Annotated in this window: 38 protein-coding genes, 2 tRNA genes and 1 pseudogene (1 of these 41 running past the window's edge); 34 read left to right on the forward strand and 7 right to left on the reverse strand. The window is 62.5% G+C overall.

The annotated features are described in order from the left end of the window. The 8 genes and pseudogenes from BA190_RS13315 to BA190_RS13350 form a co-directional block, all read left to right on the forward strand. Positions 1-2,858, forward strand: partial view of an alpha-2-macroglobulin gene (locus tag BA190_RS13315; RefSeq protein ID WP_068287563.1) — the 3' portion only. The gene continues 2,368 nt to the left of window position 1, outside the view; the window shows 2,858 of its 5,226 coding nt (coding positions 2,369-5,226); its start codon lies beyond the left edge, outside the window; it ends in the stop codon at positions 2,856-2,858. 11 nt (positions 2,859-2,869) lie between these two features. Then, complete coding sequence (gene pbpC / locus BA190_RS13320; protein WP_068287565.1) at positions 2,870-4,990, forward strand: penicillin-binding protein 1C; 2,121 nt, start codon at positions 2,870-2,872, stop codon at positions 4,988-4,990. Positions 4,991-5,133: 143 nt separating this feature from the next. Then, the gene (locus BA190_RS13325; RefSeq protein ID WP_162275104.1) at positions 5,134-6,291 is read left to right on the forward strand and encodes a LysM peptidoglycan-binding domain-containing protein; all 1,158 of its coding nucleotides are present in this window, start codon (positions 5,134-5,136) and stop codon (positions 6,289-6,291) included. Positions 6,292-6,647: 356 nt separating this feature from the next. After that, positions 6,648-7,463 (forward strand): GntR family transcriptional regulator, encoded by an 816-nt coding sequence (locus BA190_RS13330; RefSeq protein WP_082979705.1) that lies wholly within the window; start codon positions 6,648-6,650, stop codon positions 7,461-7,463. A 90-nt stretch (positions 7,464-7,553) separates the two neighbouring features. Continuing rightward, positions 7,554-9,100 (forward strand): annotated as a pseudogene (locus tag BA190_RS37210) (putative N-acetylmannosamine-6-phosphate 2-epimerase). A gap of 25 nt (positions 9,101-9,125) precedes the next feature. Continuing rightward, entirely contained in the window at positions 9,126-10,469 is a 1,344-nt protein-coding gene (locus BA190_RS13340; protein ID WP_371260318.1) for an extracellular solute-binding protein, read from the forward strand. 155 nt (positions 10,470-10,624) lie between these two features. After that, the gene (locus BA190_RS13345) at positions 10,625-11,488 is read left to right on the forward strand and encodes a carbohydrate ABC transporter permease (RefSeq protein WP_068287570.1); all 864 of its coding nucleotides are present in this window, start codon (positions 10,625-10,627) and stop codon (positions 11,486-11,488) included. After that, positions 11,485-12,315 (forward strand): carbohydrate ABC transporter permease, encoded by an 831-nt coding sequence (locus tag BA190_RS13350; RefSeq protein WP_068287573.1) that lies wholly within the window; start codon positions 11,485-11,487, stop codon positions 12,313-12,315. The genes BA190_RS13345 and BA190_RS13350 overlap by 4 nt, the downstream gene beginning before the upstream one ends. A 97-nt stretch (positions 12,316-12,412) precedes the next feature. On the opposite strand, the gene BA190_RS13355 is transcribed toward BA190_RS13350, so the two are convergent. Further along, positions 12,413-13,291 carry a MurR/RpiR family transcriptional regulator gene (locus tag BA190_RS13355; RefSeq protein ID WP_068287580.1) on the reverse strand — a complete coding sequence of 293 codons (879 nt, stop codon included), beginning with the start codon at positions 13,289-13,291 and terminating at the stop codon, positions 12,413-12,415. A gap of 119 nt (positions 13,292-13,410) precedes the next feature. Between BA190_RS13355 and BA190_RS13360 the strand changes: the two genes are divergently transcribed. From BA190_RS13360 to BA190_RS13400, 9 genes are all read left to right on the forward strand, one after another. Then, on the forward strand, positions 13,411-14,214 hold the full coding sequence (locus BA190_RS13360) for an N-formylglutamate amidohydrolase (RefSeq protein WP_068287583.1): 804 nt from the start codon (positions 13,411-13,413) through the stop codon (positions 14,212-14,214). A 113-nt stretch (positions 14,215-14,327) separates the two neighbouring features. Beyond that, entirely contained in the window at positions 14,328-15,920 is a 1,593-nt protein-coding gene (locus tag BA190_RS13365; protein ID WP_068287585.1) for an amino acid permease, read from the forward strand. A 99-nt stretch (positions 15,921-16,019) separates the two neighbouring features. Beyond that, positions 16,020-17,393: a glutamine synthetase family protein gene (locus tag BA190_RS13370; RefSeq protein ID WP_068287591.1), complete on the forward strand. Its 1,374-nt coding sequence runs from the start codon at positions 16,020-16,022 to the stop codon at positions 17,391-17,393. Positions 17,394-17,582: 189 nt separating this feature from the next. After that, positions 17,583-18,968, forward strand: coding sequence for an aldehyde dehydrogenase family protein (locus tag BA190_RS13375; protein ID WP_068287594.1), 1,386 nt, complete (start codon positions 17,583-17,585; stop codon positions 18,966-18,968). 95 nt (positions 18,969-19,063) lie between these two features. After that, positions 19,064-20,230: an iron-containing alcohol dehydrogenase gene (locus BA190_RS13380; RefSeq protein WP_068287596.1), complete on the forward strand. Its 1,167-nt coding sequence runs from the start codon at positions 19,064-19,066 to the stop codon at positions 20,228-20,230. Between the two features lie 136 nt (positions 20,231-20,366). Continuing rightward, entirely contained in the window at positions 20,367-21,260 is an 894-nt protein-coding gene (locus BA190_RS13385; RefSeq protein WP_082979706.1) for a phosphotransferase, read from the forward strand. 388 nt (positions 21,261-21,648) lie between these two features. After that, positions 21,649-22,356: a hypothetical protein gene (locus tag BA190_RS13390; protein ID WP_068287603.1), complete on the forward strand. Its 708-nt coding sequence runs from the start codon at positions 21,649-21,651 to the stop codon at positions 22,354-22,356. 723 nt (positions 22,357-23,079) lie between these two features. Then, positions 23,080-24,339 carry a porin gene (locus BA190_RS13395; RefSeq protein ID WP_068287606.1) on the forward strand — a complete coding sequence of 420 codons (1,260 nt, stop codon included), beginning with the start codon at positions 23,080-23,082 and terminating at the stop codon, positions 24,337-24,339. 949 nt (positions 24,340-25,288) lie between these two features. After that, positions 25,289-26,644 carry a porin gene (locus BA190_RS13400; RefSeq protein ID WP_068287609.1) on the forward strand — a complete coding sequence of 452 codons (1,356 nt, stop codon included), beginning with the start codon at positions 25,289-25,291 and terminating at the stop codon, positions 26,642-26,644. A gap of 264 nt (positions 26,645-26,908) precedes the next feature. Here the strand turns inward: BA190_RS13400 and BA190_RS13405 are convergent, their stop codons facing one another. Continuing rightward, positions 26,909-28,579 carry a tetratricopeptide repeat protein gene (locus tag BA190_RS13405; RefSeq protein WP_068287612.1) on the reverse strand — a complete coding sequence of 557 codons (1,671 nt, stop codon included), beginning with the start codon at positions 28,577-28,579 and terminating at the stop codon, positions 26,909-26,911. A gap of 298 nt (positions 28,580-28,877) precedes the next feature. Here BA190_RS13405 and BA190_RS13410 point away from each other — a divergent pair, with 298 nt between their 5' ends. Next, positions 28,878-30,071 (forward strand): porin, encoded by a 1,194-nt coding sequence (locus BA190_RS13410; protein WP_068287615.1) that lies wholly within the window; start codon positions 28,878-28,880, stop codon positions 30,069-30,071. 135 nt (positions 30,072-30,206) lie between these two features. On the opposite strand, the gene BA190_RS13415 is transcribed toward BA190_RS13410, so the two are convergent. Beyond that, entirely contained in the window at positions 30,207-32,285 is a 2,079-nt protein-coding gene (locus BA190_RS13415) for a lytic transglycosylase domain-containing protein (protein ID WP_156771501.1), read from the reverse strand. 364 nt (positions 32,286-32,649) lie between these two features. Between BA190_RS13415 and dapA the strand changes: the two genes are divergently transcribed. Both dapA and smpB read left to right on the forward strand, forming a co-directional pair. Further along, positions 32,650-33,540: a 4-hydroxy-tetrahydrodipicolinate synthase gene (gene dapA / locus BA190_RS13420; RefSeq protein ID WP_068287622.1), complete on the forward strand. Its 891-nt coding sequence runs from the start codon at positions 32,650-32,652 to the stop codon at positions 33,538-33,540. A gap of 137 nt (positions 33,541-33,677) precedes the next feature. After that, entirely contained in the window at positions 33,678-34,151 is a 474-nt protein-coding gene (gene smpB, locus BA190_RS13425; protein WP_068287624.1) for an SsrA-binding protein SmpB, read from the forward strand. Between the two features lie 32 nt (positions 34,152-34,183). Here the strand turns inward: smpB and BA190_RS13430 are convergent, their stop codons facing one another. Together BA190_RS13430 and BA190_RS13435 are read right to left on the reverse strand one after the other, a co-directional pair. Continuing rightward, positions 34,184-34,828 carry a uracil-DNA glycosylase gene (locus BA190_RS13430; protein ID WP_068287626.1) on the reverse strand — a complete coding sequence of 215 codons (645 nt, stop codon included), beginning with the start codon at positions 34,826-34,828 and terminating at the stop codon, positions 34,184-34,186. A 219-nt stretch (positions 34,829-35,047) separates the two neighbouring features. Beyond that, on the reverse strand, positions 35,048-35,716 hold the full coding sequence (locus tag BA190_RS13435) for an NYN domain-containing protein (RefSeq protein WP_082979707.1): 669 nt from the start codon (positions 35,714-35,716) through the stop codon (positions 35,048-35,050). Positions 35,717-36,149: 433 nt separating this feature from the next. On the opposite strand from BA190_RS13435, the gene rpoZ reads away from it, so the two are divergent. Together rpoZ and BA190_RS13445 are read left to right on the forward strand one after the other, a co-directional pair. Further along, a complete protein-coding gene (gene rpoZ, locus BA190_RS13440; RefSeq protein WP_068287631.1) occupies positions 36,150-36,527 on the forward strand; it encodes a DNA-directed RNA polymerase subunit omega in 378 nt (125 codons plus the stop codon). Between the two features lie 179 nt (positions 36,528-36,706). Beyond that, the gene (locus tag BA190_RS13445; RefSeq protein ID WP_156771507.1) at positions 36,707-38,899 is read left to right on the forward strand and encodes a bifunctional (p)ppGpp synthetase/guanosine-3',5'-bis(diphosphate) 3'-pyrophosphohydrolase; all 2,193 of its coding nucleotides are present in this window, start codon (positions 36,707-36,709) and stop codon (positions 38,897-38,899) included. Positions 38,900-38,941: 42 nt separating this feature from the next. On the opposite strand, the gene BA190_RS13450 is transcribed toward BA190_RS13445, so the two are convergent. After that, positions 38,942-39,286, reverse strand: coding sequence for a hypothetical protein (locus BA190_RS13450; RefSeq protein ID WP_068287634.1), 345 nt, complete (start codon positions 39,284-39,286; stop codon positions 38,942-38,944). A 234-nt stretch (positions 39,287-39,520) separates the two neighbouring features. Here BA190_RS13450 and pyrE point away from each other — a divergent pair, with 234 nt between their 5' ends. The 9 genes from pyrE (at position 39,521) to BA190_RS13495 (ending at position 46,443) form a co-directional block, all read left to right on the forward strand. Next, positions 39,521-40,111, forward strand: a complete 591-nt coding sequence (gene pyrE, locus BA190_RS13455; RefSeq protein ID WP_068287637.1) for an orotate phosphoribosyltransferase — start codon at positions 39,521-39,523, stop codon at positions 40,109-40,111. Between the two features lie 3 nt (positions 40,112-40,114). After that, a complete protein-coding gene (locus BA190_RS13460) occupies positions 40,115-40,882 on the forward strand; it encodes a pyridoxine 5'-phosphate synthase (protein WP_068287640.1) in 768 nt (255 codons plus the stop codon). After that, entirely contained in the window at positions 40,879-41,286 is a 408-nt protein-coding gene (gene acpS / locus BA190_RS13465; protein WP_068287643.1) for a holo-ACP synthase, read from the forward strand. Before BA190_RS13460 ends, acpS begins: the two co-directional genes overlap by 4 nt. A gap of 377 nt (positions 41,287-41,663) precedes the next feature. Further along, positions 41,664-42,464, forward strand: coding sequence for a signal peptidase I (gene lepB / locus BA190_RS13470; protein ID WP_068287645.1), 801 nt, complete (start codon positions 41,664-41,666; stop codon positions 42,462-42,464). Continuing rightward, positions 42,422-43,135 carry a signal peptidase I gene (lepB, locus tag BA190_RS13475; RefSeq protein ID WP_156771502.1) on the forward strand — a complete coding sequence of 238 codons (714 nt, stop codon included), beginning with the start codon at positions 42,422-42,424 and terminating at the stop codon, positions 43,133-43,135. Before lepB (BA190_RS13470) ends, lepB (BA190_RS13475) begins: the two co-directional genes overlap by 43 nt. Then, on the forward strand, positions 43,132-43,845 hold the full coding sequence (gene rnc / locus BA190_RS13480; RefSeq protein WP_068287655.1) for a ribonuclease III: 714 nt from the start codon (positions 43,132-43,134) through the stop codon (positions 43,843-43,845). Before lepB (BA190_RS13475) ends, rnc begins: the two co-directional genes overlap by 4 nt. Before the next feature lie 237 nt (positions 43,846-44,082). Continuing rightward, a complete protein-coding gene (gene era, locus BA190_RS13485; RefSeq protein WP_068287659.1) occupies positions 44,083-44,997 on the forward strand; it encodes a GTPase Era in 915 nt (304 codons plus the stop codon). A 110-nt stretch (positions 44,998-45,107) separates the two neighbouring features. Further along, positions 45,108-45,839, forward strand: coding sequence for a DNA repair protein RecO (recO, locus tag BA190_RS13490; protein WP_068287661.1), 732 nt, complete (start codon positions 45,108-45,110; stop codon positions 45,837-45,839). 64 nt (positions 45,840-45,903) lie between these two features. Continuing rightward, positions 45,904-46,443 carry a hypothetical protein gene (locus tag BA190_RS13495; protein WP_068287664.1) on the forward strand — a complete coding sequence of 180 codons (540 nt, stop codon included), beginning with the start codon at positions 45,904-45,906 and terminating at the stop codon, positions 46,441-46,443. A 154-nt stretch (positions 46,444-46,597) separates the two neighbouring features. On the opposite strand, the gene BA190_RS13500 is transcribed toward BA190_RS13495, so the two are convergent. After that, positions 46,598-47,371: an RNA methyltransferase gene (locus BA190_RS13500; protein WP_068287666.1), complete on the reverse strand. Its 774-nt coding sequence runs from the start codon at positions 47,369-47,371 to the stop codon at positions 46,598-46,600. 214 nt (positions 47,372-47,585) lie between these two features. On the opposite strand from BA190_RS13500, the gene BA190_RS13505 reads away from it, so the two are divergent. From BA190_RS13505 to BA190_RS35910, 3 genes are all read left to right on the forward strand, one after another. Then, positions 47,586-47,670 (forward strand) — tRNA-Tyr (locus BA190_RS13505). A gap of 28 nt (positions 47,671-47,698) precedes the next feature. Next, a tRNA-Gly gene (locus BA190_RS13510) sits at positions 47,699-47,772 on the forward strand. Between the two features lie 139 nt (positions 47,773-47,911). Continuing rightward, a partial coding sequence (locus BA190_RS35910) for a GTP-binding protein (protein WP_245314711.1) occupies positions 47,912-48,009 on the forward strand: 98 nt, incomplete at its 3' end.

Here is a 48,009-nt window from a genome sequence, read left to right on the forward strand (position 1 = left end):
GCGCGACCTGGACGCTCAAGCGCCTGACCACGACCTATCAGTGGTACAAGAGCAACAATCGCTGGAACTATGAGGCTGTCACCACCGCCCGCAAGGTCGGCGGTGGCACGGTCGATCTCTTGGCCGACAAGCCCGCTCAGATCTTCGCGCAGGTGCAATGGGGTCAATACCGCCTCGAAATCTCGGCGGATGGGCTGGCTTCCTCCTCCAGCTCCTTCTATGCGGGCTATTACACCAGCGAGAAGGCCGATACGCCCGACATGCTGCCGGTCGCCCTCGACCAGACCAGCGTCAAGACCGGCGATACGCTGCAGGTGAAGATCGATGCCCGTTTCGCCGGCAAGGCCTCGGTGCAGGTGGTCGGCGAGAAGCTGCTCTCCTCCACCCTGGTCGACGTGCCGGAGAAGGGGACGACCGTTCCCGTCACCGTCGGTAAGGATTGGGGCACAGGCGCTTATGTCGTGGTCACCCATTTCCGGCCGATGGACGTTGCTGCCAAGCGCATGCCGACGCGCGCGATCGGCCTCGCCTGGTTTGGCATCGACCGCAATGAACGCACGCTCAAGGTCACGCTCACGCCGACCGAGTTGATGAAGCCGCGCCAGCCTCTCAAGGTGCCGGTGAAGGTCGAGGGCCTTGCCGGCGAGAAAGCCTATGTCACCCTGGCGGCCGTCGATGTCGGCATTCTCAACCTGACGGGCTACAAGCCGCCGGAGCCGGAGACTTTCTATTACAGCCAGAAGCGCCTTTCGGCCGAACTGCACGATCTTTACGGCCAGTTGATCGACGGCATGGAAGGAGTGAAGGGGCGGATCCGCACCGGTGGTGACGGCGGGGCCAATTTCAACAGCCCGCCGCCGACGCAGGCGCCCCTGGCCCTGTTCTCCGGCATGGTCGAGGTCGGTGCCGACGGCACGGCCGAGATCAGCTTCGACATTCCCGCCTTCAACGGTCTGGTGCGGGTGATGGCGGTGGCCTGGACGCCGACCAAGGTCGGCCATGCCTCGGCGGACGTCAAAGTGCGCGATCCGGTGGTGATCGCCGGCACTTTGCCGCGCTTCCTTGCCGTGGGTGATCAGTCGCGCTTCCGCCTCGATCTCGTCAACGCCGAGGCCGCACCGGGCGACTATACGCTCGCCGTCACTATGGAAGGGCCGATCGGCGCTCAGCCGTCAGCGCTCTACCAGACCGTGAAGATCGGGGCGGCGGGCTCGCGCACGCCGGTGAACATTCCCATCACCGCCAACGGCATCGGCACCGGCAAGCTGGTTGCCACTTTGGCGGGTCCCGGCAATGTCGCCATCGACCAGAGCTTCACGCTCGGCGTCTTGCCGGCCAATCCGCTGGTGACGCGCCGCACGATCCAGACCATCGCCGCCAATGGCGGCGGCATCACCGTCAATGCCGACCTCGTCGCTGAAATGGTGCCCGGCACTGGCGCGGTCTCGCTTTCGGTGGGGCCGTTCAGCGCCCTCGACGTGCCCGGCCTGCTGCGCGATCTCGATCGCTATCCCTATGGCTGTTCGGAACAGCTTGTCAGCCGGGCGCTGCCGCTGCTCTATCTCAGTGAGCTCGGCGGCAACGCCATCGATCTCGACGGCACGGTGAAGGAGCGCCTGGGCGATACGGTACAGCGCCTGCTCGCACGCCAGGATTCCAATGGTGCCTTCGGCCTGTGGAACGCCGACAGCGGTGAATTGTGGCTGTCGGCCTATGTCACCGACTTCCTGCTGCGGGCTCGCGAGAAGGGCTTCGCCGTGCCGGAACTGGCGCTCAACCAGGCCGTCGACTATCTGCGCAACCGCGTCGGCAATGCGCCTGACGTGGAAGAGGGCAAGGGCGAGGACATCGCCTATGCCCTCTACACGCTGGCCCGGGCCGGCAGGGCGCCGGCGGGTGATCTGAAATATCTCGCCGATACCAAGATCGGCCAGTTCGGCAGTGCCATGGCGCGGGCCCAGATCGCCGCCGCCCTCGGCATGCTCGGCGACAAGCCGCGGGCCGGCGAGGCGTTCGGCTCGGCCGCCGAGGCGCTCCAGAAGGAGACCAGCGATACCAGCCTGGCCTATCGCAATTACGGTTCTCCGCTCCGCGACGCCGCGGCGGTGGTGGCGCTTGCAGGGGACAACAATGCCAGCCTGCCGGTGATCAAGACGGCGCTCAAGGTCATTACCGATGCGCGCTCCAAATCCCGCTATGCCTCGACCCAGGAGATGACCTGGATGGTACTCGCGGCCCGCAGCGTCGCGGACCAGGCCCGTTCCCTCAAGCTGATCGCCGATGGCTCGGAGCAGCAGGGCGCCTTCTACAAGGTCTATCGCGGCGAGGCGCTCAAGGCCCCGCATTCGGTCTCGAACCCCGGTGCTTCGGCCCTGCAGGCCGTGGTTGCGGTTTCCGGCTCGCCCGTCGTGCCCGAGCCCGCTGCCAATAACGGCATGAACCTGACGCGCAGCTACTTCTCGCTCGACGGCAAGGCCGTGGATCCCGCCGAGGTGAAGCAGAACACCAGGCTGGTGGTGGTGTTGAGTGCCAGCCGCAGCGGCGACAACCAGACCGGCAACTTCCTGCTCGTCGATCGCCTGCCGGCCGGCTTCGAGATCGAGAATCCGAACCTGGTCGTCACTGGCGAGACCGGCAGCATGTCCTGGCTCAAGGATCTCACCGAGGTCACTCATTCGGAGTTCCGCGACGACCGCTTCGTCGCCGCGTTCACCGATCAGGCCGCCAAGGTAGCGTATGTCGTCCGTGCGGTGGCACCGGGCCGCTACATCCTGCCCGGTACCACGGTGGAGGACATGTATCAGCCCGAGCGTAACGCCACGCTTGCCACCGGCACGCTCAGCGTCACCGAGAAGTAGAGCGGACCGAGATGACCGCCCGGCGCGTCCATATCCTCTGCGCGCTTCTGTTCACGGCCATTGTAGCCGTGAACGCCGGTGGCTTTGCGCTGTCGGAGGTGCTCCGGCGCCTCGGCCCGGTGCCGCTGGGCGAGAGCGTGACCTATTCCCCGCTGGTGGTGGATCGCGACGGCCGGCTGCTGCGCCCCTTCACCACGGCGGACGGCTATTGGCGCCTGCCGGCCAAGCCGGAGGAGGTCGACCGGCGCTTCCTGTCGATGCTGGTCGCTTATGAAGACAAGCGCTTCTATTCCCATCACGGCATCGATCCGGTGGCCATGGCCCGCGCCGCCTGGCAGATGGTGAGCCGGGGGCGCATCGTCTCCGGTGGCTCGACCTTGACCATGCAGGTCGCCCGCCTGCTCGAGCCGCGTCCCGATCGCACTTTTGCCGACAAGGCGGCGGAGATGATCCGGGCCGTCCAGATCGAGAACCGGCTGAGTAAGGAGCAGATCCTCGGCCTCTATCTGGCTTTGGCGCCCTATGGCGGCAATCTGGAAGGAACACGGGCGGCCTCGCTCGCCTATTTCGGCAAGGAGCCCAAGCGCCTTTCGACAGCGGAGGCGGCCATGCTGGTGGCCTTGCCGCAGGCCCCTGAATCGCGCCGCCCGGACCGGGCTCCGGCCGCGGCCAAGGCAGCCCGCAACCGGGTCTTGCGGCTTCTCGCCGGCAAGGGCGCGCTCCATCCCGACCAGGCAGAGGCCGCCACGCTGGAAGCGGCACCGCAGGGGCGCAAGCCCTTTCCGATTCTGGCGGCCCATGTCGCCGAACGGCTGGTGCGCCAGGACCTGCTGCTTCAGGCCCAGGCCGGCAAAAGCGAGCCCAATCCGGTGGTGATCACCACGATTGCACGCTTCCTGCAGGAGCAGCTCGAGAACCTGGCGCGCGAGCGGGCGACCGCCTTGGGCGGCGGCGTCTCGGTTGCCATCGTTGCCGTCGACAATGCCAGCGGCGAGGTGAGGGCGCATGTCGGCGGCGTCGGCTATTTCGACAAGGCGAGGGCAGGCCAGATGGATCTTGCCGAATCCTTGCGTTCGCCCGGGTCCACCCTGAAGCCGTTCATCTATGGTCTTGCCTTCGAGGATGGCCTCGCCCATCCCGAGACGCTGGTGGATGATCGTCCCGCGCGCTTCGGCGTATACAAGCCCGAGAATTTCGACGATGCCTTCCAGGGCACCGTCACCATGCGCCGTGCCTTGCAGCAGTCGCTCAACGTGCCGGCGGTGATGCTGCTCAATTCCATCGGTCCGAACCGGCTGATCGCCCGCATGAAGAACGCCGGTGCCGAGCCATCTCTTCCGCCCGATGCGGTGCCGGGACTTGCCGTCGGCCTCGGCGGAGCTGGCGTCAAGCTCACCGACCTCGCCACGCTCTATTTGGCGCTGGCTCGGGACGGGGAGGCACTGCCACTGATCTGGCGGCCGCAGGACCGCGCGCTCGGCGCGCAGCCCCATCGCCTGTTCGAGAAGGCCGCGGCCTGGCAGGTCGGCAATGTCCTGATCGGCGCGCCGCCGCCGGAGAACGCAGTTGGCGGCAAGATCGCCTACAAGACCGGTACGTCCTATGGCTATCGCGATGCCTGGGCGGTCGGGTTCGATGGTGCCAACACGGTCGCCGTCTGGGTCGGGCGGCCCGATGGCGCCCCCGTCTCGGATCTGGTCGGGCGCAAGGCCGCCGCTCCCATCCTGTTCGATGCCTTCCAGCGCATTGGTGAGAAGCGGGTGCCGCTCAAGCCCCCGCCGTCGGGCGTGGTGTTTGCCAAGACCTCGGAATTGCCGCCGGCCTTGCAGCGCTTCCGTCCCGGCGCCTTGCCCGAAATCGCCGCCGCCGGTTCGGGCGATGCCCCGCTGGTGATTTCCTTCCCGCCTGATGGCGCCCGGGTCGAGGTTGCCGGGGGAGAGCCGGATGCCGCCTTGGCTCTCAAGGCGATGGGGGGCGCACCGCCCTTCACCTGGCTTGCCGATGGCCTGCCGATCGTGATTGGCGAAGAACGCCGGGAGGCCGTTTGGGACAAGCCGGGCAAAGGCTTCGCCCGCCTTTCGGTGATCGATGCCAGGGGACATACCGCGAGCGTCCAGATCAGGCTGGATTGACGGTAGGTTCGTTCGGCGTCTCGATGACCCAGTACGAGTTTTTCCGGCCGAAACCATAATATTCCTGTCAAGAAGTGGGCCTAGCCTCAGATGCCGGGCATTCCTTTCATTGGCTGAAATCCATTTTTCCGGGAGAACGCATCGTGCAGGCAGGGCGTTACGTGATCAAGCAAGGCGATACCTTGTGGGGAATCGCCGGCCGCTACTACGGCAATCCGGTGCGCTGGCCGGAAATCTATGCCTACAACAATGAGCCGGCGATCGTGGCCAAGACCGGACACGGCATCGTCAATCCCGACCTCATCAAAGCCGGAGCGGTGATCTACCTGCCGAAGCAGCATCGTCGCGTGGTTCTGCGCGGTACGTCGACAGGCCCGGCTCCGACGGCGAAGCCACAACCCGCCAATCCGCCCGCCCCCAGCTCACCCACGCCCGCCCCTATCCCGACAAGGGGCGGCACGACCCCGTCCCATTCCCATACGCGCACTCAGCCCGATGCTGGCAGCAACCCGGCGGCCAGGACGCTCGCGAACAATTTCGGTTTCGGCTATCAGCTCGACGACCTGCCGATCATCGAGATCAAGGGCAATGGCTTCTCGGCCAAGGTCAAGCTGAAGGGGGCGATCTTCCTGCAGCCGACCGACAAGGTGCCGCTTCTCGTCTACAGCAATAAGGGGCTCGAGTCGCAGGCACGCCAGCAGACCTCGACCGTGCTCGGCGAGCTGGTATCCGGCGGCAAGTTGAGTTGGGACCGCAAGTCCAACAGCGTCACCTATGAATGCCAGCTCACCTTGCGCGCGAATGCGCATTCGCCGGGTGCCCAGTTCTCTGCCGGCATATCGAGCGCAGGCGAGCCGGTGCTCAAGGCCACCTTGACCTACCCGCGCATGACCGGGCGAATCCGCGACTATGTCTATGTCGCCAGCGAGTTCAAGGTCGAGATCGAACTGAAGCCGGACCAGCATTTGCGTCCACCGCTGCCCGAGCCGGTCCTGGTACCGAGCTATCGTCCCGTTCCCGATGCAACGCGGGTGTGGCGTCCCCAGCCTGTGCATACCGATCGCAAGCCCCCGGCATCCCCGGAACCCTCGTCGGGTATTCATTGGGGTAAGGCGACGGTGGCCATCGTCGGGGCCGTGGTCATCGTCGGGCTGACCCTGCTCGAGGACGCGGCCACCGCTGGCGGCGGTGTGGCCGATGACCCGGCGAGCTTCGCCGCCGCGGGCGCCTTGCTGCGCTGGGGCTTGCGCCGGGCGGCCGTACAGGCGGCGCCGAGGCTTGCGCCGGCGCTGGCCTATTAAAGCAAAGCACGTTCACGGCTGGGCATCCCCTTATCGAGATTCCCGCTTTTTGAGCACGAAATCTGTTCTTCGATGCGGTTTCAGAGTTTTGCAGGCGGGTCAGCAGTGCTGACCGGCCTTTTCTTGTCGCCGATGCGTCAATCGAGATTGCGTGTTAGACAGGTCCAACGGGGCAAGAGCGACGCTGCGCACCGGTTTGCGGAAGTGCAGTCGCGCCCTTGCGATCGCGTTCATGCGAGCGCGGCGGGCTTGAGCGAGGATGCCTTGCCCGTTCTTTTCGCCGTGGCGCGCCTTTGCAATCGACGGCCGCTCCGCGATATCGCGCTGTGTCCTGGCCTGAAAATACCGGTGTATGCATGCCTTCATCTTTCTCGTCCGACCAGACCGCCGATCTTGCCGAACCGACGGAGAGCCCGGAAGTGGTGCGCCTGATCGAATATCTGCAGCGCAAGGGACGCTTGGAAGACGAAAGCCCTACGGCCCTGTATCGGCGTCTCCAGGAAGCTCTGCGCAGTGCCATTTCGGAAGGCATCGTTCCGGCGGGCGCCATGATCCCGGGTGAACGTGAGCTGGCCCTCCGCCTTGATCTGTCGCGCGTGACCGTGCGCAATGCCATCAAGGGACTGGTCGAGGAACGGCTGCTGGTGCAGCGCCACGGGGCGCGAACCAGTGTGGCGCTGCGCCTGGAAAAGCCGATGACGGTGTTCACCAGCTTCTCCGAGGACATGGAGGCGCGCGGCCGCGTGCCCGGCACGACCTGGCTGCGTCGCGAGGTCGGCGTGGCCGACACGGCCGAAGCCATGGCCCTGGGGCTCTCGCCGGGGGCACGGGTGTGCCGCCTGCACCGGCTCCGGCTGGCGGATCGCGTCCCGATAGCGATCGAATATTCGGTCCTGCCGGCAGAGTTCCTGCCGAATCCGGACCTGATCGAAGGTTCGCTCTATGTGACGCTCGAGCGGCGCGGCTGCCAGCCGGTGCGCGCGCTCCAGCGGGTCAGGGCCGATGTGGCGACCGCCCATGAGGGGCGCCTGCTCGAGATCGAGACGGGAGCGCCCATTCTCGAAATGGAGCGCCGCTGCTCGCTTGAAAACGGGCGGGTGGTCGAACTGACCCGCAGCCGCTATCGCGGCGATGCCTATGATTTCATGGTTGAACTGGCCCGTCGTGGCTGAAGCATGAATGATTTCGCAACTGGTATTAAACAGGTTGCATTCTGGTTCTATTGATGTCAGGCTTCCTCATCAGCAAGCGAGGAGCATTGGGTGGTATCCGCAGTTGAACGAGCGCTCGGTGGATTGATCGTGTCCTGCCAGCCGGTGATCGGCGGCGCCATGGACCGGACCGAGATCGTCGTCGGCTTCGCCCTGGCTGCCGTGGCGGGCGGCGCCGCGGCCTTGCGCATCGAGGGCCTGGCCAATGTCCGGGCCGTGCGGGCGGCAACCTCGCTGCCGGTCATCGGCCTGGTCAAGCGGGCCGAGGCAGACACGCCGGTGTTCATCACGCCTCTGCTGAAGGACGTCACGGACCTGGCGGAAGCCGGTGCCGACATCATCGCATTCGATGCCACGCAGCGCTCGCGCCCCGTCCCCGTGCCGGCGATGATCGCCGCCATCCATGCCGCCGGACGCCAATCCATGGCCGATTGCGCCGGCTTGGCGGATGCCGCCGCGGCCGTGGAGGCAGGGGCATCCGTGATCGGCACCACCCTGTCCGGCTATGTCGGCGGGCCGGTGCCGGAGGAGCCGGATATCGATCTCGTGCGGCAGGTCGTGGCTCTCGGCAGGCCGGTTTTCGCCGAGGGGCGCTATCGCACGCTGGCACAGGTGCAGGCTGCACGTCAGGCTGGTGCCGATGCCGTCGTGGTCGGTTCCGCGATCACCCGCCCCGAGCACATCACCAGTTGGTTCGTCGAGGCGGTAAAGTCGCCGTCCGCCCCATCCCCCTAGGAACGCCCATGCAGCGACGGCCCGTCCTTGCGATCGATATCGGGGGTACCAAGACCCTCTCGGCCCTGGTCGACGGCGATAGCGTGCTGGCGCAGTGCCGTGTCGAAACCGCGCGCGAACATGGCCCGCAGGCCTGGCTCGATGCCGTCGTCGCAAGCACAACCGAGTGGCGCGGGCGCTTTGCCGCGGCCGGTATCGCTGTCACCGGCCGGATTGCAGGTGGTTGCTGGTCGGCGCTGAACCCGGCCATCCTGCCGGTGCCGGATGGCTATCCTCTCGTGGCGGCTCTTACGGAGCGCCTCGGTGTGCCCGTCACAGCGGTCAACGATGCCCAGGCCGCCGCCTGGGGCGAATATCGCTTCGGTGCCGGACAGGGCGCCGACATGGTGTTCATGACGGTATCGACCGGCGTCGGCGGCGGCCTGGTCCTGGGCGGGCGCCTGCTGACCGGCCGCAACGGCTTGGCCGGGCATGTCGGCCAGATCCTGACCGATCTCATGGCAGGCGAGCAGCGGTTGGAGGATGTCGCGGCCGGTTCCGCCCTGGCGCGATTGGCGGCTGGCAGTGGGCAATGGCCCGACCCGCCGGCTCTGCTGGCAGCGGCCCGGGTTGGCAATGCGGCGGCAGAAGCCCTCGTTGACGGGGCAGCGCTCCCGCTGGTCCGCGCCGCCCGCTCCTTGCAGATGCTGGTCGATCCGGATTGCTTCGTCATCGGTGGCGGCCTCGGCCTGGCCGAAGGCTTCCTCGAGCGGCTGCGCAGTCACGCAGCGGCGCTTCCTACCCCATACCGTCCCGAATTCCGTGCTGCCGCGCTCGGCGCAGAAGCGGGACTGATCGGCGTGGCCGATCTCGTCGACCCATAATCAGAAAGCGCATCGGAGGTGGATCATGTTTGAGATGAAGCGAGGCCGAAGGAACAGATACAGAGCGCTGCTGGCCGGTCTGGCGCTGGCGCTGGCGGGCAGCACCAGTGCGCTGGCGGAGGTCACGGTCCTCGGCTGGCCGGGTGGGCCGGAGGAGACCGCCCTGCGTGCAACCGCCAAGGCCTATAACGAGCGCTCCGGCCTTGCCGAGGCCGACAAGGTCAAGCTGATCTTCTTCAACCGCGAGGGTTTCTGGGACAAATTGCAGGCCGATCTGGCGGCGGGGTCGACCGAATTCGATCTCAACCTGGTCGCCACCTATTCGCTCGGCAAATATGCGCCCTTCATGCAGCCGGTGGATCTGCCCGCCGATAGCGCCAAGGTCTTCGGCGAGAAGGTGCTGAAGACCATGCAGTTCGACGGCAAGCAATATGGCGTGCCGACCGACCTGTCCTTGCATTTCATGTATGTGCGCAAGGACTTGATGGAAAAGCTCCTGGCCGATGACGGCTGGAAGAAGACCTATGGCGAGATCGCCCAGAAATATCTCGGCAAGCCGCTGCAGCCGGTGAAGCCGGACGAATGGACCTGGGACGACTATGCGGCGACGGCCCTGTTCTTCACCAAGAGCATCAATCGCGCCAGCCCGACGCGCTACGGCACCGTGCTGCAGATGAAGAACCTGCTGTTCAACATGATGGTGTTCCAGACCATGGCGCGCTCCTATGGCGCCGATTGGCAGGACGCCACCGGCAAGATCACGGTGGATTCGCCCGCCTACCGCACCAGCCTGGAGCTCTACAAGAAGCTCTATGATGCCGGCGCCAGTCCGAAGGATTCGCTCTCCTACGAATATGCCGAGGCCAATGCCGCCTTCGGTGCCGGGCAGGTCGCCACCATGCTGCAATGGAACGCTGCGGCGGCCGATCTCGACAATCCGGCCAAGAACGCCGTGGTGGCAGGGAAGATCGATGCGCTGGCTCCGCCGAAGGGGCCCGAGGGGCGCACAACCCATATCCACGGGCTCGGCTTCGGCCTCAACAAGGCCTCGACCCACAAGGATGGGGCGGTCAAGTTCCTGACCTGGCTCGCGGGGGCGGAGGCGATGAAGATCTATGCCGAGGCGGGCGGTTCGCCGGCGCTCGATGCCAGCCTGACATCCTCCCTGCCGAAACGGCCCGATCTTGCCAAGATCGGCGACTTCGCCGGCCAATACGGTTTCGTGATGACGGGCGGCACCTCGGCCGGTGCCCTGCAGGTCTATGAGGCCCAGGCCAAGAATTTCACCGGCTACTGGGCGGGGCAGGCCAATCTTGATGCGGCGCTGAAGGAAACAGCTGCCAAGATGCAGGAATTGTTGAAGAAATAACCGTTCTTCTTGCGCGGGGCGATAGCTCTGACCATCGCCCCGCATAAGGGACTCGTTCAGGGGGAGCAAGGCGGCTGCAACAGGCGGAGCAGCATTTGCATGCTGCCTGCCGTTATGGCCGCCCTGTCGAGCGGCCTCTGTCCGGAGACAGCCTGATGGCGCTCGCCAAGAGCAAGACACCCTATCTGCTCATCGCCCCGATGACCGGATTCCTGATCTTTCTGGTGGCGCTGCCGCTTTGCATCGACATCGTCTATGCGCTCTCGAACGTGACCTTCGAGACCCTGCGCAGCCCGAGCCTGCAAGGCTTCGGTAATTTCCTCATCGTGCTCCAGGATGGCGCCTTCTGGAAGGCCATGGGCTTTTCCCTGAAATTCGCCATTGGCGCGTCGATCGCTCAGATCCTGCTTGGCCTGTTTCTCGCCATCTTTCTCAGCCCGTTATTGGCCAAGCGTCCCTGGCTGATGGCTGTCCTGATGCTGCCGATGATGCTGGCCCCAGCTCTGGTCGGCCTGATGTATCGCCTGGTGCTGCAGGAATTCGTCGGCGTGATCCCCTATTATTTCCTGCTCTTCACCGGCGACAGCCCGGCCTTCCTCAGTCCGGACAACGCCTTCACCACGCTGGTGACCATCGAGGTGTTGCAGTGGACGCCCTTTGCCCTGCTGATCCTCTATTCGGCCTATCAGGCGATTCCTATCGAGATCCGGGAGGCGGCCGCCATCGATGGCGCAGGCTATTTCCGCAGGCTGCGCTGGATCGACCTGCCCTATATGGCGCCGGCCATCGCCATCACCTTTTTCTTCCGTTTCATCGACAGCTTCCGGGTGTTCGACAATGTCTACGTCCTGACCGGCAGCGGTTCCGGCGGCAGCACGACCACCATCAGCATCTACATCTACGAAGCCTTCTTCCGCGGCAGCAATATCGGGGTGGCCGTCGCGGCATCCCTCATCCTGCTGGTGATGTCCTATGCCGTGGTGGCGGGGTTGATGAAGCTGGCGGAGCGCCGCGCATGACACGGCTTCTCACCCTGCTGCGCTGGATCGTCTTTGTCCTCGCAGCCTTCGCGCTGAATTTTCCGCTGATCGCCACCCTGATCGCGGCCTTCAAGGGCGAAGCGGAAATCGCCGAGAACCCATCCCTGCTGATCGAGGCACCGACGCTGGAGAACTTCGCCAAGGTGCTGGAAATCTCCGACCGTTTCGACATTGCGCACTATTTCGTCAACAGCCTGATTGCCGCCTCACTGGGCTCGCTTTTTGCGATTCTGCTCAGTTTTCCGGCAGCCTATGCCATCGTACGTCATGGCATCGGCCAGCGCTGGCTGCTGCCCGGCGTGACCAATCTGCGCGCCATCCCGCTGATCATCTTCTCCATTCCGATCTATTTGATCTATCAGCGCCTGGCCCTGCTCGACACCCGGTTCGGGCTCGCCCTGATCCTGTGCCTCGTCAACCTGCCCCTGGTGCTGGTGCTGATTGCCAACGCGATCAGGGACCTGCCGATCGAGATCGAGGAGGCAGCGTTGGTCGATGGTGCGAGCACCTTCTACGTGTTGTGGCGGGTGGTGCTCCCCTTGACCGCGCCGGCCATCGCCTCCTCGCTGATCCTGGCCTTCATCTATGCCTGGAACGAATTCCTGTTCGGCCTGATGCTGACCACGCAGAGTGCCGTGCCGATCACCGTCGGCGCCTCGTTCTTCTTCGCGGCCAGCGGTGGCGGGGTGCAATGGGGCACGGCGGCGGCGGTGATGATCCTCTCCGTGCTGCCGCCTCTGCTGCTCAGCCTGCTGGCCTATCGCTATATCGGGCGCTCGCTGACCGCCGGTGCCGTGAAGGGCTAGAGTGTTTTCCAGAGAATTTGATAGGCATTTCGATTAAGAAAGCATTTCAAAACAAAAGGTTAGAGCAAAGTGCAATTCGGAGAAATCGCACTTTGCTCTAACCCGGGCGCTGGCTGTTCTTGCGCAGGATCTCCAGGGCTTCCATGCGGGCCTTGGAGAGATCCCACAGCGTCTTGGTGGCCGCGGACATCAAGGCCTCGATGATCGCCAGGATCGCCGCGTTGGAATCCCAGTTCGACGGCACCCCCGTGCGTGCCGAAATGACATGGCGGGCAAAGCGGGCGATCGGCGACAGCCATTGGTCGGTGAACAGCACAATGGTTGCGCCGCGCTCGGTTGCCTCCTGCGCGAGGAGCACGACGTCGTCCTGGTAACGCCGGATGTCGAAGACGATCAGGACGTCACGCTTGCCGAAATCGATGACCTGGTCGCGCCAGGTTGCCGCCTGTCCCTCCACCAGCGTGACATCGGGGCGGATGACCCTGAGATGGCGCACAGTATAGAGCGCCACAGCTTCGGTGAGGCGGCCGCCAACGACATGCAGCCGGCGTTTGGTGTCGGTGATGATCGCGAGAATCGCATCGAACTCGGTTGGCGCCATCGCTTCGAAGCTGTGGGTGATGTTGGCGACCACCGCGGCGGCGAAGGCGGAGAGCGGAGATGCATTGGCCTGCTCCGGGGCCTGCTTCATCAGCGGCGACTGCAACTGCGCTTCAAGCTCGTCCTTGAGATGACGCTGGAAATCGGCATAGGCGCCGAAGCCGAGCCGGGCGATGAATCGCAGGATCGAGGGCGCGGAAATGCCGGCGCGCGAGGCAAATTGCGCAACGGTTTCAAGGCCTGCGAACGGATAGTTCGACAAGAGGACATGGGCGGCGCGGCGCTCCGTGGGGGTCAGCGAACCGAGCTTGCCGCGGATGGTCGTCGCCAAGGTCTCATCGCTTGCCGTGGCCGCCGCGTCTGGGCTTTTGGTCATCAGGCGACTCCCTCTGGAAAAGCGAGAGTGGAAGGTGGACACAATTTTCACAATTGACAAGTCGGCTACGGCTGTACTCAAAATAACACTCAATACAAAAACAAGCTCGGACGTAATGAATGTTAGAATCGCTCGCCGAGAGAGCCGCCGGAGGGACATCGGACGGGGAAACCCAGCCCGAAACCGCTATCCTGGACAATGGTCGGGGTAGGGGAGCCTATGTCCTCGTCTGCGAGCACGCCTCCAACTTCGTTCCTGCGCGTTATGGCAAGCTCGGCCTGTCCGACGCCGACCTGCAACGCCATATCGCCTGGGATCCCGGCGCCCTCGGCGTTGCCCGTGCGATGGCTCGCGAACTCGATGCGCCGCTGGTGTCCTGTGCCGTCAGCCGCCTCGTGATCGACTGCAACCGCGATCCTTCGGTCTTCGATGCCATTGCCCTGAAGAGCGAGGACACGATCATTCCCGGCAATGTCGATCTCAGCGAGGCCGAGCGCGCGCGGCGGGTGCATGAGGTCTATGAACCCTTCCATGCCGGGGTTGCCGCCGCGGTGGTGGCCAAGCGGCTGGACGGGCCTGCGGCCGTCATCGGCATTCACAGCTTCACGCCGGTCTACAACGGCACCCAGCGCCCCTGGCACGTCGGTATTCTCTTCGATCGCGACGAGAGTTTGTCGGGACCAATGATTACAGCTCTGCGCGAGGACGCAGACCTGGTGGTCGGGGTCAACGAGCCCTACAGCCCGGGGGATCGCGTCTATCACACGCTCGATCGCCATGGCCAAAGCCAGGGCCTTCCCAGCGTGATGATCGAAATCCGCAACGATCTTCTGGCAACGCCGAATCAGCAGGAAGAATGGGGCATGAAACTTGCTACCATCCTCAAGCGGATCGGGCTGCCTGGGGACGATTCGCCAAAATGAGAGAGCCGGAACGCCGGCCGGAAACGACAGCAGTGTGAAAGGCAATATCCATCGGTCCAATGTCTATCGGTCCAATGTCGACCGATCCTGGACCATAAGTCGGGGGACTTTCTATGAGTGGATCGACTGACGAGGACGTCAAAGTCCTCCATTCCATGGGGTACGCGCAGGAATTGGCGCGCCGCATGGGCGGCTTTTCGAATTTTGCGATTTCCTTTTCCATCATCTGCATCCTGGCGGGCGGCATCACTTCGTTTCCGCTGGCGATGGGCACCGGCTCCGGCTTCGAGGCGACGATCGGCTGGGTCATTGGCGGCGTGTTTGCCTTGGTGGTCGCCGCTTGTCTCGGGCAGATCGGCTCGGCCTATCCCACGGCGGGTGGCCTCTATCACTGGTCCTCGATTCTCGGCGGTCGCGGCTGGGGCTGGGCAACGGCCTGGATCAACCTTCTCGGCCTGATCTTCGTGGTCGCTTCCGTCAATGTCGGCGTCTGGCTGCTGTTCAGGGATCTGGTGCTCTCGGGCGTCTTCCATGTCGACGTCACGGCGTGGACTTCCGTGACCACCGATCCCTTGCCGTCGGGTATGACGGCCGAACAGGCAGCGGCAATCAATAATTCCGCCTATACCGCGCAGGTCGTTGCGGTTTGCCTGATCACGCTGGTCCAGGCTCTGATCAACCATTTCGGCATCAAGCTCACCACGCTGCTGACCGATTTCTCGGGCTATCTCATCCTGGTGATTGCCGTGGTGCTGACCTTGACATTCCTGGGCTGGGGCGCTGGCTGGGACTTCTCGCGTCTCACCACCTTCGTGAACAACACGGGTGATCCGGGCGGCAATTACGTGCCCGAGGCACGGCCTGCCTTCATCGCCTTCCTGGTCGGTCTTCTCTATCCGCTCTACACCATCACCGGGTTCGACGCTTCGGCGCACACTTCGGAGGAAACCCAGAATGCCCGCGTGGCCGTACCCAGGGGCATGATCCATTCGGTGTTCTGGTCGCTGGTGTTCGGCTTTGCGATGGCCGTGTCCTTCGTGCTGGCCAGCCCGGATCTGGCCCAGACCGCCAAGGACGGCGGCGCCGGCTGGTTCAACCTGTTCAACAACCTGCCCGCGCCGGGCTTGCTCAAGGATGTCCTGGCCATTGGCATCGTGCTGGCCAATTTCATCTGCGCCCTGGCTGGCCTGACTTCGACCTCGCGCATGATCTATGCCTTTGCCCGTGACGGCGGCCTGCCAGCTTCCGGCATCTGGAAGGGCGTGAGTCCGACCTGGCGCACCCCGGTGGCGGCGATCTGGCTTGGAGCGGTGCTCTCGGTCGCCGCGACGCTCTATTCGCCGGCCTTCGCGGCGCTGGCGGCGGGCTGCGCGCTGTTCCTCTATGTCTCCTATGCCATGCCGATCGCTGCAGGCCTGCTGGCGGAGGGCAAGACCTGGACCGAGTTCGGACCCTTCCGCCTCGGCATCTGGTCCAAGCCTCTCGGCGCGATCGCCGTGCTCGGCGTGCTCGTCCTGATGTATGCCGGCATCCAGCCGCCCTTCGATATCCTGATCAACTACGCCATCGGCCTGCTGGTGCTGCTGCTGGTGTTGTGGTTCGGCATCGAGGCTCGCCGGTTCAAGGGCCCGCCGATCGGCGGCGACATCGCCAGGCGCGCCAGCGAGATCGCCGAGGCCGAGAAGGCGGTCGGCCAGAGCACCTGATCGCAACGACGGCCGGTCCTGGTCGCTGCCGGGGCTGGCCGATCGAATGCACTGAACCATCCATCAAGAATAAATTTAGAGAGACGGAACCAGCGGATCATGGCGAACCCAGCGAGACCAACCAATGCGGCCGAGGCGATCGCCTATGTGCGCGAGCACGGATTTTCCGATGTGAAAGTCGGTGTCTTCGACATAGACGGCGTCTTCCGCGGCAAATACATGGCTCGCGAGAAGTTCGAGAGTGCGCTCGAAAAGGGTTTCGGCTTCTGCAACGTGGTGCTGGGCTGGGACTCGAACGACCAGCTCTACGACAACACCTCATTCGCCGGATGGCACAATGGCTATCGCGATGCCGAGGCCCGTTTCCTGCCTGAGACCATGCGTGTCATCCCGCTCGAAGACGGCATGCCACTGTTCATCGGCGAGTTCGCCGGCGAGGCCGAGGCCTATTGTCCGCGCGGCACGCTGCGCCGGGTGCTCAAGCGAGCCGCCGACATGGGCTACAAGGTCTCGGCTGCGGCCGAGTTCGAGTTCTTCGTCTTCGACGAGACCCCGCACAGCGTGCGCGAGAAGCGCTTCCGCAATCTGAACAACATCACGCCCGGCTTCTTCGGCTATTCCATGCTGCGCGCCGGCGTGCATGCCGATTTCTACCAGGATCTCCTGCAGATGTGCCGGGAGATGGACATGGAGATCGAGGGGCTGCACACGGAGACCGGCCCCGGCGTGCTCGAGGCCGCGCTCAAGGTCGACGAGGCCCTGGCCATGGCCGACAAGGCCGCTCTGTTCAAGACCTACACCAAGATCCTGGCGCAGAAGCGCGGCTGGATGGCCACCTTCATGGCCAAGTGGTCGCATGACTGGCCGGGGCAGTCGGGGCATCTGCACGCCTCGCTGTCGAGCCTGAAGACGGGCAAGGGGCTCTTCCATGATCCCTCCAAGCCGCATGCGATGTCGGACGAGATGCGCTGGTTCGTCGGTGGCCAGCAGGCATTGATGCCCGAATTGCTGGCAATGATCGCCTGCACGGTGAATTCCTACACCCGCCTCATCCCGGGCTTCTGGGCTCCGACGGATGCGAGCTGGGGTGTGGAGAACCGCACCTGCGCGCTGCGCGTCATTCCCGGTTCCGAAAAGTCCCAGCGCGTCGAGTATCGCGTCGCTGCCGCCGACATCAATCCCTATATCGCGCTCGCGGCGGCAATCGGCTCGGGCCTGTGGGGTATCGAGAACCGCATCGAGCCCGACGCGCCGGTGCAGGGCTCGGCCTATGACAAGAAATTTCCCAAGGCACGCCAATTGCCGCGATCGCTCTGGGATGCGGCCCAGCGTCTCAAGGCTTCCAAGGCAGCCCGTTCGCTGTTTGGCGATGCCTTCGTCGAGCATTATGCCGCTACCCGCGAATGGGAGGAGCGTGAATTCCGGCGGACGATTTCGGATTGGCAGCTGGAACGCTACTTCGAAATCATCTAGATGTGATCACAAAAGCAACCAACGCCTGATCGTCGGCTGCTTTGAGCGGGAGGATTGTACGGAGTGCTCGCGGATGGTTGGCGCCATTGCGATCACGATGAGGCAATTCCCATCTAATTCGCGTGGCGAGCTCGAACTGCCTCGCTACGCTTGCAGGAACGGCATACGAGCTGCCGGAGGTTCTCAATCATGTCCGATATCGTCTGTATCTCTCCCATCGATGGCAAGGAGCTGGTGCGTCGCCCGGCGGCCAGTGCCGCCGAGATCGACGCGGCGCTGGCCGCGGCCCGCAAGGCCCAGAAGGAGTGGCGCCGGCTCTCCATCGAGGAACGCAGCGCCTATGTCCTGAAGTTCCTCGACGCCATGCTGGCGATGAACCAGGAAGTCGTGCCGGAGCTCGCCCAGCAGATGGGTCGGCCGGTGCGCTATGGCGGCGAATTCCGCGGCTTCGAGGAGCGCGTGCGCTATATGGTGCGTATCGCCAAGGACAGTCTGGCGCCGGCCATTCCCGATGACGACCGCCCCGGCTTCAAGCGCATGATCAAGCGTGAGCCGCTCGGCCTGGTCTTCGTGGTGGCACCCTGGAACTATCCGTTCATGACGGCGGTCAACACCGTCGCTCCGGCCCTGATCGCCGGCAATGCCGTGATTCTCAAGCATGCGGCGCAGACCATCCTGGTCGGCGAACGCTTCCAGAAGGCGATGGATGCGGCCGGCCTGCCCAAGGGCGTGTTCCAGAACCTGGTGCTGACGCATGAGCAGACCAGCGATATCCTGGCCAAGGGGCTGGTCGACCATACCAATTTCACCGGTTCCGTCGCGGGCGGCCGTGCCATCGAGAAGGCGGCTGCCGGCACCTTCATGACCCTGGCGCTCGAACTCGGCGGCAAGGACCCGGCCTATGTGCGGGCCGACGCCAATGTCGAGCACGCGATCGAAAACCTGGTGGACGGTGCCTTCTTCAATTCGGGCCAGTGCTGCTGCGGCATCGAGCGCATCTATGTGCATGAGAGCCATTACGACCGCTTCGTCGACGGCTTTACCAATCTCACCAGCCAATATGTGCTCGGCAACCCGCTCGAGGAAGCAACGACGCTCGGCCCGATGGCGAATGTCCGCTTCGCAGACTGGGTGCGCAAGCAGACGGCCGAGGCCCTGGCCAAGGGCGCCAAGGCCCATATCGATACGTCGAAGTTTGCGGCCAACGCCGCCGGCACGGCCTATCTCGCCCCGCAGGTCCTCACCAATGTCGATCATTCCATGTCGGTGATGATGGAAGAGAGCTTCGGTCCCGTCGTCGGCATCATGAAGGTGAAGTCCGACGAAGAGGCCGTCGCCCTGATGAACGACTCGCCCTATGGCCTGACGGCGGCGATCTGGACCCAGGACCTCGACGCGGCCGAGCGTATCGGTGGCGAGATCGAGACGGGCACCATCTTCATGAATCGCTGCGACTACCTCGATCCCGGCCTGACCTGGACCGGCGTGAAGGATACCGGCCGCGGCACCGGCCTCTCGCGGCTGGGCTACGACTCGCTGACCCAGCCCAAGAGCTATCACCTCAGGACGATCTGACCTGGTGTGCCGGTCTTCAGACCGGCATTGTTCTCGACCCGTGCCGGTCTGAAGATCGGCACACCGAATCCCGCCCCACTTCCCGGACCCCGCCCATGACCACGACGTCCCCCCGCGCCAATTGGAGCTACCCCACCGCCATTCGCTTCGGCGCCGGCCGCATCTCCGAGCTGGCGGAAGCCTGCAAGAGCGCCGGTATCACCGCGCCGCTGCTGGTGACCGACCCGTTCCTCGCGACCCAGAAGATGACCAAGGACGCGCTGGAGAGCCTCAGGGCGGCCGGCCTGCATGCTGCCATCTTTTCGGACGTGAAGCCGAACCCGATCGAATCGAACGTCTATGCAGGCCTGGAAGTGCTGCGCAAGGGCGGGCATGACGGCGTCGTCGCCTTCGGTGGCGGCTCCGGCCTCGATGCCGGCAAGGTCATTGCCTTCATGGCCGGCCAGAAGCGGCCGATGTGGGACTTCGAGGACATCGGCGATTGGTGGACCCGGGCCGATCCCAACGGCATCGTGCCGATCGTGGCGGTGCCGACCACGGCGGGCACGGGTTCTGAAGTCGGCCGGGCAGGGGTGATCACGCAGGAGAAGACCCACACCAAGAAGGTGATCTTCCATCCCTTGATGATGCCCAAGGTGGTGATCTGCGATCCCGAACTCACTGTCGGCATGCCCAAGCATATCACCGCAGGCACCGGGCTCGATGCGCTGGCCCATTGCCTGGAAGCCTATTGCTCGCCCTTCTACCATCCCATGGCCGAGGGCATGGCGGTGGAGGGCGTGCGCCTGGTCAAGGAATTCCTGCCGCGTGCTTATAAGGACGGCACGGATCTGGAAGCCCGCGCCCATATGATGTCGGCGGCGGCGATCGGCGCCACCGCCTTCCAGAAGGGACTGGGCGCCATCCACGCGCTCTCCCATCCGGTCGGCGCGCTCTACGACACCCATCACGGCCTCACCAATGCGGTGTTCATGCCCTATGTTATCGCCTTCAACAAAAAGGCGGTGAAGGAGAAGATCGAGCGGCTGGCCGCTTATATCGGATTGAAGCCGCGCTATTCGGCGTTCCTCGACTGGACATTGGCGTTGCGCGAGGAACTCGGCGTGCCCCACACGCTGGCGGGCCTCAAGGTCGACGACCAGAAATTCGACCTGATGTCCAAGATGGCGCCGAAGGATCCGACCGCTGGCGGCAATCCCGTCACGCTCACCAAGGCTGGCGCCCTCAAGCTCTATCGCAAGACGCTGGAAGGGGCTATCTAGCCTGATCTGGCGGTGCTCGGCGGGGTGGCGGTGACTTTCCGCCTCCCGCGACGGGGCGCTGACAACGGTACAGCAAGGCGCGTCACTCGCATGCGCTTTGCCTTCGGCGTGAAGGGATGGCCGATCCCGAGGCGCTATGTCTGAAACTGTCATGCCGAGCAAGCTCGATCACCACGAACGCCTCGCAGCCTTGCCCTTGTGGGACGGTACCATCGCCGTCGAGCCAATTGCGGGCGGGCTGACCAATCGAAATCTTTTGGTTACTGCGCGGCACGGTCGCTTCGTGGCTCGTATTGCCGGCGACAATGCGGCGCACGACATCGACCGAGCGGCCGAGCAGGCAGCCACGCGTGCCGCGGCTGCAAGCGGGCTCGGGCCCGATGTGGTCTGGGCCGAGCCCGGATTGATGATCCTGCGTCATATCGAGGGGCGCACCCTCGGCGGTGCCGATTTGCGCGATCGGACCCGACTTCGACAAGTGCTGGCGTTGCTGGACAGGATCCGGCGGGCGTTGCCGGAACACTATCGGGGACCCACGCGCGACAGAAGCCCGCTCGCCATCCTCGAGGGCTACCTCCAGAGGCTGTCTGCGGAACCCAATCGTTGGCAGCAAGCCGCCGGTCGCTACCGTCCGTTGCTCGACAGTCTAGCTGCACGACTTGCCGACGTGCCTGCCGGCTTTGCCCATAACGATGTCCATGGCGATAACATCATCGACGATGGCCAACGCCTTTGGCTGGTCGATTGGGAATATGCCGGACGTGGCCAGCCCCTGGTCGATCTCGCCAGCCTCTTCAACAATGCCGGCTTGGACGGCGGGATGCCCCATGACTGCCTTACCGATTGGCTGGGGCGTCCGCCGACGGGCGAAGAGACACAAGGTTTCATGGCCATGCGTCTGGCGGCCGCCATGCGCGATCTGTTCTGGGGCTATGCCCAGGACGGCCTGGTGGCAGGCCAGCCGGGCAAACTCGACGGCTATATCGCCATCAACGAAAACCGAGTGCGCGCCGCTGCCGCGGGCCTTTGATCATCCGACCTTCTGCCCCAGGCGAGATGGCGTTCGGCGTCTTACATGCAAGCCGATAGTTCTGTTTTTGCCATTTGTTTCATTTGTAAGAAGGTCGCGAAGAAGGTGCCTATTTACCGCTTCACTATTAAGTGATGTCCGCGTGAGTTCGATGATTTAACGTTGTATGGCGAGGTTGTTTTCGCTATCTGTCAAATAAATATATTTGATTCTGTGTGTGCAATTATTAGAAATGAGAAAATTTGTAAATTCAACTTTTGGTTGAGTTGTCGAATTGTAAAAAATTGTAAAGTTATTCTAGGATTATATTGCGGGTGATGTCGCGATGAAAAGGACCAGTATTCTTATCGCTTGTGTCTGTGGAAATCGTTTTGTCGATATCGATGCCGTGCGCTCTTTTCTCAGCATTGCCTTGGACCTGAAGGAGCGGAAGGTCGAGGTCGACTTCCTCGGGCAGTCTGGCATCCCGCATCTGGAGCATGCGCGGAACGCGGTCGTCAGCTATTTTCTCGAAGGTCGCAGCGACTATCTCCTTTGCCTGGATTCGGACATGGAGATATTGCCCAAGACGATCGGACGATTGCTCCAGTTCAGCCAGCTTCACGACAAGCCGTTCACGGCCGCGCCCTATGTGTCGAAGGGCTACGACAATGAGAAGACCAGCAGGGTTTTCGCCCGTGATCTCGACGATTTTCACGCCGCCGCGTCACGCTGGAACGTCGTGTTCGAGGATCCGCAGGCGCTGACGGGGCAGGGGCGGCTGGAGGTGCGCAACGGCTTCGCGCGTGCCATACGTGTCGGGGCCGGCGCCATGTTGTGCCGTCGCGACATGCTGGAGACAATGGTCGCCCATTGTCGCGACCAGGGCTATTCCTATCACAATGTGCCGTTCCGCCTGTTTCCGCTGTTCAACATCCCGGTGGTGAACGGCGAGGCGGTCGGCGAGGACTATGCTTTTTGCGATCGTTGGCGCGCTTGCGGCGGTGAGCTTTGGGTCGATACCACGGCAACCATCCGGCATAATGGCCATCATTCCTATCGGGGCAATCTCGCAGAGACGCTCGACCTGCGCAGGCGTGCTCTGCCTCAGGTTTAGTTGTTCACCTCGGGGTTCGACTGAAGGCTGACGCAGCCTTCTCAATCAATCGCTCTGACGTTCGGGTTTGAACGCGTCGTTCTCGAAGCATCGGGTAAGAGCCCGTCGAATTTTTCTGGAGCTTCTCTTCCGCCTATAGGACAGGGCGGCAAGGGGCCCGGGCCTTGTCCTCCATGAAGCACGTTGTGGCGAGATAAATGCTCACGCGAAACTTCAGTGCGGTGACTGTCGTTCAGTGCTGGTCGCAATCGGCCGGGATCGCGACGTAACGCGTCCGCTTGGCCATTCCTTCAGCGTGCACTCGCTAAAGATGTATCGCTTATTTTATGTAACTTTCAGTATATATCCTATTTATTATAGCAACCAAACTTATGCGTGCAATAATTTTGGCATTAATTCGGCATATTTGTGAGAGTTTATGCCACTTCTTAAAGTTGATATGGTTGAACTAATGCAACTTAAGATTGATTTTTTGACGATATGACTCTGGTTTGTAGAAAAAGTTGTGTCTTTTGGGTGACATGTATTGGGCAAAACAGTGTGTGTGCCTTGGATTTGGTCGTTTTCGCGTTGTGGATCGACGGCGACTGCCGCACTGTCACTTTCAACGATTCACGCAATGGGTCGTCTCCGGGCCGCCGCCAGAGGTTGGGGCCGGGGTCTCGCGAGCCGGTCGGAGAGGTCAAGTTTCCGACCGAGTAAAAATGTCTTGGAGGTCATCTCATGACGATGAAGTCAGTTCTTCTCGGCGCCGCCGCCGGTATCGCCGCCATCGGCGCTGCCCAGGCCGCCGATCTGCCCATGACCAAGGGCGAAGCCGTTGAATATGTGAAGGTCTGCTCGGCCTTCGGTGAAGGCTTTTTCTACATTCCCGGCACCGACACCTGCCTGAAGATCGGCGGTGAAATCCGCGCCAAGTATTATGCTTTCGGTGGCACAGGCTTCAGCCGCAACGACAACCGTTCGGCTTTCGATACCCAGGCCCGCGTCTGGTTCGATGCCCGCACCGAGACCGAATGGGGCCTGCTGCGTTCCTACTTCCAGATCAACGCTGACTCCAACCGGCTCGTGGGCCGCGGCGGTGGTAACGGCACGCGGAATGACTTCACCATCGACAAGGCCTTCATCCAGTTCGGTGGCCTGACAGCTGGTTACGCCCATTCGTTCTTCGGCTTCTACGACAACGAATATGGCGATACCCTCGAGGGCAATTACTACGCCGAAGTCAGCACGGTTAACCTGCTCGCCTACACTGCCCAGTTCGGCGGCGGTTTCAGCGCCACGCTGTCGATCGAAGACGGCCGCGATCACCGCGTAGTCAATAATACTTTCGACAACTTCGTGGATCAGGGCGGCCAGCAGGTGCCTGACGTCGTTGCTCAACTCCGCTGGGATCAGAGCTGGGGTTCTCTCGCTGTTCAGGCGGCGGGCCATCAGTTCCGGTCGGCGCAGCTCTTTGACGATGCTGGCAATCCCGTTGCCAGCCCGCGCAAGAACAAGTTCGGCTACGCAGTCGGCGCCACTGGCTTGATCAAGATCCCTGCGATCGATGGCTGGTTTGTGGTTGAAGGCCAGTACGCCGACAGCGCTCTTGAATATCTTGGCGCCAACAACACCTTCATCGCACAGTCCGACTACTTCACGAATGCGGCGGGACGGATTGATGGTGGCAAGGGGTGGTCGATCACCGGTGAATTGGGCGGGCATATCACGCCGCAATTGCAAGCCGTTCTGGTCGGCAGCTATATCGACACTTCCTATGACCGTCTTAACACGACTGGTGACGGCGGGATCAAGGAGTTCACCATCAGCGGCAACCTGACCTACACGATCGTCAAGGGTCTGAAGGTCGCCGGTGAGCTTGGTTACACCCACGGCAAGATCGACCATGGTACGATTGACAGCCCTACCAATCCGAAGCTGGATGGGCGTGACAGCTATAACAATTGGCTGGCAGGCATGCGCATCACGCGCCAGTTCTGATCATTCAGTTCGAATATTCGAGGAAGGGCCCGGCAAAAGCTGGGCCTTTCTTTTTTGAGCGAGATATCTAGGTCGCCTTGTGGATGTGCGGCACGGTCAATCCTCTCTTGCGATGATCGACATATGTTAGTCGCACCTGTCATAGGCATGATCCCGTTGCGGGCGCTTCAGGCACCCCTACAGATACAGATGATCGTCAAGGGCGCTGGGGCGATACCGCGATTGTCTATTAGGGATGATGGTGTCGTGGGTCCCGTCGCTGGTGCTGCAATGCAAGCCGAACGGGCTTTCCGGTCACGCCAGCCACTATACCTATACCCATTCCAATCTTCTCCGCCGAGACCAATGGCCGTAGGTCATAACGAGCATCAGGGCAGAACAGCGAACCCCAAGCCTGCGCCATTCAGCGGATGGCGGATTCAGTGTGGCCGATTCTTCCATGTGAGATTCGCCTGCATCTCGCCTCGGCCGGGCGCGAGAAGATAGGTAATTCGGCGGTTGGGATTGCACCAGGTGATGCTTTCGCGGGAGAGTATCGATTGGAATGGTTGGTCTACCAAGGTGCGAAGCGATCTTGTTTCCCCTGAACCTCCCGGAACTCTACCCGCGAACAGCCAGGTGCCGACCCTAGCCTCATACAGCGAAATTAAGTCATTGGGTGCGAAAGTGGCCGGAAAAGGCCGAATTTTCGCTGAAATTGCCCCCAATTGTGGCGAGAATGCTGCGTGTGTCCTTTTTGCTACACAGCTTTGCCAAAATGTTACGACCCCAGGTTGCTAGGTGTAATCGCTATTGTACAACCAGAGGCAGTGAAGCAATGTCATGACAACGATTCACTCGATGGGTCGTGTCCGGATTGCAAGTTTAACGTGTGATCGGGGTCTCGCGAGTCGATCGGAGCACCAAGCGGCGCTTTCGATCAAATAATAACTGTCTTGGAGGTCATCTAATGACGATGAAGTCCCTTCTCCTCGGCGCCGCTGCTGGTATTGCCGCCATCGGCACTGCCCAGGCTGCCGATCTGCCCATGACCAAGGGTGAAGCTGTTGAATATGTGAAGGTCTGCTCGGCTTTCGGTCCCGGCTTCTTCTACATCCCCGGCAGCGACACCTGCCTCAAGATCGGCGGCGAAATCCGCGCCGACTACCGCGCCTTCGGCGGTGATCGTCCGGTCGCTTTCGGCGCAAGCCGCAGCTTCGATCGCAACGACAACCGTTCGGCCTTCAACACCCAGGCCCGCATCTGGTTCGATGCCCGCACCGAGACCGAATGGGGCCTGCTGCGCTCCTACTTCCAGATCAACGCTGACTCGCATCCGATCAGCTCTGGTGGCCGCAACAGCACCTATAACGGCAACACCTTCTCGATCGACAAGGCGTTCATCCAGTTCGGTGGCCTGACGGCTGGTTATGCCCATTCGTTCTTCGGCTTCTACGACAACGACTACGGCGACACTATCTGGGCGCCCTATTACGCCGAGAGCAACACCGTTAACCTGCTCGCCTACACCGCCCAGTTCGGCGGCGGCTTCCAGGCCACGCTGTCGATCGAAGATGGCCGCGATCATCGCGCCGACTCGGTCAACTTCCGCGGGACCGCTCCCAATCTCGTTGGCTATGCCCCTGGTGGTCAGCAGTATCCCGACGTCGTCGCTCAGCTGCGCTGGGATCAGTCCTGGGGCTCGATTGCCGTGCAGGGTGCTCTGCATCAGGCGCGTTCGGGTGAAAACTTCTTCGTCGACTCCGACAATGACCCGACGACTGCTCCCGATGAGGTTACTGTCCGTCACACCAACAAGCTCGGTTACGCTGTCGGCGCCACTGGCTTGATCAAGCTGCCCTTCATCGACGGTGGTCACTTCGTCGTGGAAGGTCAGTATGCCAACGGCGCTACCGATTATCTCGGCGCCGGCAACAGTGTCCTGGGTTCGTTCGATCGCTTCCTCAACACCTCCGGCCGGTTCTCCAGCGGCAAGGGCTGGTCGATCGTGGCGGAACTCGGCGGCAACATCACGCCCGTCCTGAATGCCAACCTCGTCGGCAGCTACATCGATACCAAGTATGACCGCTTCCTGGCCACGGACGCCGGCGCTGTGTCCGACTACGGTATCAAGGAATTCACGATTGCAGGTAACCTGACCTACACGATCGTGAAGGGCCTGACGATTGCGGGCGAAGTCTCCTACACCCGTGTCGAGCAGCAGAACGGCGCTGCGATCACGGATGGTGAAGGCGCTATCACCGGCTTCCGCGACGACAAGGCCAATGTCTGGCAGGCGGGTGTCCGCTTGAAGCGCGTGTTCTGATCGTTATTCGATCATTCACAAAAAAGACCCAGCTGCGCAAGCAGCTGGGTTTTTTGTTGATTACTGCCGCACCTTATGCGGGGGGAACTGAGGCAGCCAGTGTTACGCGATGCCGCCTACTCAATTTAAGATTTTTTGAATTTAACCCAGAGAATAGAGTGCGTTTATTCTGAAATACGCGCTGATATTAAGTGTTCGTGGGTATTGTAGGCAGCATGCCCTCGCGCCACGCCCGCTCCTGCAAAGAAGACGATTCATTGTCTTCTACCGCAGGAAAAACCGTTCCATGTAATGCAAGAGTTTTTGTTCGCTCTCTGGTGGGTATTCAAGTCCGGCGGGTGAAGTCGAGAGCAGGTTCATCGTCGCGTTGATCTCGAATATCAGCAGATTTCCGTCTTCTGTGAGATCGAAATCCATGCCGAAAATCTCGAGCGGCATTATTTCTGCGATCGTTTGAAGCTTGCTATGGATACTCTCGCCCAGTTCTCGTTCCGGATCGAGGACGATACGATTGGCAACATCCAGGAGATGCGGGTTTTCACGATAGAAAGCCTGCCGATCGGGTGCGCGACGGGCTCGTACGTTCCAGTGGCTGCTGTAATCGGCGCGGACGATGATGGGGCGCTTGTTGACGAAAGCCGCGCGCAATGAGCGGAAACCGCCGTCGGTATGGCCAGTCTGAATATAGGTGATTGCGTAAAATTGCAGGCCGTCAAGCTTCTCCAAGGTTTCGCGAAGGGCTTGTCGATCATCGATGCGCCACGTCCCCGCGCCCATCTGCTGGAAGACCGTGCGAATGATGACCGGATAACCGCAGCGGTTCTCGATATCCTCGATCAGAGCGGGCCTCTGCTCCTTGTCGCTTTGATAGCGATGGACTTTCGGAAAGATGATGCCGGGGATATTGGCGAAGCGCTCCGAATTCTTCTGGCGGGTGGCTTGCACGGCAAGCCTGGGGTGATTGATCACCTTGATATCGAGGCTATCCTCCAGCGCGCTGACACGCCGCAGCGTGTCCTCAACCATTAATTGTTCGGCATTGACGACATTGTTCAGGGCCAGAGCCGGACGTGGCATGCCGCGCAACGCCTCTCCAGCCGTGGGAGAATCCACCAGAATTGACATGAAGCGAAAACGTTCGGCAAAAGCCCGTGCCAATTGCGAGGGGAAGTTGCTGCTGTAATGGTGGTCATGAGGCTGCCGGAAGTCTGTGATGAGGCCAGGCGAGCGGTTGAATACGGCAAGCACGAATTGCTGGGAGGGGGAGGCTTCGGCGAGCAGGATGGGTATGCTGGCAACGAAGCGCTGACTGCTTTGGCCGCAGGCGGCACGATCATTACGCTCATACGCAAGTGCGGCGCGAACCGCATGCAGGTTGGGTAGCTCTTCTCCTGGACCGAAATTCCGGTCCAGCGCGACGAAGGCTTCGTCATTCCGGCCGGCATCGTGCAGCATTTCGGCGATCAGCAGTGCAAATTCGACGTCCTCTCCCATCGTGGACAGGTGGGGGAAACCGGTCGCGAGCGCCCGGTCGGCAAGGCCGATATCTTTGAGGGCGCTGACAAGACTGGCGATGGTACCCTGCTCGACGGCGTCCGGGACGCGCCCCGGGGGCCAGGCACCTGGCAAATGGGTCTCGGCGGCCGCCTTTGCTTCTTCCTGTCGGCCAGATTCAATCAGGAGACCAAGCAGATTGTTGAGATTTCGATAGGCGAGAGGAACCGTTGTGCGGTCCTGCAGACTCAAGCGCAGCAGGCGTTCGGCTTCTTCGGGGGCTCCGCCCTGTTCCCTGGCTACGCCGAGAAGGCCGAGAAGATCGGCGCTGTCGGGCTGCTGCTTCAGAAGTTCCAGATAGGCCGAAATCGCCTGGTCGATATGGCCACTGCGATGCAGCGCGACGGCATGGTCACGGCTGACTTGAAAAGGCGTCGACATTCGGGGACCTCTAGTGGGGCACTACTTCTCTCCTAGCGTAGCCAGGGTTCCAGCCAAACGGAACTACTTCCGCCTGCAGGGCGAAGAATTGATCATACTGCGTCACGACCTTCTAACGCGACTTCAGGCAGAATCGCCTTGACGTTGCGGCGTGCTCTTTTTGCAACGCGTCGTGTCAATAGTCGGTTTGCGGAGGTTCGGTCTGCTGCATTTCATTGAGTTGCCTTGGCTTTTGCCGCACTCTGCAGCCAAAGGTTGTGCGGCTGGAGTTGGGAGTCGTCACCTTCGGGGGAGAGCGATGAAGGCAGTGGCGATCGGCCTTGCCGGTGCAATCTTGGGGGCTGGTGCTGCCCATGCGCAGGATTTGCCGGTCGGCAAGGGGGCGCCGGACAGCTATCTTCAGGCCTGCGTCGACATGGGAGTGGGGTTCTGGCGGTTGCCGGGCAGCGATACCTGCGTGAAGATCAGCGGTGAAGTGCGGGCCGACTATGTCGTGAGCCGCCAGCGAACGCGCGAGGATGACTTCAGCGGGTTTTTCACGCGCGGCCAGATCGGTTTCGACGCCCGCACCGATACCGACTACGGCCTGCTTCGTTCCTTCTTCCTGATCGATGCCTATGTCGGCCCGAGGACGACCACCGAATTCGTGATCGACAAGGCCTTCCTCCAATTTGGCGGGCTGACGGCCGGCTATGCCCATAGTTTCTTCGGCATCTACGACCTCGACTATGGCAATGATCTCCTGCAGCCCTATTTCGGCTATGCTGCCACCACCAACCTCATCGCCTATACGCAGGAATTCGGCGGCGGCCTTTCGGCGACATTGTCGCTCGAGGATGCGCGCGGCACGCGCAGCGATGTGCTGAATTTCTTCGGTTTTCCCGAGCCGCGACGCCCTGCCGGCGGAACCGCGATGCCCGACATCGTGGGCAATATCCGCCTCGATCGCGATTGGGGCACGCTGGCCGTATTCGGCGCCGGCCACCAGATCCGCTATCCTAGGCCGCCGCAGATCGGCGGTTCCGACTATGGCTATGCCGTCGGTGGAGCCTTCGGTCTTAACTTGCCGATACGTTCCGGCGCCCATATCGTCGTGGAGGGGACCTACGCCAACGGGGCCTCTGCCTATCTCGGTTGGCAGCAGATCGATGCCGCCTATGAGAATTTCAGCGGGCGCAAGGATATTGGCCGCGGCTGGACCATTACCGGCGAGGCAGGCATCAATATCACACCGGCGCTGACCCTGAACCTGCTCGGTTCCTACCTCGACTACAGCGCGGCGACCACGCGGGACTATGCCAATCCGGCGGCACCGGATGTGCGGGGATGGGTGGCGGGCGGCAACGCTGTCTATACCGTAACCCGTGGTCTCTCCTTCGGCATCGAGGGCTTCTATTCATCCTATCGGGCCAAGGGCGGGCGGGACTTCTTTCCCTACGAGGAGGACATCCGGGGCTGGACCGGCGTGCTGCGCGTTCGCCGGACATTCTGAGCCCGAAATCTATTCGAAGCCTCGAAGATCCCAGCACGCTCGAGGCTCGAATAGTTCGAAATTTTCGATATCCAATCAAGCGTCTGGCGAAAATCTCGCGGCGGTACGGAGAGTCGTTTTCAAAGCCTCCCGGTATCACCGGCTCTTGCCGCGAAGATCGGCCTCGATCAGCAAAGTGCTCTTGGTATCGAGGCGCGAGCGGTAGACCTGCACGTTCTCCAGCACGCGCTGCACATAATTGCGCGTTTCCGTGTACGGAATACGCTCGACCCAGTCGATCGGGTCGACCTTCGGATCGCGCGGGTCGCCATAGGCCTTCACCCATTCGGCAACTTTGCCGGGGCCGGCATTGTAGGCGGCGAAGGTCATGATGTAGGAGCCGCGGAAGCGGCCGATCAGATCGCCCAGATGAGCCTCGCCCAGGCGCGCATTGTAGACCGGATCGCTGGTCAGCTTCTTGGCATCGAAGGCGATACCGGCGAGGCGCGCAGTTGCCTTGGCGGTCGAGGGCATCACCTGCATCAGGCCGCGAGCGCCGGCGCTGCTGACGACCTCGTGCCCGAACTCGCTCTCCTGCCGGGCTATGCCGTAGACGACGGCGCGTTCCACATTGCCTGAACTCTCGAAGCCGGGAATGGCGCCGATCGGAAAGGCGATCGCATCGAGCGGCAGGCCGCGCTGGGTGGCCGACTTGCCGACCGTGAGGGCCGTCTTGGTGTCCAGATTGTCGAGAGCAATCTGGCCGAGCAGGGCCAGTTGCTGGCTGTCCTGGAGCTGTCGACCCATGTCAGCCACGAGAATACGGGCATAGTCGCGCTTGCCGAGCGTGTAGAGCTGGTTGATGGCACGCACCGCCAAGAGGTCTTCGAAAGCTGCGCGGCTAGCGGGCGTGGCCTCGGGGAGGGCATTCAGGTCGAGCGTGCGCAGCCCCAGGCGAGCCCGGGCGATCTGGCCGTAATAGGTGATGGGGTAGCGCGCGGCTGCCTGGTAGAATCCCGTCGCCCCGGACTTGTCGCCGGCTGCTTCGGCAGCACGGCCCTGCCAGTATGCGCCGCGCGCCACCGAAATCGGTCGCTGGGAATCGGCGCTCAGATTGGCAAAATGCCGGGCGGCACTGCGAGGATCGTTCAGGAAGCGCAGGGCGATCCAGCCGCAATGGAACTCGGCCTCCATGCGGGTCGTATCGCTTTCGGCGGTAAAACCGGCAACCACCGCATAGGCGGTACGGGCATCGCCCTGATCGAGCAAGGCGCGGGCTACGAGGCGCCGCTCCGTCCACCACTGGTCGGGGCGCACCAGTGCGGCGGCGTCGCGAGGGGCCTTCAGCAATAGGGCGGCGGCATCACGCGGCTTCTTCTGGCGCCTGAGATAGGCAACGCGCGCAAAGACATAGGCTGGGTCGGTGGAAACATTGGCGGCCAGCAGGGCGCCGGCATTCCTGGCCTGCCTGGCCACGGCAATACGCTGCTTGGCGAGCGTCACCACATCCGGGCCGGCACGGGCCGCAACGCGCAGGCCATCATCATAACTGCCATCATAGATCAGGCGATCGGCGCGATATTTATGGTCGGCGGATGACAGCAGGGCGCCGTAGTCGCGCAGGATATCGCCCTCGAGCTGGCCGGACAGGCTGTCATTGCGATAGGCGTCGCGAATGAAGGCGGTTGCACCCGTCTGGTCACCGTCGCGTTGCAGCACGGCGGCGAGGGCGACCTTGCCCTCGTCGGTCTCGGGTTGGGACGAGGCGAAGAAGGCACGCACCGTGTCGGCATCCGCTCCCTCATTGTAGAGAGCCTCTTCACCGCGCCGCCGGATCAAGCCATTGCCGGGCCAGCTCGGATAGGCGGCAAGAAACGCCTTGATTCGGGTTAGGCCGATATGGCGGGCGGCGCTGCGGATGGCGATCCATTCTGCGGCGGCCTGGCTGGCCGGATCAGTCAGCGATCGGGCGAGGGTGTCACCGCCGGAGCGGTCGCTGCCCTCATAGGCGGCAATCACTTGGCGCAGGACGTCGAGCTGGTTCACCAGGGGCGGGGGAACGATGATCGAGCCGGTGATTTCGGTGTCGGGGCGAGCCGAGACCGCCGTGGGGACGGCGTCCGTGCGCAGCGCGACCGTACGAGACGGGTGTTTCAGGGTGGCATCGCCAGGCCGCGTGACCGGGGCGGCAAGTGCGCCGGTCAGCACCGCGACGAAGAGGGATGTACCCGTCATGAACCGCAAGAGCATTGCCGCCACGCCAATCCAGGTGACCCAGTTTGGCGATTGTCGCGTCCTCTGATTGACGAACCGTGAATGACGACGTCGGAATGCCGCATTCTCGCCATCAGTGAGGCACGAGGAAAAGGTGATTTTCAAGGCCCGAAGGCGGCGGATTCGGGGCTGCTGCCTTAAAAAGTGGCAATCTAGGGCCGACTCATTCCATTAATCAGAGTGATGCGAAGATCATCCGTTGAAATGGGGTGTTTTCGGCCTCTAATCGGCGTCAATGCTCTTTTCGTGACCGGGTGGCTCGTATATGTCTGGCCCCGGCTGAGATCATCAGGGCAGCCATCCGATCGGAATCCGTGGAGTTGAGATGATGTCGAAGGCAAAGTTCAGAGGGTCGCTCACCGCTTTGGTGACGCCGTTCCGCGACGGCGCCATCGACGAGAAAGGCTTTCGCGACTTGATCGACTGGCAGATCGCCGAAGGCACCAGCGGCCTCGTGCCTGTCGGCACCACCGGCGAAAGCCCGACGCTGAGCCATGCCGAGCATCACAAGGCGGTGGAGATCTGTATTTCCCAGGCGAATGGTCGCGTGCCCGTGATTGCCGGCGCCGGCTCGAACAATACTGTCGAGGCCATCGATCTGGCGCGTCATGCCGAAAAGGCCGGCGCCGATGCTGTGCTGGTGGTGACGCCCTACTACAACAAGCCGACGCAGGAAGGGCTCTACCAGCACTTCAAGGCTGTCAACGACGCCATCGGCATTCCGATCTTCATCTACAACATCCCGCCGCGTTCGGTCGTCGACATGTCGGTGGAGACGATGAAGCGCCTCTACGAACTCAAGAACATCGTCGGGGTGAAGGATGCCACCGGCAATCTCGCCCGCGTGTCGCAGCAGCGCCAGCAGCTCGGGCCGGATTTCATCCAGCTCTCCGGCGAGGACATGACGGCTCTTGCCTTCAACGCGGCCGGTGGCCAGGGTTGCATTTCGGTGGTTTCCAACATCGCGCCGCGGCTGTGTGCGGATTTGCAGGAGGCGACGTTGCGCGGAGATTACGCCTCTGCCCTTGAAATTCAGGACCGCCTGATCCCACTTCATGGGGCGACCTTCCTGGAGCCGGGGCTTGCCGGGGCCAAATGCGGTCTCGCCATGTTGGGGCGCCTGAAGGAAGAGGTGCGGCTGCCGCTGCTGCCGGTAACGGATGGGGCGCGTACCCAGATCCGGCAAGCGATGGTGCATGCCGGGTTGCTCAATTGAAACACTGAAGCGGGGGAGGCAATCCCTCTCCGTCCGAAATGGCCAGGCACTCTGCCTGCTCCAGGAAACGCTTCGAAAAACAAGAAGGTAGAGTCTGTTTCGAGTATTTTGCTTGAAGGCTCTCTCTAGGTGATTACGTGGCGGACAAGAAGGACGGTGCTCGCAAGCTGGTTGCCGACAACCGCAAGGCTCGGTTCAACTACGAATTGATCGACACCTTCGAGGCCGGGATCGTACTGGCCGGAACCGAAGTGAAATCTTTGCGCCTGGGCAAGGCGACGATCGGCGAATCCTATGCCGGGCCGTCCGGCGAGGAGTTGCTGCTCTTCAACGCGGACATTCCCGAATATCTGCAGGGCAATCGTTTCAACCATGAGCGCAAGCGTCCGCGCAAACTGCTTTTGCACAAACGCCAGATCAACAAGCTGATCGGTGCGGTGCAGCGCGACGGCCTGACGATCGTGCCCACCAAGCTCTATTTCAACGAGCAGGGCAGGGCCAAGATCGAACTGGCTCTAGCCCGCGGCAAGAGCTTGGGCGACAAGCGCGAGACCGAGAAGAAGCGCGATTGGCAGCGCGAAAAGGGACGTCTGCTGCGGGACAAGGGCTGACGGCCAATAGGCCGGCGCCCGGAAGGGGTATTTCAGCGATCGAGAATGCCGCGGATGGTCTCGAAGACCGCACGGAACATCGGTGTGGTCAGGCGGCCCGTATTGGTGTTGTAGCGGGAGCAATGATAGCTGTCGACGAGCTTCAGGCCGTCGATGTCGTGCTGCGCGTGATGGGCAAAGGGAAAGTGAGCTGGCCTGCGACCGAGGGCCGTGACCACGCTGTCATGCCCGATCTTGCCGAGCGCCAGGATGACCTTGAGATTCGTCATTTCCTTGACCGTATTGGCCAGGAAGGGGCGGCAGGCGGCGATTTCGCTGCCGATCGGCTTGTTCTCGGGCGGCACGCAGCGCACGGCGTTGGTGATGCGGCAATCGACGAGTTCGAGGCCGTCGTCGGGGCGCTCGTCATAAGTGCCGGTGGCAAAGCCGAAATCGCCCAGTGTCTCGTAGAGCAGATCTCCGGCCCAATCGCCCGTGAAGGGTCTTCCGGTTCGGTTGGCGCCCTGGAGCCCCGGCGCCAGGCCGGCGATCAGCAGCTGCGCAGAGGCCGAGCCGAAACTGGAAACCGGCGCATTGTGCCAATCGGGATGCCTGGCGCGTGCCTGCAGGCGGAAAGCGACGAGCCTCTCGCAGAGCGGGCAGTCGCGCCCAGGTTCTTGGAATTGGCTTGCGATCATCGATTACCCGAACAAAAGCCGTCTGGAAGAAAGCACAGCTTGTTCTCGCTCCCTGTTTCCAAGCCTATCAGAAGGATTGGCTCGAGCGTCTTTGCGGTTCTCGCCGATTCCGTCAAATCGCAAACGCCCGGGCCCCGGAACGAGACCACGGTGCGGACGGAGCCAGCAGGCAGGCTCCCGCCAATGGAACGCACCAATCGTGCGAGGCGAGTTCTCGACCTATTGATCGTCGGATTGGCCACTCGAATTCGCCGACATGAAGCCAGGGGTCTGGCCGGCGAAGCCCTGCTGGGGCGGCTGGCGGGTCGGCGCGGGACCGGCCGGGAAATTGCCGCCGGCCTGTCCGCGCACGGCACGCTCCGACGGATCACGACCGATCTTGCTCTGAAGCGTGACGAGGTCGACGAACTCGTCCGCCTGGCGGCGCAATTCGTCAGCGACCATCGGCGGCTGGGTCGAGATGGTGGAGACCACGGAAACGCGCACCCCCTTGCGCTGCATAGCCTCGACCAGGGAACGGAAATCGCCGTCGCCGGAAAACAGGATCATATGCGAGATGTGATCGGCCAATTCCATGGCATCGATGGCAAGCTCGATGTCCATATTGCCCTTCACCTTGCGGCGGCCGGTGGAATCGACAAATTCCTTGGTCGGCTTGGTGACGACGGCATAGCCATTATAATCCAGCCAGTCGATCAGCGGACGGATCGACGAGTACTCCTGGTCCTCCACCAGGGCGGTATAATAGAACGCTCGCACCAGATAGCCGCGGCTGTGGTACTCCTTGAGCATTTTCCGGTAGTCGATATCAAACCCCAAGCTTTTCGCCGTTGCGTAAAGATTGGCGCCGTCAATAAAGAGAGCGATGCGTTCCTGGGTGTTGTTCATTCTTCTGCCAGTTGAGGTTCGTTCTGCTGATGCTCGGTTTGATCGAATGCGATTGAAATCGGTCTAAATTACAGTCTAGAATTAATCCCAAGGGCAACATCGAGAGGGGGCTCTCTGTGTAATCCCAGCGGAACGGCAGCAACGGCAAGTTTAGGCCCGATACATTCAGCTTGTGCCTATCGCGGTATAGAATGTCAAGGCTATCAGCATTGTCGTTAGATTGAGTGTTTTCCAATGAGAGTGTTGACAGGATTATTGCAATATCGAGACGAGCAGCCTCGATATGTAAGTCGAATGAGGTAGAACTTGCGGTCAATCTCGCCGCCTCGAAGGCGGGAGGATACCACGGATCGGCCTTTTGGGGTTGCACAAACTTGGTTGACGGTGTAGTTGGCGCGCTTGATCCCAAAACACGGTACAGAAAGGCGTCGCCATGGCCCGCGTCACGGTGGAAGATTGCATCGACAAGGTCGAGAACCGCTTCGAGCTGGTTCTGCTGGCCAGCCATCGCGCCCGCATGATCGCCGGCGGCGCTGCGCTGACGGTCGATCGCGATCGTGACAAAAACCCGGTGGTGGCTCTGCGCGAGATCGCAGACGAAACCCTGACCCCGGACGACCTCAAGGAAGACCTGATCCACTCGATGCAGAAATATGTCGAGGTGGACGAGCCCGAATCGGATCCGGCCGCTCTCACCGCCGGCGATTCCGACGACAATGTCGCCTTCGACCGCATGTCGGAAGAAGACCTGCTGCGCGGCCTGGAAGGGCTGGTGCCGCCGGCCAACAACGGCTCGGACGACGAAGAATAAGCTCTTCGCTTCCTCCCAGGCAATTTCAGCGGGCCGGTACCACCGGCCCGCTTTTCTTTTGCGCTGCACCCGTATTGAATAGCGCGATGCTTCGGTTCGGCCGAAGCGCGGTAATGAGGTGAGCCGGATGCGGCAACGCTGCCGGCGGGAGACTGTGAGTGACGGCGCCATTTCGCCTGATGCGGCAATACGAACTCGTCGACAAGGTGCGGGCCTATAACCCGGCCGTGAACGAGGATCTTCTCAATGCCGCCTATGTCTATGCCATGCAAAAGCATGGTGCCCAGTTTCGCGCCTCAGGCGATCCCTATTTTTCCCACCCCTTGCAGGTGGCCTCGCTTCTCACCGATCTCAAACTCGACGACGCCACCATCGCGGCCGCCCTGCTGCACGACACCATCGAGGATACCGACGCCACGCGCGGCGAGATCGAACGCCGCTTCGGCAAGGAGATTGCGGCGCTCGTTGACGGGCTGACCAAGATCAAGAAGCTCGATCTGGTTTCCAAGGAAGCCAAGCAGGCGGAAAACCTGCGCAAGCTTCTGCTGGCCATCGTCGAGGACGTGCGCGTTCTCCTCGTCAAGCTCGCCGATCGCCTGCACAACATGCGCACGCTCAACTTCATGCGGGCCGAGAAGCGCGCCCGCATCGCTCAGGAGACGCTGGACATCTACGCCCCGCTTGCCGGGCGCATGGGCATGCAGGATATGCGCGAGGAGCTGGAAGACCTGTCCTTCCACGAATTGCAGCCGGCCCATTACGAAACCATCGTCCGCCGCCTGGAAGGCTTGAAGCGTCGCAACGGCGCGCTGATCGCCGAGATCGAGAACGATCTGCGCGAGCGGCTGCAGGAGCGCGGCATCGAGGCAACGGTCAAGGGGCGGGAAAAGCGGCCCTATTCGATCTTCAAGAAGACCGAGCAGAAGCAGGTCGCCTTCGAGCAACTCTCCGATATCTTTGCCTTCCGCGTGCTGGTGAACAAGGTGGAGGATTGCTATCGCGCACTCGGCCTCGTCCACACCAAATGGCCCCTCGTGCCAGGCCGCTTCAAGGACTATATCTCCACGCCCAAGCAGAACGATTATCGCTCCCTGCATACCACGGTGATCGGTCCGGGCCATCAACGCGTCGAGTTGCAGATCCGTACCGAAGAGATGCATCGCATCGCCGAGTTCGGCATCGCCGCCCACGCCCTCTACAAGGAGAACAAGGCTGGCGATAGCCTGCGTCTGGAAGGAGAGAGTCGAGCCTTCGCCTGGCTGCGCCGAACCATGGCGATGCTGGCCGAAGGCGACAATCCGGAAGAGTTCCTCGAGCACACCAAGCTGGAGTTGTTCCAGGACCAGGTGTTCTGCTTCACGCCGAAGGGCAAGCTGATCACCTTGCCGCGCGGGGCCAACGCCATCGATTTCGCCTATGCCGTGCATACCGATGTCGGCAACACGGCGGTGGGCTGCCGCGTCAATGGCCGCACCACGCCGCTGGTCTCCGAACTCTACAATGGCGACGAGGTTGCCATCATCACCGCCAAGCAGCAGACGCCGCCGGCGGCCTGGGAGACGCTGGTCGTCACCGGCCGGGCTCGGGCCGCCATCCGCCGTGCCACGCGCACGGCGGTGCGTGCGCAATATGCGGGGCTCGGCCAGCGCATCATCGAGCGCGCCTTCGAACGGTTGGAGAAGACCTATAGCCCCGATGCCTTGCAGGGGGCGCTCAAGCGGCTGGCCCGCAAGAGCGTGGACGATGTGCTCACCGCCGTCGGCCGCGGCGAAATGCGTTCGCAGGATGTGGTGCGGGCGGTGTTCCCGGACTTCAAGCTCGAACAGTCGAGCCATGCCGCTGCCGGGCTCGACGAGACCTGGTTCGGCCTGCAGGGCGGCCAGAATCTGCGCTTCAAGCTGCCTGGGGGCGGGGATCCGGCCAAGGCTGCCATTCCGGTGCGCGGCCTGATGGGCGATCTGCCGGTGCGCTTTGCCGAAGGAGGGGCGGTACCCGGGGACCGTATCGTGGCAATCCTCACGCCGGGCGAGGCGATCACCATCTATCCGATCCAGTCGCAGGCGCTGGCCGATTTCGAGGACAGGCCGGAACTCTGGCTCGACGTGCGCTGGGATCTGGAGGCGGCGCGCGCCGAGCGCTATCCCGCCCGGATCCAGGTGGTTTCGATCAACGAACCGGGCACGCTCGCGCAGATCGCCCAGGTGATCGCCGAGACAGACGGCAATATCGATAATCTCGCCATGCAGCGCCGTTCCTTCGACATGACCGAGATGATCATCGATATGGAAGTTTACGACCTCAAGCACCTGCTGGCCATCATCGATGGCCTGCGCGCCCGCAAGGTGGTGAGCGAGGTTCAGCGCGTGATCTGACGACGGGCCCGGCCTTCGATCGACTCTGCTTCACGGATGGGGTTAGCTGCATTGTCCGCCGATGCTGGTCATCCCGATCACCCGTCCGAACATCAGGCTGACGAGGACGGCGCAATTGCGGTCATAGGCCAGGCCATACCGGGCCAGGATCCGCTTCTGCTCGGGCAGAGGAATGGGCGGCGTGTCGCCGCGCTGGCGGAAGTCGAGACGATTGCCGAGATAGACCAGGCGAACGGCGCCCCCTTCGTCGGCGCGAAAGTCGGGCTTGCCGTAGCGCTCGACGAAAGCCTGTTCCGACGAGCCCATCGAAAAGAGCGGCCGGATACCGTCGTCACCGATCGTGCATCCGGTGAGCAGCAGCGACAGGCAGAAGATCAGATTTCTCACGGCACTCGCACTCCGCATCTCGGGAAACAACGGGAAGTTGGCGGCTGAACCATGTTGCGATTAGACGAAGTCTCCCGAATGCGCAAAGGCATGTCCAAAACTCCCGTTGCCAATCCAAGAGAGGGACACCGCCGTTGGGCCTTCACGAAATTTTCGACCTCCAACCGGTGTCGGCCATTGATCTGTACGCCCCGGAAGCGTAGCCCGTACAACCGGAAAAACCAGGAGACGATGATGACGCAGGATGAGGTGCTGGCAGAATTCAGGGCGGCGGATGCCCTGCTGGAGGGACATTTCATCCTGACGTCGGGGCGTCATTCGGCCGTCTATCTGCAGAAAAACCTGGTTTTCACGGATCCGCCTCGTACCGAGCGCCTGTGTCGCGCCCTGGCCGAGCGTATCCGCGCGGCCTACGGTCCCATCGACATGGTGGTGTCGCCGGCCGTCGGCGGTATCGTGCCGGGCTATGAAACGGCGCGCGCGCTCGGCGCCAAGACCGTGTTCGTCGAGCGCGAGAACGGCCAGTTCCAGCTGCGGCGCGGTTTTGCCATTCCCAAGGGCGCTCGCGTGGTGATGGTGGAGGATATCATCACCACCGGCCTGTCTTCACGCGAATGCCTGGCCGCCATAGCCCACCAGCCGGGTGAAATCGTCGGTGCGGCCTGCCTGATCGATCGTTCTGGCGGCAAGGCCGACCTCGGCAAACCCCTGGTGGCGCTTGCCACGCTCGACATTCCCACCTTCGAGGCCGACAAATTGCCACCCGAACTCGCTGCCCTGCCGGCCGTCAAGCCCGGCAGCCGCTCTCTCTCGAACCAGGCCTGAACCATGTCCGCGACCGCCCTGCCCAAGGTGCTTCGCCTCGGCGTCAATGTCGATCACGTCGCCACCGTGCGCAATGCGCGCGGTGGAGCTTGGCCGGATCCTGTCCGCGCCGCGCATCTGGCGGTCGAGGCCGGTGCCGACGGCATTACCGCCCATCTGCGCGAAGATCGCCGCCATATCCGGGATGCCGATATCCGGCGTATCCGCGCGGAGGTGAAGGCGCCGCTGAATTTCGAGATGGCCGTGACCGACGAGATGCTGGCGATCGCGCTGGACGTGAAGCCCCATGCCGTCTGCCTGGTGCCGGAGAAGCGTGAGGAGCGGACGACCGAGGGAGGGCTGGACGTCAGGGCGGCAGAAGCCAATCTGCGGGCGGCGATTCCAAGGCTGAAGGGCAGCGCTATCCGCGTCTCGCTGTTCGTCGAGCCGGACAGGACGGTGCTGGAAGCTTGCGCCGCCCTGGGAGCCGATATCGTGGAACTGCATACAGGGACATGGTGCGAAGCCGTCGCCTCGGGCGAGACCGGCCACGCTGCTGCCGAGTTCGAGCGCCTGAAGCTCGGTGCGTCCATCGCAGCCGGCCTCGGCCTCGAAGTGCATGCCGGACACGGGCTTGATTTCGAGACATCGGAAACCCTGGCTGCTGTGCCCGAATTCGCCGAATTCAACACCGGGCATTTCCTGATCGGGGAGGCTGTATTCGTCGGGCTCGCCGAGAGCATCCGCACTGTCAAAGCGGCAATGGCGGCTGGACGGAGCCGTGCCGGATGATCATCGGCATCGGCAGCGATCTTTGCGACATCCGCCGGATCGAGGATGCACTCGCCCGTTTCGGCGAGCGCTTTGAACGGCGCTGCTTCACCGAAGGCGAACGGGCCAAGGCCGCGGGCCGGGCCGACAAGGCCGGTACCCTTGCCAAGCGCTTCGCTGCCAAAGAGGCCTGCTCCAAGGCCCTGGGAACCGGCGTCAACGGTATGGCGGGCATTCACTGGCATGACATGGAAGTCCTCAATGCCGAGAGCGGCCGGCCCGAATTGCGGCTGAGCGGCGCGGCCTTGCGTTGTCTCGGCGACATGCTGCCCGAGGCGCATGAGGCCCATCTTCATCTCAGCCTGACCGACGAGCATCCCCTGGCGCAGGCCTTCGTGGTGATCGAGGCCAGACGACGGGCTTGAGAGGAAAGGTTGTCCGCTGCCGCGCAATTGCCGAAATCATGCTGTCTCTGGCATCCGTCATTCCGGCGAATGATCGATGCTGTCAGGGCGTTTCGTCAGGCAAGGTATGGCGCTCGACGAGGACGGACCCCGCTCTCATTCGGCGCATGACCTTGCTTCACCAGACGCCCGGGCGGCAGGCTCTGTCGTTGCACCCTCAATCCGCAGGGGTTATAGCAGCCGCAACAGAGTTGTTTCGTTACAAAGCTTCCGGAGCTTGCCTCAAGGCCGGCTCCGGAAGCTTTGCGTAATTTCAAGGTTCTTGTGGGATCTTGGATCGGGGCAATATTTCGAGGCTCCGGTCCCCGCAAAGGACCGCCTCCAAAGATGGAAGATCGATGAGCGTGGCTAGCCAACCGAACAAGACGCCCGACACCAGCGGCGCCGCCAAGAAGACGTCGAAAGATGGCGGTATCGGCGAGCTCATCAAGATCATCGTTCACGCGCTCATCATCGCGCTGGTGGTCCGCACGGCCCTGTTCCAGCCGTTCAACATTCCGTCCGGCTCGCTGATACCGACACTTCTGGTCGGCGACTACGTCATGGTCTCGAAGTACAGCTATGGCTGGTCGCGCTATTCAGTGCCGGTGATTTCCAGCATCCTGCCATCGGGGCGCCTGTGGGCCGGCGAAGGCCCCAAGCGCGGCGACATCGCCGTCTTCAAGCTGCCCAAGGACAATTCGACCGATTTCATCAAGCGCGTCATCGGCCTGCCCGGTGACCGCATCCAGATGCGTCAGGGCCGACTGTTCATCAATGGCACCTTGGTTCAGCGCGAGCAGGCCGGGACCTATCTGGTCAAGGATGAATTCGGGCGCGACAAGCAGGTGCCGAAATATATCGAGACCCTGCCTAATGGCGTGAAGCACGAGGTCATCGAGATCCAGGGCGACACTGGCTACTATGACAATACCGACGAATATGTCGTGCCGCCGGGCAACTACTTCATGATGGGCGACAACCGCGACAATTCCGATGATTCGCGCGATCTTGCCGCCGTCGGTTATGTGCCGCTCGACAATTTCGTCGGCAAGGGGCAGATCATCTTCTTCTCCGTCGCCGATGATGCCTCGCCGCTCGCTTTCTGGCAGTGGCCGTGGACCGTGCGCGGCAGCCGGTTGTTCTCACTCATTCGATAATGGCAGATCGGACCACGCCTGACGGAGTGCTGTATCGAATTCGGCCTTATGCGAGCCGCCTCAGCAGGTTGCTGCTTGCCGGTGGCGCTTTGCTGTTGCTCGCCTCTTGCCGCAATTTCTCCGTGCCGAGTGGTTCCAACATTCCGACGCTGCTCGTGGGCGACATCGTGATGGTGCTGCCCTTCGGCGAGGGCCCTGCAACAGGGGCTCCCGCTCGCGGTGATATGGCGGTGTTCCGATTGCCCAACGAGCGATCGAGCTATTTCATCAAGCGGGTGATGGGTCTGCCAGGGGATCGCATCCAAATGCGCGATGGCCGGCTGTTCATCAACGGGGGCATGGTGCGGCGCGAACCAGCCGGCAGCTACAAGGCTGCGATGGAGTTTGGTGGCGACAAGCCGGTGCCGAAATATCGGGAAACCCTGGTGAACGGGCGCACTTACGAAGTGATCGAGATCCAGGGCGATACCGGCTATTACGACAATACCGACGAATATGTCGTTCCGGCCGGCCATTATTTCGTGATGGGTGATAACCGCGACAATTCCGACGATTCGCGGGATCTCGCGGGTGTCGGCTATATTCCGGTCGAGAATTTCGTGGGTAAACCCTGGCGGGTCCTGTTCTCGACAGCCAAGGCACAAATGCGTCTGTTTAAGATCATACAATGAGTTCGAAGAAGAAACCTCCGCTCGAAACACTGGAAGCCGCGCTCGGCCACGACTTTGCCGATCGCTCTCTTCTGGAGCGGGCGTTGACCCATATCAGTTTCCTCGACGGCCCAGGCCGGCTCGCGAGCTATCAGCGCCTTGAATTCCTCGGCGACCGCGTGCTCGGGCTGGCGGTCGCGGACATGCTCTACCGCGTCTTCCCCGATGACGAAGAAGGCGCCATGTCGCGCCGGCTTTCAGACCTTGTGCGCAAGGAGACTTGCGCGGCCGTCGCTACCGACTGGGGCGTTGGTCCGCACGTCAAGCTTGGCCTCGGCGAAGCCCATTCGGGCGGGCGCAAGCGCGTCACCACGCTGGGCGACGTCTGCGAGGCCCTGATCGGCGGCGTCTTCGTGGATGCAGGCTACGAAAAGGCGCGCGCCGTGGTCGAAAAGGCTTGGCGCGAGCGGCTCCACGCCCCAGTTCGGCCGCCCAGCGACGCCAAGACGGCGCTGCAGGAATGGGCTCAGGGCAGGGCCCTGAAGGCGCCGACCTACCGCCTGGTCTCGCGGACCGGACCCGATCACAATCCGCGCTTCGTGATTGCCGTCGACATAGAGACGCTGACGTCGGCCGAAGGCGAAGGCAAGTCGAAGCGCCTGGCCGAGCAGGCCGCCGCAGCCGCCTTCATGGCGCGGGAAGGCATTTCCCTGGAGGGGCGCCGCGGCTGATCAGGCCGGCGGAACGCCCCGTCATAAGCCTTCGGGCTCGTCGAGCTCTCCGGCAAACGAAGAATCAACCCGGCTGCTGTGCAACATCGGCCAATCGAGCCGTATTTCGGCACGCCAATGTCTGCTAGAGCAAGGTGCGGTTTGTGCGACCCTTACTTTGCTCTAGCTCCACGTTTCGACGCGTCTTTGCGATTTGAAATGATTTCCTCAAATCGCAAAACGCTTTAGAAAGCTGAAATGAACCAGACTTCAAACACCAGATGCGGCTTCGTCGCCCTGATCGGCGCTCCCAACGCCGGCAAATCCACGCTGATGAACGCCATCGTCGGCGCCAAGCTGTCGATCGTCACCCACAAGGTCCAGACCACGCGTGCCATCGTGCGCGGTATCGCCATGACGGGTGACGCGCAGATTATCTTCGTCGACACGCCCGGCATCTTCCAGCCCAAGCGCCGGCTCGATCGGGCCATGGTCACCACCGCCTGGAGCGGTGCGGCCGATGCCGATGCCGTCTGCCTGCTCGTCGATGCCCAGCGCGGGCTCGACGAAGGCAATGAGGCGATCCTGGAAAAGCTCTCCGCCACCAAGCAGAAGCGCATCCTCATCCTCAACAAGATCGATGCGGTGAAGCGCGAGAAGCTGCTGGAGCTTGCCCAGGCCGTCAACGCACGACTGCCTTTCGACGAGACCTTCATGGTCTCGGCACTGACCGGCAGCGGCGTGGAGGACCTCACCAGTCATCTCGGCTCCATCATGCCGGCCGGGCCTTGGCTCTATCCCGAGGACCAGATCTCGGATGCGCCCCTGCGCTCGCTGGCCGCCGAAATCACGCGCGAGAAGCTGTTCCTGCGCCTGCATGACGAACTGCCCTATGAATCGACGGTGGAGACCACGGCCTGGACCTCGATGAAGGATGGCTCGGCCCGCATCGAGCAGACGATTTATGTCACGCGTGAGGGTCACAAGAAGATCGTCATCGGCAAGGGCGGAGAGACCATCAAGGCGATCTCCATGGCGGCCCGCAAGGAAATCACGGCCATGGCAGAGGCGCCGGTGCATTTGTTCCTGTTCGTGAAGGTGCGCGAGAACTGGTCCGATGATCCTGAACGCTATCGCGAGATGGGCCTGGAATTTCCGGTGGAGAAGCCCTGAGGCGGGTTCCTTTTGGGAGTGTCAGCCTCCTGGCTGACATCGCGGAGAATGTCAGCCAGGAGGCTGACACTCCAAGCCCCGCGTTCCTCTTTCAGGGCGAGGCAGTCCCGATGGAATGGATCGACAGCGGTTACATCTTGGGTGTGCGTCGCCACGGTGAATCCAGCGTGATCCTGGAGGCGATGACCCGCGATCACGGCCGTCATCTCGGCATGGTGCGGGGAGGGCGCTCGCGGACATTGCAGCCGGTACTGCAGCCCGGCAATGAGGTACAGCTGACCTGGCGCGCCCGGATCGAAGGCCATCTCGGGCATTTCGCCGTCGAGGGGCTGACATTGCATGCCGCCCGCTTCCTCTCCTCCCGGCAGGCTCTGTTCGCCATGACCCATGTGGCGGCCCTCGTCCGCCTGCTGCCGGAGCGCGATCCGCATCCCGGCCTCCATGAGGCGCTCGGCCACCTCGTCGAAGTGCTCGGAGAGCGCGATCTGGCGCCGGCGCTGATCGCCCGCTTCGAGCTCGAGATCCTGTCGGATCTCGGCTTCGGCCTCGACCTGGCTGCCTGCGCCGTTACCGGCCGACAGGACGACCTCGTCTATGTCTCGCCCAAGAGCGGGAGGGCAGTTTGCCGGGAGGCCGGAGCCCCCTGGCACGACCGCTTGTTGCGCTTGCCCGCCTTCCTGCGTGGGGAAGAGGGTATGCCGGAGGCTGGCGATATCGCAGATGCCTTGCGTTTGACCCAGTATTTCCTCGAGCGCGACGTCTTTACCCCGCGCGGCCTTGCCATGCCGGAGGGACGGCGGGTGCTGCTGGAGAGTCTGGTGGCGGGGCAAGAAAAGGGTTAACCAATCCTTATTCCGCCAAAGTCATTGGCTACGAGCGGCGGATGAAGTTTTCGAGGATGCCGCTGTGACGATCCGCCCCGTTTCCTTGCTGGCGATTGCGCTTTCTCTCGCCGCCGTCCCCCTGACGAAGGCCCAGGCAGGCTGGCGCGACGCGCCCTTCTACGGTGATGGCGGCGGCTGGGGCGGCGAGTTCGAGGCGCCAATGCGCCCTTATCATCCCGGGCCCATCTATCGCGAGGACGATGGCGGCTACGAGACCCGCAGCTTTTATCCGCGCCCTGCCTATCCGCGTCCTTGGGTGAGAAGACCGGCCTATGAGCCCGATATCGACGGGTCTTATGACGTCCTTCCGGAGGAGCGCGGACCGGCGATGCGTCGGCTTCGCCCGCCGCGCAATGTTGTCGGAACACCCCAGAGCCTGCCGCGCCCGCCTCTGCCGAAGCCGCGCAGCGCGACCCTGTCGGCGCCGAAGAAGATGGACCCGGCGAAAGTCCTGCCGCCCGCAACTGCCCCCACGCCGCGCCCCGAGCCGGTCCAGGAGGCAAGAGCGTTGCCGGTGCCGCGGCCCAATCTCGAAAGCATGGATTTCGAACCTTCGAAATAGAGCGGTGGCTTCTATGTGGGCGAGATCTGGAGTGTCAGCCGCCGGCTGACATCTCGGGTGCCGGAAAGCGCTTGGTTTTCAGGATGTCAGCCGGAGGCTGACACTCCGGATTGCTCGCGTGCTTCCCTGAGGGGCGGCCGAATCGAAAAGCGCTTCAGGCCGGTATTCTCGTCCGTGCGACATAGAGCGCGAGAGCGGCGGCGTTCGAGACATTGAGGCTCTTGATCGCGCCGGGCATGTCGAGACGGGCCAGGGCATCGCAGAGCGAACGCGTGCGTTGACGCAAGCCCTTGCCTTCGGCGCCGAGCACGAGCGCCAGCGGTCCGTCGAACGCCGTGCCGTCCAATGTCGCCGGTCCTTCCGAGTCGAGACCGATTCGTGTCACGCCGCTCGCCCCCATTTCATCCAGCGTATCGCCGAGATTGCGCACGGAAACGACCGGCACATGCTCGAGGCCGCCCGACGCCGACTTGGCAAGCACGCCGGTGGCTGCTGGCGAATGGCGCTCTGTGGTAATGATGGCTGCCACCTTGAAGGCCGCGGCCGAGCGGATGATAGCGCCGACATTGTGGGGGTCGGTGATCTGGTCGAGCACCAGGACGATGTCCTGCGCACCGAGTTCCCCGAAGGCGGGAGCGGGAAGGGGGGCTGCTTCGAGATAAAGCCCCTGGTGAATCGAATCGGGTGTGAGCAGGCGGTCGATCTCGCCGGGGCGGACGGTTTCTGCTTTGATTCGCGTCTCGATTTTCTCGTCGGCCAGCCTTTTCAGGGCGTTTTCGGTGGCGAGCAGCCGCTTGAGCTTGCGCTTGGGGTTCTGCAACGCCTCGCGCACCGGGTGCCAGCCATAGATCACCACGGTGTCGAGCGTTGCTTCGCCGGCATAGCCCCGATGGTGGCCGCGATGGCCCCTGCGGTCCCTGTCCTTCATGTCTATCTCCGTTCCGGAGACTGCCCATGGCATGGCTGGCGTGCCAAAAAAAGCCCTGTCCGCGATTAAGTGTAAAAACTCGTCGACAATTGTCGCCTTTTGGGTTGACAGGCACCGATCCCCTCACCATAACGGCGCCCTCTGAACGACGCGGTCGCGCCACTTGGCCGCTTCGATTTCGCAGCGGCGTCACAGCGTTGCGGAAGGACGTTTTGGAGGGGTGCCCGAGTGGTTAAAGGGGACGGACTGTAAATCCGTTGGCTCAGCCTACGTTGGTTCGAATCCAACCCCCTCCACCAAACGTCCAAGGAGTGCTGTGCTTGGTTTGCGGGTGTAGCTCAATGGTAGAGCAGCAGCCTTCCAAGCTGAATACGAGGGTTCGATTCCCTTCACCCGCTCCATTCCCTTCCGGGCAGATTTCGGGCCACCCAAGCCTCGTGCTCCATTCTCTTCTTGCGCGTTGCCGCAAAAACCCCTATCGAGCCGCCCGATATTTCGCGCCGGCGAAATACCCAATCCTCCAATGCTGGAAACGGGGCTATGGCCAAAGAGAAATTTGAACGCAACAAGCCGCACTGCAACATCGGCACGATTGGTCACGTTGACCATGGCAAGACGTCGCTGACGGCGGCGATCAC

The organism is Labrys sp. WJW (assembly GCF_001676615.1).
GTDB classification, from domain to species: Bacteria; Pseudomonadota; Alphaproteobacteria; order Rhizobiales; family Labraceae; genus Labrys; species Labrys sedimenti.

Excerpts from the sequence above, each read along its gene's own strand:
- pbpC (WP_068287565.1), top strand. The coding sequence starts at position 2,870 with ATGACCGCCCGGCGCGTCCATATCCTCTGCGCGCTTCTGTTCACGGCC.
- BA190_RS13330 (WP_082979705.1), top strand. The coding sequence starts at position 6,648 with ATGCCTTCATCTTTCTCGTCCGACCAGACCGCCGATCTTGCCGAACCG.
- BA190_RS13340 (WP_371260318.1), top strand. The coding sequence starts at position 9,126 with ATGTTTGAGATGAAGCGAGGCCGAAGGAACAGATACAGAGCGCTGCTG.
- BA190_RS13345 (WP_068287570.1), top strand. The coding sequence starts at position 10,625 with ATGGCGCTCGCCAAGAGCAAGACACCCTATCTGCTCATCGCCCCGATG.
- BA190_RS13350 (WP_068287573.1), top strand. The coding sequence starts at position 11,485 with ATGACACGGCTTCTCACCCTGCTGCGCTGGATCGTCTTTGTCCTCGCA.
- BA190_RS13355 (WP_068287580.1), bottom strand. The coding sequence starts at position 13,291 with ATGACCAAAAGCCCAGACGCGGCGGCCACGGCAAGCGATGAGACCTTG.
- BA190_RS13360 (WP_068287583.1), top strand. The coding sequence starts at position 13,411 with ATGTTAGAATCGCTCGCCGAGAGAGCCGCCGGAGGGACATCGGACGGG.
- BA190_RS13365 (WP_068287585.1), top strand. The coding sequence starts at position 14,328 with ATGAGTGGATCGACTGACGAGGACGTCAAAGTCCTCCATTCCATGGGG.
- BA190_RS13370 (WP_068287591.1), top strand. The coding sequence starts at position 16,020 with ATGGCGAACCCAGCGAGACCAACCAATGCGGCCGAGGCGATCGCCTAT.
- BA190_RS13375 (WP_068287594.1), top strand. The coding sequence starts at position 17,583 with ATGTCCGATATCGTCTGTATCTCTCCCATCGATGGCAAGGAGCTGGTG.
- BA190_RS13380 (WP_068287596.1), top strand. The coding sequence starts at position 19,064 with ATGACCACGACGTCCCCCCGCGCCAATTGGAGCTACCCCACCGCCATT.
- BA190_RS13385 (WP_082979706.1), top strand. The coding sequence starts at position 20,367 with ATGTCTGAAACTGTCATGCCGAGCAAGCTCGATCACCACGAACGCCTC.
- BA190_RS13395 (WP_068287606.1), top strand. The coding sequence starts at position 23,080 with ATGACGATGAAGTCAGTTCTTCTCGGCGCCGCCGCCGGTATCGCCGCC.
- BA190_RS13400 (WP_068287609.1), top strand. The coding sequence starts at position 25,289 with ATGACGATGAAGTCCCTTCTCCTCGGCGCCGCTGCTGGTATTGCCGCC.
- BA190_RS13405 (WP_068287612.1), bottom strand. The coding sequence starts at position 28,579 with ATGTCGACGCCTTTTCAAGTCAGCCGTGACCATGCCGTCGCGCTGCAT.
- BA190_RS13410 (WP_068287615.1), top strand. The coding sequence starts at position 28,878 with ATGAAGGCAGTGGCGATCGGCCTTGCCGGTGCAATCTTGGGGGCTGGT.
- BA190_RS13415 (WP_156771501.1), bottom strand. The coding sequence starts at position 32,285 with ATGACGGGTACATCCCTCTTCGTCGCGGTGCTGACCGGCGCACTTGCC.
- dapA (WP_068287622.1), top strand. The coding sequence starts at position 32,650 with ATGATGTCGAAGGCAAAGTTCAGAGGGTCGCTCACCGCTTTGGTGACG.
- BA190_RS13430 (WP_068287626.1), bottom strand. The coding sequence starts at position 34,828 with ATGATCGCAAGCCAATTCCAAGAACCTGGGCGCGACTGCCCGCTCTGC.
- BA190_RS13435 (WP_082979707.1), bottom strand. The coding sequence starts at position 35,716 with ATGAACAACACCCAGGAACGCATCGCTCTCTTTATTGACGGCGCCAAT.
- rpoZ (WP_068287631.1), top strand. The coding sequence starts at position 36,150 with ATGGCCCGCGTCACGGTGGAAGATTGCATCGACAAGGTCGAGAACCGC.
- BA190_RS13445 (WP_156771507.1), top strand. The coding sequence starts at position 36,707 with ATGCGGCAATACGAACTCGTCGACAAGGTGCGGGCCTATAACCCGGCC.
- pyrE (WP_068287637.1), top strand. The coding sequence starts at position 39,521 with ATGACGCAGGATGAGGTGCTGGCAGAATTCAGGGCGGCGGATGCCCTG.
- BA190_RS13460 (WP_068287640.1), top strand. The coding sequence starts at position 40,115 with ATGTCCGCGACCGCCCTGCCCAAGGTGCTTCGCCTCGGCGTCAATGTC.
- acpS (WP_068287643.1), top strand. The coding sequence starts at position 40,879 with ATGATCATCGGCATCGGCAGCGATCTTTGCGACATCCGCCGGATCGAG.
- lepB (WP_068287645.1), top strand. The coding sequence starts at position 41,664 with ATGAGCGTGGCTAGCCAACCGAACAAGACGCCCGACACCAGCGGCGCC.
- rnc (WP_068287655.1), top strand. The coding sequence starts at position 43,132 with ATGAGTTCGAAGAAGAAACCTCCGCTCGAAACACTGGAAGCCGCGCTC.
- era (WP_068287659.1), top strand. The coding sequence starts at position 44,083 with ATGAACCAGACTTCAAACACCAGATGCGGCTTCGTCGCCCTGATCGGC.
- recO (WP_068287661.1), top strand. The coding sequence starts at position 45,108 with ATGGAATGGATCGACAGCGGTTACATCTTGGGTGTGCGTCGCCACGGT.
- BA190_RS13500 (WP_068287666.1), bottom strand. The coding sequence starts at position 47,371 with ATGAAGGACAGGGACCGCAGGGGCCATCGCGGCCACCATCGGGGCTAT.